Source organism: Comamonas koreensis (assembly GCF_021026195.1).
Lineage (GTDB): Bacteria > Pseudomonadota > Gammaproteobacteria > Burkholderiales > Burkholderiaceae_C > Comamonas > Comamonas koreensis.
On the sequence record NZ_JAJNCT010000014.1, the window covers coordinates 1 to 56,487 of the forward strand.

A 56,487-nucleotide genomic window follows, 5' to 3' on the forward strand; every position below is an offset into this window, starting at 1 on the left:
TTAGCCCGGTTCAATTCGAGGAGCGGCAACGTTTAAAGGGCTAGGCAAAGTGTCCGGGAAACTGGGGGAAGCCCAAACTGGCTACGGTCATCACGTCGGCGGCTGAGGTTGAGCTCACGGAGGACGAAGAAGATGACCTCCAGCGATACATTGATGTGACCCGGGGAGAGCTTTTTTTCGCGCGCGGAATCATCTTCGTTGAAGGCGACGCAGAGCGATTTCTCATACCAGCGTATGCAGATAAATTGGGCGTTGACCTCGATGCACTAGGCGTGACAATTTGCTCTGTTGCCAGCGCCAACTTCCTTCCATACGTGAAACTTGTCGGACCTAATGCTCTAAGTATCCCTTTTGTGGTCATCACCGACCTAGACCCACAAGAGGGCGGCACGCCACTAGCTGACCTCCGTGTGCGAAACATACTGAAAGTGTGGATGAACGAGAAGGATGTCGAGGACGATGTCAATGACCTTCTCAAACAGGCCGAGGGTGAAGGCATCTTCGTCAACGACAGGACCCTGGAAGTCGAGCTATTCAAAGCTGGAATGGGACCAGCCATGGTCTCGGTGCTGTCCAAACACGCGAACTCCTGGGGAGAGGAGCGCCAGAAGTTGATGAATGCTTGGATAGCGGCTCCCACCACTCTCGATGAGAAAAAGCTTCTTGGTTGGATAAAAGAGGTGAGTAAAGGACGCTTCGCTCAAGCCCTGGCCGGGCATGTCGAGGCTGCGCTTTGCCCTGACTACATCAAGAGGACGCTGGAGTATGTCAAGAATGGCTTCACATCGCTCTAGCTCCAAGTACCTGCAGGCAGCGCAGCAGCTTAGGGACAATCCCGGCCAATGGGAAGCTTACGAGTCCACCAATAGCTGTTGCGTCCTGGCGGGGCCAGGAAGCGGTAAGACCAAGACGCTGGTCACAAAGCTCGCACGAGTCTTGGCAGAAGACGTGCGCACGCCGCGCGGGGTAGCCTGCATCACGTTCAGTAACGAAGCTGCGCGCGAACTCTCTCGCCGCCTGCGACAGCTTGGAATGGAGCAGTCACCGCAGCTTTTCGTTGGAACTGTTCACTCGTTTTGCCTACTGCACTTGCTGCTGCCCTTCGGAGAGCTCGCCGGCCTGCCACTACCATTTCCGCTCAAAATCGCCACGGAGAATCAAGCAGCACGCATTTACAAGACGGCGGCGGAAGAACTTCGAGGAGTTGGTCAACCGACTCGCAAAGACGAGGTCGACCGGTATCGCCGAGTGAACCTGGACCGCGACAGCAAGGCCTGGACACAAGACCCTGAAATGGCGGCGCTGGCCGACGCCTACGAAGAGGCGTTGCACAAACAGGGACTCATCGACTTTGATGACATCGTCCACTACGGTCAGCGACTAGTTAACGAGCATGACTGGGTGCTGAAAGCCGTACGTGCGAAGTTTCCGGTTCTGGCTGTCGATGAGTACCAATATTTGGGCGGTGCGTTAGACCGCATCGTTAGGCGGCTGACCGTCCAAGGAGGTGTGAGGCTGATTGCAGTGGGTGATGTCGACCAATCGGTATACGGATTCACTGGAGCAAATAGCGAACTACTTGCAGACCTGTCTCAACTGGACGGCATCCAGGCTATCCATCTCACGGTGAATTACCGAAGCGGCACTGGGATCATTGAGGTAGCGCAGAGAGCTCTGGGTAAGGATAGAGGGTACAAGTCGTCGGAACCAGACAGGCAGGCCTCAGTCCAGATACACAAATGTGACGAGGGCCTGCAGCATCAGGCCGAGTACGCAATGCAGACGTTGATTCCTGCAGCGCTAGCATCGAAGGCGGGGCGGCAGCTTGGGGATATTGCAGTGCTGTACCGAAACCGGAATGTTGGTGACGTGGCCGCTATCCAAGCAGTAACCGCCGGGTATCCATTCGTGCGCATAGACAATGCCGCACCATATCGCAAAGTCCCTCTCACGAGTTGGGTGGAAGATTGCGCCATTTGGTGTGCCGGGGGCTGGAAGATCTCTGGGCCACCATTACGAGACCTACAAGGCCGTTGGCGGTCATTTCATGGCGGTCTCGCTGATAGGGCCGCGCGAGATGCAGCGGCGAGGCTTACAGGATTTCTTTGGTCGCACCGGGGCAACGGCCCCGCGCTCGGTTTCGTTGAAGCCCTTAAAGATGAACTGCTCGGCACACTAATTGACGCACGTGGAGAACTGGCAGACCAGGCAGCACACGTCAACAACATGCACAAAGCGCTTCAACCAGAAGGAGTACTAGCGGGGACAACGAAAGCACAGCTCGGCCGACGTGACGGAGCACCAAAGCAGCTAAATCTATTGACGCTTCACTCAGCTAAAGGCACTGAGTATGACGTCGTCATCATCCTGGGCCTTGATCAAGGCGATTTCCCTTCCCCAAATTGGTTTGACAACACTCTGGAGAAAATGGAAGAGGCGCGGAGATTGTTCTACGTCGGTGTCACGCGTGCCCGCGACGAGGCTCACCTTATGTACAGTGGCTTTCGGAAAAACCAGTACGGCAAAATTTATCGCGATGGACCATCCGAATTCTTGAATGGTCTGCTGCCCTAGACCTACCGCTGTTCATCGGTGAGCGACGACCTTAAATCTACGCTTCTAAAGTGAACCGACCAGCTTTTTTCAAGATGATTCAGACCCTCGGACAATTACTTCATCAGTTCACTAAATGACTGTTCCTAGACATAGAGCAGTCATTCATGTCAAAACCTGATGGGCTGCAATCGCTGCATAGCAGCCCTTTGACGTCCTGAATAGGTCAACTATTGGCGCTGATAGACGCTACCCAGTCACTCCCGAAACTTAGAACCTAGCGACTAGAACTGCACGAAGTGCAAAACTGAGCAAAAGGAGATTTCGAGCCTTAACGACCCAACTTCGTGCAAGATCCCGTCCTAACTCACTGCCAATTTCAGAATCCATTGCAGACCGCGACCAACTAAACCCCTGTCGCCCCACCAACAACAACCCCCTAAACCGCCAACGTCCCCCCATCCACCGCCAACGTCACCCCATTCACATAACTAGCCAGCCCCGACACCAAAAACACCGCCGGCCCCGCCAGCTCCTGCGGCACGCCAATGCGCCCAGCCGGAGTCCGCTGGATAAAGCCTTGCAGGCGCTGCGGGTTGTTGCGGGTGGCTTCGGTCATGGGGGTGTGGATGACGCCGGGGGCCAGGGCATTGACGCGGATGCCGTCGCGGCCCAGGTCGAGGGCTAAGGTTTGTGTGGCCATTTTTACGGCGCCTTTGGAGGCGGAGTAGCCCATGGCATTGCCCTGCGCGATAAAGGCCGCGCCCGAGGCGATGTTGAGGATGCAGCCGCGCGTGGCGCGCAGCGCAGGCAGCCAGGACTGCACCATGTTGTAGAGGCCAAAGACATTGACATCGATGACCTGGCGCAGGTGGCGCGATGCCTGGGGGTGGTCGATGCCTTCGCGGATCAGCAGGCCAGCGTTGTTGACGAGGGTGTCCACCGGGCCGATGTCGCTGCCGATGCGGGCGGCCAGTGCCTGGCAGGCCTCCAGATCGGTGACATCGAGCGCAAAGGCCCAGCCGTCTGTGCCTGCGGCTTTTACCTGGGCCAGGGTGTCGGCGCAGCGCGCAGTGTCCAGATCGGTCACTATCACGCGGGCGCCGGCCTTGGCATAGCTGATGGCGATGGCCTGGCCGATGCCGCTGGCCGCGCCGGTGATGAGGGCCAGGCGGCCTTGCAGCAAGCCGGGCGTCTCGGGGAAATGGCTGGGGGCCTGGGGCTGGACAGGGGCTTGCGCGGGTACGGATGTTGGGTCGCTCATGCTTAGGCTCCTTGTCCAGTTTGACTGCGGCTCTGACGTTCGGCTTGGTTGTGGGCCTCCAGCTGCGGTGCGGCCTGGCGAGCCTGGCGGGTTTCCAGCCAAGCGTAGAGCTGGCCGATGATGCCCTTGCGGAACAGCATCACGACGACGACAAAGACGAGGCCCTGGATGATCAGCACCCACTCGGCCATGGCGACCAGGTAGTTCTGCATGCTGACGATGATGGCTGCGCCAATGACGGGGCCCAGCAAGGTCTGCAGGCCGCCTACGATGCAGATGAGCAGCGCCTCGCCCGAGGTGGTCCAGTTCACATCATTGAGCGTAGCCAGCTGGAAGGTGATGACCTTGAGCGCACCGGCCAGGCCGGCGAGCGCGGCCGACAGCACAAAGATCACCAGCTTGTAGCGCAGCACCTGGTAGCCCAGCGACTGGGCGCGTGCCTCGCTGTCGCGGATGGCGCGCAGCACCTGGCCGAAGGGCGAGTAGACGATGCGGTAGATGAGCCAGAAGGCGGCGGCGACCAGGGTGGCGGCAAAGTAGTACAAGGTGATGTTGTCGGCCAGCGAGATAAAGCCAAACACCTCCGGCCGGGGCACGTTCTGGATGCCGTCCTCACCGCCGGTAAAGGGCAGGCGCAGCGCAAAGAAGTAGATGACCTGGGAGAAGGCCAAGGTGATCATCGAGAAGTAGATGCCATGGCGGCGGATGGCCAGCAGTCCGGTGACCACGGCCACGGCCATCGCGCAGAGCATGGCCAGCAGGATGGCGGCCGAGCCGTCCCAACCCCAGACCTTGATGGCATGCGCCGCGGCGTAGCCTGCCGTGCCAAAAAACATCGCATGGCCAAAGGACAGCAGGCCGGCGTAACCCATCAGCAGGTTGACCGATGCGGCCAGCAGCGCGTAGCACATCAGCTTGATCAGAAAGACCGGGTAGGCCACCAGCGGCGCCAGCAGCAGGGCCACCAGCGCCAGCACCAGCAAGATGGTGTTGGTGCGTTGTGAGAAGAAATGCATGTTCAATCCTTGGGAAAGACAAGAGCTTGGGTGGAGACCCAGGGGGCAGGGCGGTGCGGGCGCATCAGTGCGCTCTGCCAAACAGGCCGTTGGGGCGCACGGCCAGCACGATGATCATCACGATGAAGATGACCACGCCGGCGCCCTCGGGGTAGATGACGCGGGTCAGGCCCTCGATGGCGCCCAGTGCAAAGCCGGTGATGATCGATCCCATGATCGAGCCCATGCCGCCGATGACGACCACGGCAAAGACGATGATCATCAGGTTCGAACCCATCAGCGGGCTGACCTGGTAGATGGGCGCGGCCATCACGCCGCTGAAGCCGGCCAGGCCCACGCCCAGCGCATAGGTCAGGGTCAGCATGCGCGGCACATTGATGCCGAAGGTGCGCACCAGGGGCGTGTTCTCGTTGGCGGCGCGCAGGTAGGCGCCCAGCTTGGTTTTTTCGATGAAGTACCAGGTCACCAGGCAGACGGCCAGGCCCGCCAGGATCACCCAGACGCGGTACATCGGCAAAAAGCTCAGGCCCACATCGATGCCGCCTTGCAGCGGGTTGGGGTAGGGCTGGCCGCTGACGCCAAACCACAGCCGGAACGCGCCCTCCATCAGGATGGAGATGCCGAAGGTGAGCAGCAGCGCGTAGACATGGTCCACCGCATAGAGGTGGCGCAGCATGGTGCGCTCCAGCAGGATGCCGAAGGCCGCCACCACCAGCGGCGCCAGGATCAGCGCCCACCAGTAGCTCAGCCCCAGGTAGTGCAGCAGGCCCCAGGCCACAAAGGCGCCCAGCATGTACTGCGCGCCGTGGGCAAAGTTCACCACATGCAGCAGGCCGAAGATGATCGACAGGCCCAGGCTCATCAGCGCGTAGAACGAGCCATTGATCAGGCCCACGACGAGCTGGCCAATCAGCGCGGCTGTCGGGATTCCGAAAAGAGTATCCATTGTGTTGTCTCCGCCTGTCACAGTCCCAGCAGCGCTTCGATCTCGTCGCGCCGCGTTTCCAGCTCGGCGCGGTGGAAGTGGCTGGCCACGCGCCCTTCCTCGATCACGTAGAAGCGGTCGGCCACCGATGCGGCAAAGCGGAAGTTCTGCTCCACCATCAGCACCGTGTAGCCGCGCGCGCGGATCATCTCCAGCGTCTGGCCGATCTTCTGCACGATGACCGGCGCCAGCCCTTCGGTGGCCTCATCGAGCAGCAGCAGGCGTGCGCCGGTGCGCAAAATGCGGGCAATGGCCAGCATCTGCTGCTCACCGCCCGACAGGCGGGTGCCCGGGCTCTTGCGGCGCGCTTGCAGGTTGGGGAAGACCTGGTAGATCTCCTCCACCGTCAGCCCGCCGGGGTGCAGTACGGGCGGCAGCATCAGGTTCTCTTCGGTGCTGAGGCTGGCAAAAATGCCGCGCTCCTCCGGGCAATAGGCGACACCCAGGTGGGCAATGGCCTCGGGCGGCAGGCCTTCGGTCGGCTTGCCCTGGATGCTGATCCGGCCTTCGCGCTTTTTGAGCAGGCCCATGATGGCGCGCAAGGTGGTTGTCTTGCCGGCTCCATTGCGGCCCAGCAGGCAGACGACCTCGCCTTCGCCGACATGCAGGTCGATGCCGTCGAGCGCCAGGGTTTCGCCATACCAGGCGCGCAGGTTCTGCACTTGCAGCATCTGGCGCGGTGCGGCGTTGCTGCCGTTGTTGGCGTGGGCGTTTTGGTTGTTCTCAGGCATGGGCGGCCCCTCCGACATAGGCTTCAATGACCCTGGGGTCGCGCGATACCTCGTCATAGCTGCCTTCGGCCAGCACCTGGCCGGCCTGCAGCACAGTGACGGTCTCGCACAAGTGCGATATCACCTTCATGTTGTGCTCCACCATCAGCACGGTGCGCCCCTGCGCCACCTTGCCGATCAGCTCCACCACCGGCCAGATGTCCTCATGGCCCAGGCCCGCCATGGGCTCGTCCAGCAGGATCATCTCGGGCTCCATCGCAATGGTGGTGACCAGCTCCAGCACGCGTTTGCGGCCATAGGGCAGGTCGCAGGCCTTGACGTTTTTCCAGCGCGTCAGGCCCACGCTGCCCAGCAGGTCCATCGCGCGCTCGTCCAGCGCGCTCAGCACCTTGACCGAGCGCCAGAAGGTGAACGTGCCGCCGGTCTTGCGCTGCAGCGCAATGCGCACGTTCTCCAGCACCGTCATGTGGCTGAAGACGGCCGCAATCTGGAACGAGCGCACCAGACCCAGCGCCGACACGCTGGCCGGGTCGCTGCGCGAGATATCACGCCCGTTGAACAGCACCTGGCCCGAGCTGGGGCGCAAGAAGGTGGTCAGCAGGTTGAAGCAGGTCGTCTTGCCGGCCCCATTGGGGCCGATCAGCGCATGCACCGAATGGCGCTTGACCTTGAGGTTCACGTCCTTGACGGCATAGAAGCCGCTGAACTGGCGGCAGAGCTGGCGCGCTTCCAGGATGGGGGCATCGGCCTCGGGGGGAGCAGTCATCGCGGCGCCTCCGATCAGATGAAGGACTGGGTGGCGCCGCCGTCGACCAGCATCGATTCGCCGGTGACAAAGCGGCTGTCGTCAGACGCGAAGAAGCAGGCGGCGCGGGCAATGTCCTGCACTGTGCCCAGGCGCCCCATCGGCGTCTTGGCGATGCGCAGCCGCACTTTTTCTGCATCCACGTTGATGCCTACGCCTTCGGTCGGGATGGAGCCGGGGCAGACCGAGTTGACGCGGATGCCGCGTGGCCCCAGCTCTGCCGCTGCTGCGCGCGACAGGCCCAGCGCACCGGCCTTGACGCCGCAGTACACCATGCCCTGGGGCATGCCGATAAAGGCGGCCGCCGAGGCGATGTTGACGATGCTGCCGCCGTCGTCCATGGCTTCGGCTGCCGTCTGGATGCCCCAGACGATGGAGTTGAAGCCGGTGCCCACCATGCGCTGCAGCGCTTCGGGCGTGATGTCGGCAATCGGGCCGTAGCGCACCCAGATGGCGTTGTTGACCATGATGTCGAAGCGGCCGTAGCGCTGCTTCAGATCGGCAATCGCGCTGCTGAAGCTGTCGCGGTCGGCCACATTGCCGCCATAGGCATGGGCGCGGCCGCCCTGGGCCACGATGGCTGCGGCCACCTCGGCGGCCTTGTCCTCGGCGCGGTCCAGAATGCCGACGCTGCCGCCCTCGTCAGCGATGGCTTGGACGATGGCGCGGCCGATGCCCTGTGCGCCGCCGGTCACGAGTGCAACCTTGCCTGCAAAGCGTTGTGTCATGGTGTTTGTCTCCTGGTCTCAATAAAAATGGGGTTCGCCGCGCCGGTCTCAGCGGGGGCTCTGGCTGTCGTCAAAACGGGCTTCTTCCAGCCCCGTCAGGGCCAGGCCGTCGATGACGAAGACGGCCCCCGCATCCGGGTGGCTGGAGCGCAGCAGGTTGCCGCTGTTGCTGATCGAGGTGAGGTAGATGGTTTGCAGCGCCGGGCCGCCAAAGGCCGGGCAGGTGATGAAGGCATCGGCGGGAAAATCCACCGTGGCCGCCAGCTCGCCATTGGGTGTAAAGCGGGCCAGCTGGCCGTTCAGCACCATGGCCACCCAGAGGTAGCCCTGGGCATCAACGGTGGCGCCATCGGGCGCCAGGCCGAGCGCGGCGGTGTCAATAAAGGCCTCGCGCGCACCGCAGGCGCCGGTGGCCGGGTCATAGGCATAGCGCCAGATCTGGCGCGCCGGGCTGTCGGCAAAGTACAGCCAGCGGCCGTTGGGGCTGAAGCAGGTGGCGTTCGCGACCTGAAAGCCCTGGTCCAGCTCGCGCAGGCGGCCATCGCCGCTCAGTTGGTAGAGCTTGCCGGTGGGCGACTGCGGCGTCATGCTCATCGAGCCGACCACAAAACGGCCGCCCCGGTCGCAGCGCCCGTCGTTTAAACGCATGCGCTCGCCGCTGTGCTGCACCTGCACGCCCATTGGCGTGATCTGGCCGCTGTCCGGGTCCAGAAAATGGAAGTCGTCCTCCAGCGCCAGCAGCAGGCGCCCGCTGCGGCACAGCGCGATCGAGCCGATATGGGCATGCAGCGCCCACTGCTGCTGCCGGCCATCTGCCGGCCAGTAGCGGTGTACCAACTGGTCGCGGCCATCAATCCAGTACAGCGATTGCGTGGCCACATCCCACAGCGGGCATTCACCGAGCAAATCGCGCTGGGGCAGCAGAGGATGGATGCGCGCGGCCAGCGCCTGCGCGGTGAGGGCGTTCATGTCTTGTCTCCTGGTGCGGGCAGCCAAGGGGGCCTGGCTGCTGCGGCTGCGCCGGCCTTTTCTGGTGGGGCCGTGCGCGTACCGGGCGGGTGTTGGTGTTAGCTGGCGACGGGTGCCGTCGGCAGTTGGTAGCCCTTGAACTGCTCGCGCAGCCGGGTCTTGAGCAGCTTGCCGGTGGCCGTGTGGGGCAGCTCATCGACAAACTCCACCGCATCGGGCAGCCACCAGCGCGCCAGCCGGTCCTTCATAAAGTCCAGCACTTCCTGGCCGCTCACATCGGTGCCGGGCTTGCGCACGATGACCAGCAGCGGGCGCTCCTGCCAGCGCTCGTGGTGTACGCCGATGACGGCGGCTTCCTTGACGGCGGGGTGGGCCAGCGCCAGGTTCTCGATGTCGATCGACGAGATCCATTCGCCGCCGGACTTGATGACATCCTTGGCGCGGTCGGTGATCTGTACAAAGCCCTCTTCATCAATCCGGGCCACATCGCCGGTGTTTAACCAGCCTTGCGCATCCAGCGCCGAGCCGGGCTCTTGCCCGTAATAGGCGGAGATGACCCAGGGGCCGCGCACCCGCAGCTCGCCAGGGGCTGGGTCGCCGGGCGGCAGTTGCTGGCCCTCGTCATTGAAGATGGCCACATCCACGCCATACATGGGCCGGCCCTGGCGGGCGCGCACATCGATGCGCTCATCGCGGGCCAGAGCCTCATGCTGGGGCAACAGGGTGCTGACGGTGGCCACCGGGCTGGTCTCGGTCATCCCCCAGGCCTGGTTGGCGGTGACGCCCAGCAGGCTGTCGAACTGGTCGATCATCGCGCGGGGCGCGGCAGAGCCGCCCATCATGATGCGTTCGAGCTTCAAGGCATCCTTGTCGCAGGCAGGCAGGCTTTCCACATACTGCAAAAAGCCCATCCAGACGGTGGGAACGCCCAGCGAGAAGGTGCAGCCCTCATCGCGCATCAGCTGGTACAGCGCCTTGCCGCTCAAATCCGGCCCGGGCAGCACCAGCTTGGCGCCGCACATGGCGCTGGCATAGGGCAGGCCCCAGGCGTTGACATGGAACATCGGCACGGTGAGCAGCACGCAATCGCGGGCGCGCAGGGCCAGGCCATCGGCAGCGCAGACCACCCAGGAATGCAGAACCGTAGAGCGGTGGCTGTAGAGCACGCCCTTGGGGTTGCCGGTGGTGCCCGAGGTGTAGCACAGCGATGAGGCGCTGTCTTCGGCCAGCTCGGGCCAGTCAAAATCGCCGGCGTCCTCGGCCACCAGGTCCTCGTAGCACAGCAGCGGGGCGGGCAGGTCCATGGCCGGCATCTGGCCAGGCTGGCACAGCGCCACATAGGCCTTCACCGTTTTGAGGCTGGGCGCCAGTTCGGCCACCAGGCCGGCAAAGCTCAGGTCAAAGAACACATAATCATCGGCCGCGTGGTTGATGATGTAGCGGATCTGGTCGGCAAACAGGCGCGGGTTGACGGTGTGCAGCACCGCACCGACGCCCGATACGGCGTAGTACAGCTCCAGATGGCGGTGCGTGTTCCAGGCCAGGGTAGCCACGCGTGCACCGCTGGCCATGCCCTGGCGCAGCAAGGCGGCGGCCAGGCGCCGAGAGCGCTGGGACACGGTCAGCCAGTTCGAGCGCGTGAGCTCGCCATCCGGCGTGCGGGAGACGACTTCCACCTGGGGATGAAAGCGTGCTGCATGTTCCAGCAAGCCTGAAATCCGCAGCGCGCGCTGCTGCATTAGCCCTTGCATGTTGCTCCTTGTTTTGTTTTATATACCTGTCGGCAGGTAAAAAGTTTAGCAGCCGCAGCAGCGCTGCAAGCTCGGGATTACCCTGGACTTGTCCCCTCCAAAACGCTTGCGGGGAAACCCTGTTGTTTACCGGTCGGCAAGTAGGCATGATGCAGCGAGAACAAGGCGGAGGCGGCCTGCCATCCCCTATCGAGCCGGTGCCCCGCTGCGGTGTGGCGGGGCGGCCGGCACCAGCCAGCAGGAGACGAAGAGCAATGGACAATCACACAATCCACCAAGTGGATGCGGTCATCGTGGGCGCCGGTTTTGGCGGTCTGTGCGCAGTGCACAAGTTCCGGGAGATGGGGCTGAAAATCCAGGCCTTTGAGGCCGGCGGCGATGTGGGCGGCGTCTGGTACTGGAACCGCTACCCCGGCGCGCGGGTGGACCTGCCCAGCATCGACTACAGCTTCTCCTTCTCGCCTGAGATCGAGCAGGAATGGACCTGGTCCGAGCAGTTTGCCGCCCAGCCCGAGCTGATGCACTACTTCAACTTTGTCGCCGAGCGGCTGGACTTGCGCAAGCACTACCAGTTCAATACCCGCGTCGACAGCGCCCGCTGGGACGAGGCACGCCAGCTGTGGGTGGTGCGCACCAACCGGGGCGAATGCTATGAGGCGCGTTACTGCATCATGGCGACCGGCCCGCTGTCGGTACCCAAGGAGCCCGAGATTGAAGGTATTGAGCGCTTTGGCGGGCAGATCCTGCGTGCGGCGCGCTGGCCGCATGAGCCCGTGGATTTCAGTGGCAAGCGCGTGGGCGTGATCGGCACCGGATCGACGGGTATCCAGATCGTGCAGGAAGTGGGCAAGCAGGCCTGCGAGCTGTTTGTCTTTCAGCGCACGCCGAGCTTTACGATGCCGATGCGCAATGTGCCGCTGGAGCCCGCGTACGTGGCCGAAGTCAAGCGCCACTATGCCGGCATCCGCGAGCTGGCACGCAACAGCAATGTGGGCGGCGTGCGGCCGCAGTCAAGCCGCCCGTTTTTCAGCGTGACGCCAGCGCAGCGCCGGGCGCTGCTGGAAGATGCCTGGCTGCAAGGCGGCCTGGCGATGCTGGGCACCTTTGCCGACCTGATGCAGAACGAGCAGGCCAACGAGGAAGTGGCCGAGTTTGTGCGCGGCAAGATTGGCGAGGCGGTAGATGACCCTGCCACCGCCGAGGCGCTGAAGCCGCGCGGCTACCCCATCTTTGCCCGCCGCCCCTGCCTGGACACCGGCTACTACGAAACCTACAACCAGCCCCATGTGCATCTGCGCGACTGCATCAGCGACCCCATCGTGTCTATCACTGAGAAGGGCGTGCGCACGCAATCGGGCGAGGTGGAGCTGGATGTGCTGATCTTTGCAACCGGCTACGACGGCCTGACCGGCGCGCTGCTGGCCTTTGAGGTGGAAGGGCGCGACGGCCTGACGGTGCAGCAGAAGTGGAAGGAGGGCGCGACCTCATGCCTGGGCATCATGATGCATGGCTTCCCCAATTTGTTCATGACCACCGGGCCCAATGGCCCATCGGCCCTGGCCAATGTGGTGCGCACCAGCGAGAACGATGTGGACTGGACGGCCGCTGCCATCCGCCACATGCAGGCCCAGGGTTTCAGCAGCATCGAGCCCAGCGCGCAAGAGGAGCAGGCCTGGATGGACCTGGTCCATTCGCTGGCGCCGCGCACCTTGCTGTCCAAGGCCAAGACCTGGTATGTGGGCGCAAATGTGCAGGGCAAGGCCCCGGGGCTGACCATGTTTACCGGGGGCTTCCAGAAGTACCGTGAGCACTGCAACGCCGCCATCCAGAAGGGCTTTAGCGGCTACCACTTTGCGCAGAAGCGCGGACGCGCGGCAGACGCCAGCGCAACAGTGGAAAACGCCGCGCACTGATACCCTGGGTTTGCAAGTCCCTGACAGGCCAAGCGGTCTTCGGGGGCTGTGCCTGCCTGCGCCCTGCAGTTGGGCATTTTTATCTTCCACCAAGAGCTGCCAGCCATGAGCAACGTCACCTTTCACAGCGCAGACGGGATAGGCCGTATCTGCATCTCCCACCCGCCATTGAACCTGTTCTCGCACAGCCTGCTGACGGGGCTGAGCGCCGCGCTGGCGCAGTTTGAGGCCGATGCCTCGCTGCCGCTGCTGCTGATCTATTGCGAGGGCCAGTCTTTTGTGGCGGGCGCGGACATTGCCGAGTTCAACAACCCGGCCTTTTCTGCCGAGGCCATCAATGCGCTGCTCAACCGCATCGAGGCCCAGACGCGCCCTGTGGTGGTGGCCTTGCATGGCACGGTGCTGGGCGCCGGCATGGAGCTGGCCCTGGCCTGCCACTACCGCGTGGCACAACAGGGCACCAGGCTGGGCCTGCCCGAGGTGAAGCTGGGCATTCTGCCCGGCGCAGGCGGCACCCAGCGCCTGCCGCGCCTGGTGGGCGCAACGCTGGCGCTGGACCTGATGCTGAGCGGCCGCCCGGTGCCCGCGCAAGAGGCGCTGGCCAGCGGCATCGTCGATGCGGTGGAAGAGGGCGAGCCGCTGGCGTTGGGCCTGGCCTTTGGCCGCCAGCTGCTGGCCAAAGGCGGCCAGCTGCGCCGCCTGAGCGCGCAAACTGCCCCGCCCGGGGAGCACAGCCAGGCCATTGCATCAGCGCTGGAGGCTGCGCGCAAGAGCCCGCAGTACCCCGCCAAGGAGGCCATTGTGCAGTGCGTGCAGCAGGCGCTGACGGCTGACTTTGCCAGCGGCGCCCGCGCTGAGGCGGATGCCTTCAAACGCTTGCTGCCATCGGCGCAGTCGCGCGCACTGCGCCATCTGTTTTTTGCACAACGCCGCAGCCGGCAGATTCCGGGTCTGGAGCGGCAGGTGCCGGCCGGCAAGATCGAGCAGGTGGGCATTCTGGGGGCCGGCACCATGGGCAGCGGCATTGCGATGTGCTTTTTGAATGCCGGCATCCGCACCGTGCTGGTGGATGCCGCAGCTGCCGGGCTGGAGCGCGGGCTGCAGCTGATTCGCTCGACCTACGAAGCCCAGGTGGCCAAGGGCCGCATGGCTGCCGAACAGGCCAGTGCGCGCCTGGCCTTGCTGACTACCTCACTGGACGACCAGGCGCTGGCGCCCTGCGACCTGGTGATCGAGGCGGTGTTTGAAGACATGGCCCTGAAACTGCAGGTCTGCCGCCGTTTGGGCGAGGTCTGCAAACCCGGCGCCATCATCGCCAGCAATACCTCGACCCTGGATGTGGATGCGCTGGCTCAAGCTACAGGACGGCCTACCGATGTGGTGGGCATGCACTTCTTCAGCCCGGCCAACATCATGCGTTTGCTGGAGGTGGTGCGCGGCGCGCAAACCGCCCCGCAGGTACTCAAGACCGTCATCGACCTGGCCGGCAAGATCGGCAAGACGCCGGTGGTATCAGGCGTCTGCTTTGGCTTTATTGGCAACCGCATGGCCGAGGTCTACCTGCGCGAGGCCGAGTTCTTGCTGATGGAAGGCGCAAGCCCCGCACAGATTGACGAGGCGGTGCAGGCGCTGGGCCTGGCGATGGGCCCTTGCCGCATGCTGGACATGGCCGGGCTCGATGTGGGCGCCAAGACGGTCATCGAATGCGACAAGGCCGGCGGCCTGCCGCCCGATGCCAGCTACCGCGCAGTGGTGCGCAAGATGTTTGAACTGGGCCGCTTTGGCCAAAAAAGCGGCCTGGGCTACTACCGCTACGAGGGCCGCCAAGCGCTGCCCGACCCTGAGGCCGGCCGCATTGCGGCCGAGCTGGCGCAGGCGCATGGCATTGCCCAGCGCAGTGATATTGCGGCGCAGGAGATCGTGGAGCGCCTTCTGTACAGCATGGTCAACGAGGGCTGCAAGATTCTGGACGAGGGCATTGCCTACCGCGCCAGCGATATCGATGTGGTCTGGGCGGCCGGCTATGGCTTTCCGGATTTTCGGGGTGGGCCCATGTTCATGGCCGAGGAGATTGGCCTGGCGCAGATCGTGGAGCGGCTGGAGCACCAGGCCACAACGCGCGGCAACCGCTATGGCTACTGGACGGTATCGCCGCTGCTGCAGCGGCTGGCCGCACAGCGCCAGGGCTTTGACAGCCTGCAAGCCGCCTGAAGGCACGAAGACCGAAACCCATCAACATCTGAGAGCACCGCCATGAAAGACGCCGTCATTGTTTCCACCGCCCGCACGGGCATCGGCCGGGCCTACAAGGGCTCGCTCAACCACACCCGCTCGCCCCACATGATGGGCCACACTATCCAGCACGCGGTGGCGCGCGCCGGGGTGGACCCGGCGGAGGTGGACGATGTCGTGGTCGGCTGCGTGCTGACGGCGGGCACGGCCGGCATGAACCTGGCACGCAATGCCTTGCTGGCCGCAGGCCTGCCGATGAGCGTGGCCGGGCAGACGATAGACCGGCAATGCGCGTCGGGCCTGATGGCGATTGCCACCGCAGCCAAGCAGGTGCTGGTCGATGGCATGCAGGTGGTGGTGGCGGGCGGCTGCGACAACATCACGGCCGTGCAAACCCCCTATATGGAATGGGCCAGCCGCGAGCGCGACCCAGCCGTTATCGCCCATGCAGCCCATGCCTATATGCCGATGCTGCAAACGGCCGAGCATGTGGCGCGTAAGTACCGCATCAGCCGCGAGGCCCAGGATGCCTATGCGCTGGAGTCGCAGCTGCGCACCGCGCGCGCCCAGGCCGCCGGCCTGTTCGACCGCGAGATCGTGCCCTTCAGCACCCAGATGGCGGTGACCGACAAGCTCACCAAGGAAGTCAGCCTGCAGGACGTGACCCTGGCCCGCGACGAAGGCAACCGCCCCGACACCAGCCTGGAAGGGCTGGCCGCCCTCAAGCCGGTGATCGAGGGCGGCGTCATCACCGCCGGCAATGCCAGCCAGCTGTCGGATGGCGCCTCGGCCTGCGTGGTCATGGATTCGGCGCTGGCCGAGCGCCGGGGCCTGGAGGTGCTGGGCATTTACCGGGGCATGGCGGTAGCAGGATGCGCACCGGAAGAGATGGGCATCGGCCCCATCTATGCGATCCCCAAGCTGCTGGCCCAGCACGGGCTGGGCGTGCAGGACATTGGCCTGTGGGAGCTGAACGAGGCCTTTGCCTGCCAGGCACTGTACTGCCGCGACCAGCTGGGCATCGATCCTGAGCGCTTCAATGTCAACGGCGGCGGCATCTCCATCGGCCACCCCTATGGCATGACGGGCGCCCGCATCGCCAGCCACGCCTTGCTGGAAGGCCAGCGCCGGGGTGTGCGCTATGTGGTGGCCACCATGTGCGTGGGCGGTGGGATGGGGGCTGCTGCGTTGTTTGAGGTTGCGTGAGATGCAACTCGACTACGCCAGCATCCGCCAGACCCTGGATTTCTTGCTCTACGACTGGCTAGAGGTAGAAGCGCTCAGCCGCCATGCACGCTATGCCGGCCACGACCGCCAGACCTATGGCGCTGTGCTGGACATGTGCGAGCGCCTGGCCGCCGACAAGTTTGAGCCCTTCAACCGCCTGGTCGACCAGCAGGAGCCGCATTTTGACGGCCAGCACCTGCACCTGCCCGACTGCACTCCGGCGGCATGCGCCGCCTATGCCGAATCGGGCATGCTGGCGGCATCGCACGACTACGAGGTAGGCGGCATGCAGCTGCCCTGCGTGGTCGATATGGCGGCCAACAGCATGGTCTCGGCCGCCAGCATTGCCCTCAAGGCCTATTCGATGCTGACAGCAGCCAATGCCGGCCTGCTGATGGCCCATGGCACGCCGGCACAGCAAAAGGCCTTTGCGCTGCCCCAGCTGCAAGGCCGCTTTTTTGGCACGATGAACCTCAGCGAGCCGCAGGCCGGCTCCAGCCTGTCGGACATCACGACGCGTGCCGTGCCCGATGGTGGTGATTATGCCGACGACTCACTGGGCCCGCGCTACCGGCTGACAGGCCGCAAGATGTGGATCTCTGGCGGCGAGCATGCGATGGGCGAGAACATCGTCCACCTGGTGCTGGCCAAGGTGCCAGACGACAGCGGCCAACTGCCCGCAGGCGTGGGCGGCATCTCGCTGTTCATCGTGCCCAAGGTTTTGGTCGATACCGAAGGCCGGGTGACCGGCGAGCGCAACGACATTGCACTGGCCGGGCTGAACCACAAGCTCGGCTACCGGGGCACCGTCAACACCTTGCTGCACTATGGCGAGCAGGGCGGGGCCATAGGCTACCGCGTGGGCGCGCTGGGCGCGGGCCTGCAGTGCATGTTCCACATGATGAACGAGGCCCGCATCCAGGTGGGCCTGGGCGCCACGATGCTGGGCTACGCCGGCTACCTGCAATCACGCGACTATGCCCGCCAGCGCCCCCAGGGCCGCCCGGTGGCTGCCGGCCAGAAGGTGCTGAAGAACGCGCAGCAGCCCCAGGTGCCGATTGCCGAGCATGCCGATGTCAAACGCATGCTGCTGGCGCAAAAAAGCTATGCCGAAGGGGCGCTGGCGCTGCAGCTGTACTGCGCCAGGCTGGTCGACACCCAGCGCGCCGGCGCGCCGCAGCAGGCCGATGCCGCCCAGTTGCTGCTGCAGGTGCTCACCCCCATCGCCAAGAGCTGGCCCAGCCAGTGGTGCCAGGAGGGCAACAGCCTCGCCATCCAGGTGCTGGGCGGCTATGGCTACACGCGCGACTACGCGGTAGAGCAGCACTGGCGCGACAACCGGCTCAACATGATCCATGAAGGCACCCACGGCATCCAGGCCCTCGACCTGCTAGGCCGCAAACTGCGCATGGACGGCGGCGCCGCCTGGGCCTTGCTGCACGCCGAGATTGCACAAACCGCCGCCGCTGCCAGAACGGTCCCCGCATGCGCCCCCTGGGCCGACCGCCTGGCCACCGCCACCGAAACTCTGCAAGCCGCCACCGATGCCGCCTGGTCCAGCGGCAACGCCCAACTGGCCCTCGCCAACGCCACCGCCTATATGACGGCCTTCGGCCATGTCACCTTGGCCTGGCTGTGGCTGGATGTCGCTGTCAAAGCGCATGCAAGCATGCCAGCTGCCGATGCCGGGCAGCTGGCCTTTTTGCAGGGCAAGCTCGATTGCGCGCGCTATTTTACGCGTACGAGCTGCCGCTGGTGCAGGCCTGGCTGGCGCCGGTGATGGCGGGGGAGGGGCTGTTTTTGGAGGTGGATGGGAGGGGGTTTTGAGGGGGCGGGAGATGCCAAAGGGCGCGTTGATGAGGAATGGCTCGGGTTGCTTCTGCAAACCGCTCTAGGACCCTATGCAAAAATCCCTGCCGTGGTCTGAACCCGGGCTTGGGGGATCCGCGTCCATCCCATTGGGCGAGGGTTTTGCAGAGGATCTTCACAGAATAGGTCAGTCACAGCACTCCCGCGTGGAGACCGCTCAATCGCATCCCGTAGGCACCGCTGCGATGAAGACCGTTTGACGGTGCTTCATTTGCTCCCAGGCTTTGCCGGCAGGCAACCCATACCTTCCAAGGCAGCCTCCACAGCGTCATCCAGCGGCGTATGCGGTTCATGCCCGAGCGTTGCGACCAGCTTGGCGTTGTTCATCTCTACCCGGGTGGTCCACAAATAGCGCATCTCACGCAGCTCATGCAGTGTTGGTACAAAGGTAGCGGCAAGCGCGGTAAGCCACCAAGGGAAAGCTCTTACCTTAGGCCGGACTCCGCCGCGCTTGACGACGACGCGGCAAATTGCTTCGGCCAGCTGGGTGCCGTCGGCATCCCAATGGCCGGCCATGTGGAAGCTGGCAAAGGGTGCCAGCGTGTCGCGCCGTTCCGCCAGCTCCACCATCGTGCGGGCAACGTCAGGCAGGTAAGACCATTGATGTCCCACGCCAGGTGCGTTGGGAACGCTGATGGCCTTGACGGGGCGGCCCGGCTTTAGCATGCCCTGTGAGAACCAGCTATTGCCTGGCTTGGGTCCGAAGAAATCCCCCGCGCGCACCACAACCACCTTGCAACTTCCGCTGCTGGCCTGCTGCAGGCGCCGCTCCATCTCGACACGGATGGCTCCCTTGCGGGTGACGGGCTGTTGCGGTGAATCCTCACCTAAGGTGGGAAAGGCGCTGGGGCCATAGTTGTAGACGGTGCCCGGCAGCACGATGGTGGCGCAGTTTGCCTGTGCGGCGGCGATGGTGTTGTCCAGCATGGGCAGTACCAACTCACCCCAGCGAAGGTAGCCGGGAGGGTTGACGGCGTGGACGATGACGGAGCAGCCTTTGGCAGCGGCCAGCACGTTGTCCAAGCGCATCGCATCGCCGCGTACCCACACCATGCCGTCGCGCTGCTCAATGTGCTGCTCAGCGCTGCGGCGCAATGCGCGCACTGTCCAGCCTGCATCGCGTAGTTGCCGGGCTACTTCACCACCGATACCGCCAGTGGCGCCTAGAACCAAGGCCATGTTGCTTGCCATTTCAATACTCCTGAACCTGTTGCGATGCTGGGAGTTTCGGGCGAGCCCTGCTATTAAGCAATTGACTAACATGTGATAGACGCTATACATTTTTGTATGACTATCGACAACACCACTGAGATCGGCTGGGAGCTGTACCGTTCTTTCTTGGGCGTGATGGACGCGGGTTCACTGTCCGCTGCGGCGCGCGCCATGGGAATGGCACAGCCGACCGTGGGACGGCATGTGGTCTCGCTGGAAAAGGCGCTGGGCGTGACGCTATTTACCCGTTCGCAAACGGGGCTGCTGCCCACCGAGGCGGCGCTGGCCCTGCAGCCCTTGGCCCAGGCCATGCAACGGGCGGCCGCTGCGTTACAACGTGCGGCCAAAAGTCAAAGCTCGGGCATCCAGGGTACGGTGCGGGTGACGGCCAGTGAAGTGATAGGTCAAGAGGTGTTGCCACCGCTCCTGGCACAACTGCAGGACACCTATCCCGACCTGACGGTGGAACTGGTGCTGACCAGCCGCGTGCAGGACTTACTGCAGCGTGAGGCCGACATCGCTGTACGCATGACACAACCCCGCCAGGAGCAATTGATTGCGCGGCGCGTGGGGGTGATACCACTTGGCCTGCATGCGCATAAGCGTTATCTGAAAAAGCACGGCACTCCTGCCTCGCTGGCCGATCTGGCGCAGCATGCGCTGATTGGCTTTGATGAAGAGACGCCGTTTGTTCGTGCCGCGCGCAAAGCATTCCCAATCTGGAGCCGGGAGAACTTTGCGCTGCGCACCGATAACGATATGGCGCAGATGGCGCTGATCCGAGCAGGCTACGGTATAGGCGTGTGCCAAGTGAATCTGGCAGCTCGCGACCCCAATCTGGTGAACATATTGCCGGGAAACATACCGCTTAGCCTGGAGACTTGGATCACCATGCACGAAGATCTGCGCAACAACCCGAGTTGCAAGGTGACGTTTGATGCGCTGTTGACGGGGCTAAAGAGCTACATGGCTTCTTAGTAGGCCGATATAGCGCATGGCAAGGTGCGGTCGTTTGCCAATGGCGCAAGCAGCAGATTGAGATGAGCGGTGAATCAACACAGTCGTTGCCATTCGAAGGACGGCTTGAATTACGACCTCAAGGATCTGGTACCACTGACTCTTCAACTGAACCCACGGCCGCAGACTATCGCTAAGCAAAATCAATCCGCGCTCATCAGACGAGGCCGCACTGCCGAGGGCCCCTGAACTTTCATGTACTCAATCCTGATCTTGAAGCGCTGCTTCAGTGCTTGAAGTGAAGCTTCCAATTCGTGGGTGTCATCGGTCAAGGTTTTTACGATGAAGCGATCTGTTCCCGGATCGTTATGGGTAACTCTTATATATTCTGCTTATTGAACCAGTCCACATTCAATGTAGCAGAGTAGATTTTATTTTGGTGAGCTGAGCCAGCTTTTCCGTAAATAATGTAGGCATCGCATGATGTTACCGCAGAGTGCAAGCCTGCTTCAATGAGCATTGCATTGAAAGGGATGAAATCTCTCTTGGATAGATGACCTATACGAATTCCATCTATGATCACGGCGACTTCACCTCCTTGTATGCCTGGCGCATTTTCGGGGACAAGATAGGCGATGCAGTCTCTGTCGACTGAGTTGCAGAGGATGTCTCTCCTCAAATACGATGCATGGGATAAATATTTTGCGGGAGGTGGCCTTAACTCAACCTGTACTTTCCCCCCTTGACCCCAATGCATTTTTGCAGTTAGCTCCTCGAATTCGGTGTCATTTTTTCTACGCAATGGTAGTTTGGAGTTGTGAAAATGCTTGCGCCATATCGATCGAAAAATAAGGTAGCATGCTGCGCACAATGATAATATCGCAAGTAGCTTTTTAAAAGTCATTATGTCGGCTTGGTCACTACCAACTCTTGGGGAGGGTTGAATGCGGTGTAGTTTTAAAACCTCTGCAACAGGTTTACGAGCCAGCGCTCCTTAAAACTGTAGCCTGTCCTTTAATTCCCACTTGGTCGCACAATCGAGATGGGGTATTATCGCCATAATCCACTTTCCATTGGTCTTGAACGTCTGGATTGTTGGCAATGTAGATGACTCGGCCAATTTCCCCGGAGGGATGGCATAGTAGGTCTCCCTCAGTGATAACCTTGCCATTGTAATCAGGCCATGGCGCTATTTGCATTTGCAGTGATCCTTGAAGCCGAATAGGTATGCTAAATTATCAGTGGACCATTCTTGCCCTGGACGAAAGGCCTTGATTTGGCTATTTCGAATGTGCTAGATTAATTCCTTGCAGGCGCGCGTGATCGACGGCCTCTTTGGCCGTCTCGAATACGCTGGAGAAAATATAAATGGTGTCCTGGGCTATCGAACCCTGTCCAGACTTCAACGAGACGGCAGACTGGAATTTGCCATCGGGTTGTTCGCAGACGCCTGGGGAGATGAAATAACGGGAAATCTTTTTGGTATCTTTGACAAAATGGAACATGAGCGCGCGCTCCACGCGCTTAAACGGTGGAGCGTTGTGTGCCAGAAATAAATGCAGAAAGGGGAGATGCCAACCCTAGGGATTTATTGTGGCTTGGGAAGCTTGCCTAGGATGGTGTGTCGCAGGGCTTTATGGCCTGGAGCATTGACGGATCAAGGGGCAAGCATGCCCTGATCGGAAATTCAGGATAGCACAAAGATGGCTGATACGCGCATGAATCGCTAAAACGTGCCATGCGGCAAATCTTCAGCCTTTTTTGGCGGGCACGGTTTAAGGTTATTAAAAGGAGTAGTGTGGGGCTGCGTGAGCCGTTCTATTTCGTCATCTGAAACCAGGAGCCTATCTGTCAGCGAATCCTATCCCCATCTCTAGCCCCACCTTCTGGAAAACGGTCAAAGCGATGTTTTTCATCGGTGAAAAGACTTTGGCTCGACAAAAAACCGATAAAAATCCGCATGTGAATTTGAACGTATCCAGCTGTGCAGGGGTTCGCGTCACCTCGGACACCAATGAAGGCTGATGTGGACTGGTCTACCGCAATCCCCGATGCGCCGCATGCACTGGAGGAAGTGCTTCTTGCTACGGCGCATATACGTACTTACACCGGCGTTCAGCACCTCACCAATGCGTCCGGTTTTTTCTTCCGCCGTGACGCTCAATTGTTCTTGGTGACGAACCTGCATGTCCTGCATGATGAGCCAAGCGGCCATTTTCCTGATCGCATCGAAATCGCGCTGCATACGTCTGCTGAAGACCTCAGCAAGATTGCCATTTTTTCGATTCCCTTGTTTGCCGGTGGGGTCGCACTTTGGCGAAAGGCGATGGACACGGCAGGATTGGTGGATATAACTGTCATAGAGATCTCGCTTGATCGGCTGCCGGAGCAGACCCTGTTGCGAGCTTTTGACGTATCGCATCTAGAAGCAGCCGATGACGATGTGGCCATAGGAGATGGCCTGTCCATCGTTGGCTTTCCCCTGGGGTTCCACGACACTGTCCATTATCTGGCCGTGGCGCGTGGCGCTTCCATAGCGTCTGCCTACGGCGTACGTTTCCAGCGGCAAGGCTACTTTTTGACGGATGCCAGAACGCACCGAGGTAGCAGCGGCTCACCGGTGCTGCGGCGTCGGCGCATGGTCTCCAGCGGTCGCCCATTGCGTGCCTGGCAGTTGCTGGGCGTGCATTCCACCCGAATGGACATGCGAACGCGCGATGTGATCGAAGACGAGTCGCTCGGCTTGAATTGCGCTTGGTACGCGGACATTTTGCTCGTGCTTACCGCTTCGTAGTGGCCACCGGCCTGCAGCAAGCGTTACGCAATCCCTTGCCCTTGTCGGGCTCTGTGGCGGCACCGGCCGAGCCGGTTGCCTGCCTGATGGAAAAAGATTTCTTATGACCAAAGCCAAACAAAGCACCGTGCATCGCACCGTGCCGCAACAACAATGGGAACTCAAACGTGCGCAGGAGCGTATAACCTACCCGCTGGACCACGCGGGACCCATTCAGATGGATTGGCGCGATCGTGAGATCTACTCCGCCAAGGATCTGGACTACCGTGGCCGCACAGGGGCATTGGCGGCCAAGAGACCGTGACGATCGTGCCTGCGCTGAGGCAGCACGGCACCAATGGCCTGCTCGGCGTGGCTGCGGGTGTCGTTGAGTTTCATGGGGGCAGGCCCTTGTTATCCGTTGCCAGGCTGCGGCATCAATCCAGGTGGATGCCGCGTTCTTTGATCAGCTTGCCCCAGCGCGCCAGCTCCTGCTGCAGGTGCGTGGCCAGTGCCTGGGGCGTGCTGCCAATGGGTTCGGCGCCTACGCTTTCGAGCTTTTTGAGGGTCTCAGGCTGCTGCATCGCGCCGTTGAGCACCTGGTTGAGCCGGGCCACCACCTGGGGCGGTGTGCCGGCGGGTGTAAACACCGCGAACCAGGGCGATACCTCGTAGCCGGGCAGGCCAGCTTCGGCAATCGTGGGCACGTCGGGCAGTGCGGAGGAGCGCTTGGCCGTGGTTACGCCCAGCGCGCGCAGCTTGCCCGACTGGATATGGGGCCGCGCCGAGGTGATGCTGTCAAACATCAGATCGACCTGGCCGCCCAGCATGTCGGTAATGGCCGGGCCGCTGCCTTTGTAGGGCACATGCATCAGCTCCACCCCGGCGGTGGAGGCAAACACCTCACCGGCCAGATGGATGGAGGTGCCGTTGCCAGCGGAGGCATAGCTCAGTTTGCCGGGGCTGCGGCGCGCATGGGCCAACACATCCTGCACCGATCTGTCGGGGTTGCGCGCAGCATTCACCACCAGCACATTGGGCACCACCGCCAGCAGGCTGATGGGCGCAAAGTCCTTGATCGGGTCGTAGGCCAGCTTGGCGTACAGCGCCGGGTTGGTGGCCATGCCGATTGAGGTGATCATGATCGTGTAGCCATCAGCAGGCTGCTTGGCGACATAGTCGGCGCCAATATTGCCACCGGCGCCGGGCCGGTTCTCGACCACAAAAGGCTGGCCCAGCTCGCGCGCGGCGCGATCGCCCAACGTCCGGGCAATCACATCCATCGCGCCACCCGGCGGAAAGGGCACCACCCATTTGATGGGCTTGGCCGGCCAGGCGGCAGCGGGTTGCGCCATCGCGGCGCCTGGCAGCGCCAGGGCTGCCAGCAGCAGGGCCAGGGTTCTGCGTTGCATCGTCATCTGCATGTGCCTGTCTGCTTATCGGATGGAGGAGGGGTGCTTGGCCAAAGGCGTCACTGTTATCTGCATGTAGGGGAACAGCGGCAGCTGGCTCAGCGTGCTGTGCAGCTCGTCATTGCTGGCCACATCAAAGACGCTGTAGTTGGCGTACTCGCCCACCACGCGCCACAGGTGCGGCCATTGTCCGGATTCCTGCAGTTGCTGCGAATAGGCTTTTTCCGCAGCCTTGATGCGCGTGGCCTCTTCGGCGGGCACGCTGGCGGGGATGTTGACAACCATATGAACGAGATAGAGCATGGGTTTTTTCCTAGGGAGCGATCAAACGGCGGGGCGCACGGCAGCAACGACGACCTGGGGCGCCTCTTGCTTGTCACGGTAGTAAAGGATGAAGAAGCCGATCGCGAGCGCCGCCACCAGGCCCGGTACGGCAAACACGAGGAAGTTCATCTGCAGCGGCAGCGCTGCGGCCATCAGCCAGCCGCCCAGCAGCGGGCCCACAATGGCGCCGGTGCGCCCGACACCCGAGGCCCAGCCCAGCCCGGTGGAGCGGATGGTCTGCGGGTAGAACTGGGCGGTGTTGGCATACAGCAGGATCTGGGTGCCGATGGTGGTGGCGCCGGCAATGGCGATCAGTAGGTAGAGCACCGGCATGGGGCTGTTGAAGCCCAGCAGCGCGATGGCCACGGTGCCCAGCGCAAAGAAGGCCAGCACCACCCTGGGCAGGCTGAAGCGGTCACCCAGCCAGCCGCCGGCAATGGCGCCGACGACGCCGCCAAAGTTCAGCATCAGCAGGAACGACAGGCTCGATCCCAGGCTGTAGCCGGCCGTGGCCATCAGCTTGGGCAGCCAGGAGCCCAGCGCATACACCATCAGCAGGCAGCAGAAGAAGGACAGCCAGATCATGAAGGTGCCCATTGCGCGGCCCTTGAGGAACAGATCGAGCATGGGCACGCCTGCGCCCTTGGCATCGGTCTGCAGCAGCTGCACCTCGCTGCCCATGGCCACATCGGGCGCTACCTGCGACAGCATCTGCCGCGCCTTGGCCTGCTGGCCCTGGCGCAGCAAAAAGCCTACCGACTCGGGCAGCTTCCACAAGATCAGCGGCAGCAGCACCAGCGGCAGGGCTGCGGCCAAGAACATGGACTGCCAGCCAAAGCGCGGCAGCATGTAGATGCCCAGGCCCGCGCAGAGCACGCCGCCCAGCGAATAGCCGCTGAACATCAGCGCCACCAGGGTGCTGCGGGCGCGCTTGGGCGCGTATTCGTTGATCAAGGCCACGGCATTGGGCATCAGGCCGCCGCAGCCCAGGCCGGCGATAAAGCGGAAGATGCCAAACTCGGTGGGCGAGGTGGCGAAGCCGCTCATGAAGGTGGCGATGCTGAACAGCACAAAGCTGATGGCCACGCCCTTTTTGCGGCCGATGCGGTCGGCCAGCGGGCCAAAGATGAAGGCGCCGAACATCATGCCGAACAGCGCATAGCTGCCCAGGGCGCCGGCCTGCACCGGCGAGAGGCTCCACTCCTTCATCAGCACCGGCAGCACGGCGCCGTAGATGAACAGGTCATAGCCATCAAACACCAGCAGCAAGCCGCATAGCAGGGTGACCATCCAGTGGAAGCGCGTAAAGCGGGCGTTGTCTATGACCTGGTTGACGTCCAAGGTTTTCATCTCTGTCTCCTTTTATAGGGGCTGGGTTGTTCAGCCCGGTTTGGCTTCATGGGCCGGTATCACTGCAATGGCCTTGATCTCCACGATGTAGCCGGGCGCGCCGCCCAGCATGTGTGCGCCCACCGCCGTCCAGGCGGGAAGCGGGTGGATGTGCAAAAAGCGGTTGCGCACCTGCATGAACAAGGGCAGGTCGCGCATGTCGGTGTGAAAGCTGGTCAGATCGACCACATCGGCCAGGCTGGCGCCTGCGGCCTCCAGCACCAGCTGCAGGTTGGCAAAGGCCTGCGTGATCTGGGCTTCGCGGTCTTCGACCAGCTGCAGGTCGGGTGTGCGGCCGATCTGGCCGGATACATAGACGGTGTTACCGACCCGGATGGCCGGGGCGTAGCCGATCTGCTCGTACACCGCCTCCATGCCGGACGGAACAATGGCTTGGCGATCAGTCATGGTGTCTCCTGGGTCCGCGCATCGCTGCAGCCTTGCAGTGCAGTGCGGGCGCGGTTTTTCTTTTTCAGAGTGGGTTGGGCGGAGGGCGGCGGGCTGCGCTCAGCCGTTGTCGCCACCGGCTACCGGCAGCACCGCACCGGTGATGTAGGCTGCCTCGTCGGAGGCCAGAAACAGGATCGGGCCGACCTGGTCATCGAGGCTGCCGTAACGCTTGAAGTAGTTGGACTCGGTCACCTGCTGCACGGCCTCGCGCATCCAGGTCTGCTCCTGTGGGCTGTCGCCCGCAGCATTGCGCGGCACCCGCCGGGGCGGCGCATGGGTGCCGCCGGGGGCGGAGGCGACGACGCGGATGTTCTGCGGTGCGTATTCCATCGCCAGCGATTGCGTCAAGGCATTGACGCCACCTTTGGCGGCCGAGTAAGGCACCCGGCGAATACCGCGCGTGGCGTTGGACGACACATTGACGATGGTGCCGCCGCCGCGTGCCAGCAGATGCGGCAGCACGGCATGGCAGGCATAGAGGGTGGGCATCAGCGAGCGGCGGATCTCCGCATCGATCTGTGCGGGCTCGAACTCGGCAAAAGGGCGCATGCGGATCGCGCCGCCCACGCCGTTGATGAGGATGTCGATGCCGCCAAACAGCTGCGCGGCCTGGGTCATGGCGGCCTGCGCGCCTTCGTAGGTTTCCAGGTCGGCCACCAGGCCAGCGGCATTGGGGCTGCCCGCCTCGGCCGCCACTTCGGCAATAAAGTCGGCCCGGTCGACCAACAGCACCTTGGCGCCTTCGGCCACGGCGCGCAGCGCCACGCCCCGGCCAATGCCCTGGGCCGCACCGGTTACCACCATCACCTTGCCAGCAAAGCGCTGGTAGCTTGCGGCTTGCAGGGGCGCGTTCATGCCAGGGCCTCCGCCACGGCGGCCACCGGCTGGGTGGGCGTGAACTTCTCGTAATGGATGTTGGCGGGCACTATGCCTTCGGCCTTGAAATGCTTTTGCACCGCATCCACCATGGGCGGTGGGCCGCAGAGGTAGACATCGACATTGCCGCCATGCAGCGCCTGGGCGGGCAGGTGGTGGGTGACATAGCCCTGGCGCTCATGCCCGGTTTGTGGATCGGCCACGCAAGTGCTGAAGGTGAAGCCCGGGATCTGCAGCGCATAGGCCTGCAGGCGTTCGACCAGCACCAGGTCCGCATCGCGGGTGACGCCATAGACCATGTGGATGGGCTGGGTTGCTCCGTTGCGGGCCAGCACCTCCAGCATCGACAGGAAGGGCGCCAGGCCCGTGCCGCCCGCCAAGAACAGCAGCGGCCGTGTGACTGCGCGCAGGTAAAAGCTGCCCAGCGGCCCGGTCATCTGCAGCGGCTCGCCCTGGCTGGCGCCCTGGAGCCAGCTGCTCATCAGGCCGCCGGGCACCTGCTTGATCAGAAAGCTCATGCGGCCATCGCCAGGCGCGGAGCTGAACGAGTAGGAGCGGTGCTGGCTGCTGCCCGGCACGCCGATATTGACGTACTGCCCGGGCAAAAACGCGGGTGCGGCCTCTGCCACATCCAGCACCAGCTCATAGGCGGCATCGCCAAAGGGCTGCACTGCGCTGACTGTGGCGCTGAACTTGCCGGTGCCGGTCTTGCAGGCGGTCGAGGGTACCGGCACGGCGACCACGCAGTCGGACTGCGGCACCATCTGGCAGGTCAGCACCAGGCCTTGGCTGGCCTCGTCTTCGGTCAGCGCGTCGTCGATGTAGTCGTCGCCCAGGTCGTAGGTGCCGCTTTCGGCCTTGCACTTGCAGGTGCCGCAGACGCCGTCCGAGCAGTCCATCGGCAGGTTGATGCGGTTGCGGAAGGCGGCGTCCAGCACTTTTTCGTGGGCGCCGCAGTCCACAAAGCGGGTGACCCCGTCCTCAAAGTTCAGGGCAATGCGATAGCTGTTCATGGTGGTCTCCTGGCGTGTCAGATGTGGTAGACATCAATGACCTGGCGGATGTAGTCGTTCTTGAGGACGATCTTCTTGCGGGCGATGAGGAAGCTGTCAGCCACTTTGCGCAGGGTCAGAAAGACCGTGCCGAAGAAGTGATCGGTCTGCTTGTAGCGGTGGCTGAGCGTGTGAAAGTTGTAGCGCAGCTCCACCGTATCGGCCTGCTCGGCCAGCACTTCCACATTGCTGATCATGTGGTTGGTGCGCGGCTCGGGCATCGACGCGCTGGAGCGCTCGGTCTTGATGCGGAAGACCCGGTCCTCCAGCCCATTGCGGTTGGGGTAGTAGATCAGCGAGATCTGGCTGTGCGGGTCGTCGGTGAGCTGGTCATCGTCGTCCCAGGCGGGCATCCAGTACTCGGCGTCGGGCGCGTAGAGCGCCAGCCAGGGCTCCCATTCGCGGTCATCCAGGTAGCGGGCCTCGCGGTACAGAAAGGCGCAGATGGCGCGGTGGTCGACCGTGTTGCTGTGGCTGTCGGTGCTCATGGCTGGGCTCCTGCGCGCTCTTGCTGCACGGCCTTGCGCATGGTCTTGGCCCAGTAGTCGTGCTGGCAGACAAACAGGCCTTCGTCCTCGCTGCGCTCACCGCTGAGCAAGGGGCTCATGCCCATCTTCTTCGCGTTCTCGTCGGGGCCCTCGATCCACAGCGGCGCGCCACGGCTCATGTCGTTCCAGCGCACTGCGCTGCCGGCATAGCCTGCCTGGCAGGCGCGGAACTCTTCCAGGTCATCGGCCGTGCCCATGCCAGAGACGTTGAAGAAATCCTCGTACTGGCGGATGCGGGTGGCGCGGTCTTGTGCGCTTTCGCCCTTGGGGCCAAAGCAGAAGATGCTGATCTCCGTCTGGTTCACGTTCAAGGGGCGGGCCACGCGGATCTGGGTGCCGAACTGGTCCATCAGGAACACATTGGGGTAGAGGCAGAGGTTGCGGGTCTGGCGCACGATGAAGTCCGCGCGCTCCTGGCCCACGCGCTGGGCGAGTTCCTCGCGCTGGTTCCAGATCGGGCGCACCTCGGGGTTCAAGGTGTTGGTCCACAGCAGGATGTGGCCGTTCTCGAAGCCATAGACGCCGGCGACCGACTTGCTCCAGTTGTTGGCATCGGTGGCCTTGGTGCCTTCGGCATTGCGGCGGCTCATCGTCGCGGCATAGTTCCAGTGCACGGAGCTGACGTGGTAGCCATCGCAGCCGTTTTCCATCTGCATCTTCCAGTTGCCGTCATAGATGTAGCTGGAGTTGCCGCGCAGCACTTCCAGGCCTTCGGGCGCCTGGTCCACGATCTGGTCGATGATGACCCGGGTCTCGCCCAGGTAGTCTTCCAGCGGCTGCACATCGGCGTTGAGGCTGCCAAACAGAAAGCCCCGGTAGTTCTGGAAGCGCGCCACCCGGGTCAGGTCGTGCGAGCCGTTCTTGTTGAAAGTGATGGGGTACTCGGTGGTCTTCTCATCCTTGACCTTGAGCAGCTTGCCGGCGTTGCTGAAGGTCCAGCCATGGAAGGGGCAGGTGAAGCTGCCCTTGTTGCCATGCTTTTTGCGGCACAGCATGGCGCCCTTGTGCGCGCAGGCATTGATCACCGCATGCAGCTCGCCTTGCTTGTCGCGGGTGATGATGATGGGCTGGCGGCCGATCGACGTGGTGTAGTAGTCGTTGTTGTCGGGGATCTGGCTCTCGTGTGCCAGGTAGACCCAGTTCGATTCGAACAGGTACTTCATCTCCAGCTCGAACAGCTCGGGGTTGGTGAAGATGTCGCGGCGGCAGCGGAAAACGCCGGCGTCCTTGTCGTCTTGCAGTGCCGTATCCAGCAGCTGTTCGACGGCGCCGAAGCGGTCGGTAGAGGCAATCGTGGTCATGGTGAGGTCTCCTGGGGTACTGCTCCGCCTCGCAACGCGGATCGCGGCGCGAATGGCTGGGGGAGGGAGGATGGGGTAGGGGCGGGGGCACTGCCTGCTCGGCACCCCTGCCGTGGGGCGTCAGGCGATCAGGCCGCCAGGCGTGGGCGTTCCACGATCTGGTTGTCGACACCGCCGACCAGCGCGCTGAGCCGGATGTCGAAGACGATCTCGGCAAAGGGCCCGCTCAGGCCCTGGGCGCGGATGCTGGCCTCATCGCTGCGCTCGGTCAGCGGGGGCACCAGGCCTTCGCGGGTAGCGTAGGCAAAGTCGTCAAACACCAGCGGGTCGCCATCGATGTTGATCTGCGTGGTGAGCTTGCGGTGGCCATCGGCCGTGACGAAGAAGTGGATGTGCGCGGGGCGGTTGCCATGGCGGCCCAGCTGGTTGAGCAAGGCCTGGGTGGGGCCATCAGGCGGGCAGCCGTAGCCCATGGGTACGATGCTCTGGAATTTGTAGCGGCCCTGTGCATCGGCAATGATGGTGCGGCGCATGTTGAACGGCTTTTGCTCGCCGGTGGGGTCAAAGTGCGAGTAGAAGCCCTTGGTGTTGGCATGCCAGACCTCGACCTGCGCACCGGGCAGCGGCTGGCCATCGGCGCCGTAGACGGTACCGTGCATGATGAGGGTGTGGCCAGCGGTGTCGCTGCCGTCATCGAGGCGGCCATAGCCTTGCACCACGGGGGCGCCTGCCACGTAGAGCGGGCCTTCAATCGTGCGTGGCGTGCCGTTGGCCACGCCCAGCGCGGCGTCTTCGGCATCCATGCGCATGTCAAAGTAGCGGTCCAGCCCCAGGCCGGGCGACAGCAGGCCTGCCTCGCCGCGCGCGCCGAGCTGGTTCAGGTAGGCAACGCCGGCCCAGTATTCGTCGGAGGTGATGTCCAGGTCTTCAATGGCCTTGAACAGGTCGGACAGGATGCGGTGGATGATCTGCTTGGTGCGCGGGTTGCCACCGTCCTGGTTGAGGCCGCTGGCCAGACGCAGAAAATCCTGCACGTCGGGGGTGTTGAAGATAGGGGCGCTCATCGTAGTCTCCTTGTCGTAAATTCTTGGGGTCAATCTATCTGTCTATCCGGCTATCCGTCTATCGCATCAGGCGGCCACCGGCACGCTCACACAACTGCGGTCCCTGCGGAAGTGCCGCACGCGGTCTTCATCCAGTGTGATGCCCAGGCCCGGTGCCGTGGGCACCGTCAGGTGGAAATCCTTGTACTCCAGCGGCGTGGCCAGAATCTCTTCGGTCAGCAGCAGCGAGCCAAACAGCTCGGTGCCCCATTGCAGCTCGCGGAAGGTGGAGAACGCATGGGCCGAGGCGATGGTGCCCACGCCGCCTTCGAGCATGGTGCCGCCATACAGTTCGATGCCAGCCGCATCGGCAATGGCAGCCACTTGCTGCGCAGCCTGCAGCCCGCCCGATTGCTCGGTCTTGATCGCAAACACATCGGCGCCGGCAACCCGCGCCAGTGCCAGTGCCGAGGCCGGGCCGGTCAGCGATTCATCGGCCATGATCGCAATCGGATAGCGGCCTTTGAGGCGGGCCAGCACATCGGCGCTGGCCACCGGCTGCTCGGCCAGCTCGCAGCCCGCATCCACCAGGCCGGCCAGACCGTGGTGCGCTTCCAGCTCGCTCCAGGCCATGTTCACATCAACCCGCACCGAGGCCAGATCGCCCAGCGCCTTCTTGATGGCCGCCACGTGGGCCACATCATCGCGCACCGCCTTGCGGCCGATCTTGAGCTTGAAGATCTGGTGGCGGCGCGTCTCCAGCATGCGCTGGGCTTCTTCAATGTCGCGGCCGGTGTCGCCCGAGGCCAGGGTCCAGGCCACAGGCAGGCGGTCACGCAGGCGGCCGCCCAGCAGCTCGGACACCGGCAGGCCGGTGCGCTGGCCGAGCGCATCGAACAGCGCCGTCTCGACCGCGCACTTGGCAAAGCGGTTGTCGCGGATGGCCTGGTTCAGCCGCGCCATCAAGGCGGGCACGCGGTTGGCGTTGGCGCCCACCATCTGCGGCACAAAATAGGTATCGATGGCCAACTTCATGCCCTCGGGCGATTCGGCACCATAGGCCAGGCCGCCAATGGTGGTGCCCTCGCCAATGCCCACCGTGCCATCGGAGCAGCGCACGCGCACCAGCATCAGGGTCTGGCCATTCATCGTGGCCATCGACAGCTTGTGGGGGCGGATGGTGGGCAGATCGACCAGCAAGGTCTCCACCTGTTCGACGACAACGCAGCCTGCTGCCGTATATGCCGCAGGTCGGGCGCTGTCTTGGAGTGGGTGTGTGTTTTGCATGGATGCTATTGAACGACGCAGTGCGCCACTTGATCCAACACCGAATTTGTCTTGTTTCATACCTTGCAGGTATGGTGTGAGGTTTGAATATTAAAAAACAATGACTTAAAATCGCTACATTCCCATATCTATGGTTTTCCCTGATGGATCTGCGCCATATCCGGTATTTTGTGGCCGTAGCCACTACCCGCAACTTCACCCGCGCGGCTGAGCAAATGCATATTGCGCAGCCGCCGTTCAGCCGCCAGATCCAGCAGCTGGAGGACGAGCTGGGCGTGCAACTGATCCAGCGCAACAGCCGCCCGGTGCGTCTGACCGAGGCCGGCCGCCTCTTCTATGAGCAATCGCTGCAGGTGCTGCAGCGGGTGGACCAGATGAAAAGCGCGGCCCGGCAGGTGGGGCTGAACCAGCGGCAATCGATCTCGATCGCCTATGTGGCCTCTACCTTGTATGGCGGCCTGCCGATGCTGGTGCGCATGTTCCGCAAGCGCTACCCCGATACCGACGTGCACCTGGTGGACATGGGCTCGATCCAGCAGATCCAGGAGCTGCGCTCTGGCCGCATCGACCTGGGATTTGGCCGCATCCGCACCAATGACACCTCGGTCGCGCGCACCGTGCTGCGCGAAGAAAAGCTGGTGCTGGCCATTGCGCCAGGCACCCCGCTGGCCGCCGACACCGGCCGCATCCGCCTGCCCGCGCTGGCAGGCCAGCGCCTCATCGTCTACCCCAAGGACCCGCGCCCCAGCTTTGCCGACCATGTGCTGGGCCTCCTGCATGACCAGGGCATACAGCCCGCCGAAGTGCATGAGGTGCGCGAGCTGCAGGCCGGCCTGGGCCTGGTCGCCGCCGAGATGGGCGTCTGCATCGTGCCCGCAGCGGCACGGCTGCGCTCGGACCTGGTCTACCGCCTGATCGACGACGAGCGCGCCACCTCACCGATCATCCTGAGCCACCGGGTCAATGACGACTCCTGGTACATCGCGGCGATCAAGGAGCTGACGGCCGAGATGTACGCGCAGAACCCGCCCTGGCTGGATTTTGAGACGAATGCGTTTCCGGCGCGGGAGATGTATGGGCGTGTTGGAAAGCGGTGAGGGGATTGCTGCGCTGTTGGATCTCGGTTGTTGCGGCCGTTGATTTACGGATTCTTCGCGGCCCACCAGGCGCTCAAGCGGACCCGTAGATGGGCGGCTTAGCTTTATCATGCGGCGATGAACATAGAAACTACGGCACACCTGCAACAGCTCATCGCTGAAGAAATTCAGTCTGCGGACGGAGACGAAGTTGTAGCTAACATTTATGAAGTCGTACACAAAATACGCCTGCTAGAGCAACCTCGCCAAGTGATACCGATCATCTTTCGTTGGGCTGAGGAAAATCATTCAAACCTTATCGATGTTGAGCCATTTCGGCTTTTTATCGAGGAGCAGGATGACTATGTTCCGGCCCTTGAGGAATCCATCAGTCGCAAGCCCACGGGACTCACCACTTGGATGGCTTACCGGCGCGCAAACGGCGAGACAGATCGCTCCAAAGTAAATTATTGGATAGCAGTACTTCAGAAGGTTTTGCTGCACCCACTGGCCGATGAAGAGTGCAAACAACAGACAGAGAATTTTATTTCTATTCAAATCAAGCGGCATGTCTAAGTATGGCGGCTCTGGGCCGGTGCTGCGGCCGGCAGCTACTGGCCACTTACTTCATTTGAAGATCGCGGGTTGTTGACAGCGCAGCGTCTTCAATCTGAACCTCGGACGGGTAGTTCTCTATCACCTGAACGCATTCAACTGGGCACTCCGGATAAATCCAATGCGCCCAGTTGGCGATGATCCAATCGGTGGAAAGGGCCTGTACATTCGGCGCCTTGGCATCTACGGGCAGCTTCACAAGAATGTGGCCGGCCTTGTAGCCTGTGGTGACGATGAATGCAAAGCCGCATGGTGATTCGTGGTCGACCACCACCATAAAGTCAACGACATTCTCATAAGGCCAAACGGCCTTGAGGCAGCGAAACACTGTACCTCGATAAATAAGCTGGGACGGCCAACTCGAAAGTGGGCTCCAACTTGCCTTCGCTCCACCGATCGCTGGTCCTTTTGTGCTCATATGGCTTTACTCTACACCGTCTGTTGCTGCCCGATGCTGAACGGCCAATCACCAGCAGGAAAATCCGGTGGAACTGCAAGCCGGCTGTGCCACTGCAGCCATTGGTAGCGACCACCCCCATCAATGCATCGCCCGTTCAGCCAGCAGCAGCAACGCGATGCCAACCATCAGCGCCCCTGACACACGAGATACGACCAGTGCCGCGCCTGGGCGTGTGCCCAGCACGCGCTGCGCTGTGAAGCCCACGGCCAGATACACGCCGCAGCAGCTCAGCGCATGCACGACGCCCAGCACCATGATCTGCAGTGCGACGGGCCATGCACTCTCGGCGTGTACAAACTGCGGCAACAACGCCAGGAGCAAGAGAATCAGCTTGGGATTGAAGCCGCTGATACCTGCGCCCTTGCATGCCCATTTCCATCCTCCCCCCACCAGCGCGGACTGGGCACTGACGCTGGCCGCAGGGCTGCGCAGCATGGCCACGCCCATCCAGAGTAGATAGGCCGAGCCGGCCACCGTGAGCACCGTCAACACCTCGGGGTGGCTGGCGACCAGCGCGCCAACGCCTGCGGCCACGGCCGCAGTGGCCAGCAAGGCACCACAGGCCAGACCGACGACCGCTGCGCAAGCCAGGCGGCGCCCCCGCAGGCCTGCAGAAATGACATAGGCCCAATCGGCCCCCGGGGTGATCACCAACGCAAACGATACCGCCCAGAAGGCAGCTACAGCGGTCAAAGGCACAGTACTTCTCTCGTCAAACAAAGGAGAGAAGGATAGGCAAGATGTAGCAGAATGTGCTCTCAATAAATTCCGATAAACATGAGAAAACTGGAAGCTATTAAAGAATGAATGCACTGGATCGGAAAATTCTTGCAGCGCTGGCGCTGGACGGGCGCTTGAGCCTCACCGACTTGGCTGCGCAGGTGGGGCTGAGCTTGTCCTCTTGCCATCGCCGTGTGCGCACCTTGGAGGACGCGGGTGCTATCCGCGGCTACCGTGCCGATCTGGCACCTGCGGCACTGGGTTTGGAATTTGCCGCCATCGTGTTCGTCACGCTCAACAGCAGCAAGGTCGTGCGCGATTTTGAAAAAGCGGTCGCCGAACTGGACAACGTGATCCAGGCCCAGCGGCTCTTTGGCGATCCAGACTATCTGCTGCAGATCGTCGTCAAGGACTTGCCTGCTTTTCAGAAGCTCTACGACGAGAAGCTGACGGCCTTGCCGGGGATGCAGCGCATGACCTCGACCTTGGTCATGAAGGATGTGGTGATCAACCGCCCGCTGACCTCGGCGTTGAGCTGATCGGCATCGTCAGGCACCGACAACCAAAAACCACGCAATGCGATGCTGACCTTGAACGGCAAGTTCTAAGCCATCGACGACGAAAAAAGAGCCTGCGGCGCAGGCTGTTGATTCAAGGTCTTTTGTTGACGTTGCAGAGCTGCCGCTCACAGGGCACGCCGTCGTTGTCGCCGTCCATCTTGGTGTCGGGGCAGTTCTTCAGAAAGAACTTGGCCTCTTGGCACGAGGTCATTTGCGAGCAGTGGGTGCGGCCATCGCATTTGAAAAGTGGGTGCGGCGCACTGGGCGCTGGTGCCTCTGGCGCCTCGGGCTCGGAGAGCACGGGCTCGGAATCCCGCAACGATGCGGCCTGCTGCTGCGTATAGCGGCTGTAGACCGCCCAAACGGCTAACACGATCAGCAAAGAGATGATAGGCCTTGACACGGTCTCTCCGACATTATGTGAATGAGTGTAACGGCAACACGCGATGCTGCGCCTGTATAAGGCTGGGGGTAAGCACTGAGGTGGGGTGGATCAGTGCCGATGGAGTGGTCCGCCCGGCCTGGCCCGACCTTGTGCGCGCCCATTGCCACGGCGCGGACTACGCAGTGCCATGTACCGCCTTTTGATCACGCGGCACCGTCGAGCATGGTCGGCCGCGCCCGTTCCCAGACCGGCGGTGGAACCGGCAACACCAAGCACCCAGACATGGCAGCCGAAACCACGCACAGCTGGGTGCCTGGCGACGCTGGCCCGCGTTGCACGTAGGTTGTGAACCTGGGCGCAGCCGTGCAGGGCGGCGGCCGCGTTGGCTTTGGCGCGGTATTGGCTTGCACCGCGCTGGCGCTCGCTGGGTGGAGGCGGCGCCAACGGCATTCCCACCCTGGTTACCGAGGTTAGGTGCCGCTCTCACCCATGCCGGGGGGTAGAGATGAGGGTTCTCCCCAGCACCAATTTCAGGCATTGACAATTTGTTACATGCGCTCGATAGTGGCTGCGTTTTTCAGCCCGCGCAGCGATCTGGTGATCCTGCGCGTGAATTTGATCTGCACTGGCAGCCTTGCGAGATCCCTGTGACAAGCCTCCAACAGACGGGCTGGATGGCTGGGACCGCCAGGTGTCTCCCTATGTGGCGGTAAGCAACATCTCTCATACCAAGTTATCAGTCATTTGGATGTGATCACAGATTGTTCACAGTGTCGATGAAGTGTTCCAAATAAAATAGATTTCATTGATTAATCTATATGTTCATTAGAATTTGTTAATTGTTTGCAATTGCAGGTGAGTTGGCGCTTGACTTTTGGATTTTTGCCTGCGGAAAGCTTTGCGCGACGCTCCCCTTTGAAGGGATGTGGTCAACCAGGACTGCGTTCAGCCAAAGGCAGCAGTTTTGCAGACGGTCGCTATAGCGAGGGTCGTCAGGGATGGAGCCTCAGAAAGCGGCCCCATTCCGATTATTGAGAGATTTTGGGTAACCGCTGTTGGGCTTCTGATGAAGTCCATCGCGGTTTGAGGTCGTTTGGTAAATTCTTTTAAAGATTTATATGACATTCAATTTTATAGAGAAGAAAATATTGAAGCTTTGCTTCTTGGCATTCTCTTTTTTGTTTTTGCCGGCGTTTGCGCAAGCGCAAACAGCAGATCTGCAGATTACAAAAACCGGACCGGTGTCTGCCAATGGTGGTGACGCATTTCAATATGTGCTGACCGTCGATAACAATGGTCCCAACGCAGCGGCTGGGGCCAATGTGGTGGATACGTTACCGCCCAATTTGAGCAATGTTGCGGCTGTCTGCGTGTCTGCCATCAATGGAGCGGCCTGCCCTGGCTCCATAGGTATCACCGCTTCAACGGTCACTGCCACTATTCCTGCGTTTCCAGCTTTGGGCCGCGTGGTTTTCCACATTACTGGTAATTTTCCCGCCAGCGGTCCTTCCAGCATCACGAACACGGCCCGTGTCGATACTCCGGCAGGCGTGACCGATCCTGATATGGCCACCAATACCAGTGTGGTGAGCACGGTTATGTCCTATAAAACGGATTTGGCAGTCAGCAAGACGCAGAGCAGCAATGTATTTGCATCCGGCGTGCCAATAACTTACACGATGACGGTGCAGAATAACGGCCCTGCCAGCGCCGATGGTGCCAGTATTCAAGACAGTCTGACAAATTTCGCCAATTACAACTCGGGGCCGCCCTATGACTATCTGACAATAACCAATAGCTTTGTCAGCTGTACAGCCTCAGGCGGTGCTGTGTGCCCGGCCAATTCCAGCTTCAATAGTCAGTCGGCAACGGGCATTGACTATATGTTGTTCAGTACATCCGTCCCCACCTTGCCCGCTGGTGGTTCGCTCAGGATCATCTACACGATGACACCGACTATTACCGGTGCCCAGCGTTGTGGCACAGGGGCAGGGTTTTTGCAGAATGAGTTTCGGGCTTCCGTTCCTGCCGGTATGACCGATTCCGATTACAACAATAATGCTGCCCAGGTGAGTATCGCCACGCCACAGGCACCCAACTGTCCACAGTCGGATCTGGCCGTTACCAAGACGCAGAGTTCCAACACGTTCAGCCCAGGTGTACCGGTCACCTACACGATGACTTTGGTGAACAACGGCCCTAATTCTGCGGATGGCACCAATATCCGCGATGCCATTACCAGCTTTGCCAACTACAACGCTGGCTCCCCTTACGACTACATGAACATCAATGCCAGCTTTGTCGACTGCTCGGCTGCTGGTGGCGCAGTCTGTCCGGATGATGCCAATTTCAACAATATCTCGGCAACGGGTATCGATTACAACCTGTTCGATACGTCGGTCCCCCGTCTGCCTGTCGGCGGCGCTATCACCATCGTATATACGATGACACCCACCATTGTGGGCACACAACGCTGCAGCTCAGGTGCGGGCTTTATCCAAAATGAGTTCCGGGCGACCTTGCCCAGCGGCATGACCGACAGCAACTACAACAATAACGCGTCGCAGGTGAGCATTTCGACGCCACGCGCTCCCGATTGCCCGCAAACCGACCTGGAAGTCACCAAGACGCAAAGCAGCAATGTGTTCGTGGCCGGGCAGCCCATTACCTATACGATGACTTTGCGCAACCACGGCCCCAACCCTGTGGATCAAGTGCAGATCAATGACTCGATCACTAATTTTGCGAATTACACCTATGGTTCGCCTTACCAGTACATCAATACCAGCACGGCATTTGTGAGTTGCAGCGCAGCGGGGGGCGCCGTGTGCCCCGACGCGTCGACTTTTGGCAGCCCGTCGCAGGCAGGAATCGATGTGATGCTTTTCAATACTTCGGTCCCTAAGCTGCCCGTGGGCGGAACAGTGACTGTGGTTTACACGATGACGCCAACAGCGCTGCCGGTCCCCTCGTGTGGCAATAGCGCTTCCAGCTTCATTCAAAACACCTTTTCTGCGACCTTGCCTGCCGGCTACGTAGATGTAGGCCCGGGCAGCAACTCGGCCAGCGTGTCGCTGCCAGTCAGCTGTGCGGATATATCCGTGAACAAGAAGGTGGAGCCGGTGACCACCAGTGTGAGCGGCTCCGCTGTCGTCTACACCATCGATGTTGCCAACGCGACGGGCTCGGCAGCGGCCAGCAATGTGGCGTTTTCCGATCCTCTGCCCAGCGGATTTGTATACGGCAATGCGGTCTGCACCGCCCAGACACCGAATGCGGTCTGTGGCCCGGTGAGCTATGACGCGACCAGCCGCACAGTGACCAGTACTATCCAGGCGCTGCCCGAAGGCGGCATTGTGCGCTTTGTCATCACCGGCTCGGCGGGCAATACTGCCGGCACTTATGCCAATACCGCCTCAGCTGCGGTGGCGCCCGGATGGCTGGACCCAGTGCCTGCGTCAAACAGCAGCACGGTGAATCTTCAGATCTTCAACACCAGCTCGCCCATCACGGTGACGAAGAAGGTCGCTGGTTTGCCAGCGGCGGGCATGCCCGTTGCCATGACCTTCACCGGGACGGTCGTCTGTGGTGCGCAAGCGCCGCAGAAATGGTCGGCAACGGTGGCTGCAGGCGCAGCCAGCGGCGACAGTGCGCCTCTGAGCTTCTACGACAAGGATGCCTGCACCGTGACGGAAGATGCGCCACCCGCAGCACCCAACGGCTATGTGTGGGTGGGAATGGCAAGCATTGCTCCGAACCCGACGAATCCGCTGGGCCCGACGACGCCCTTGACAGTGGTGGTAACCAATACCCTGTCTGCGCTGCCGCCTGGCAAGGTGACGATCACCAAGGTCGCGCAAACCACTTCGGGCGCCCCAGCCACCAGTACTGCGAGCTTCAGTTTTGCGGGCACCGGCGCGGGTGTACCAGCGACCTTGACGGTACTCACCCAGGGCGGCACAGGTAGCCAGACGATCGCAGACTTGGCAGCAGGCCAGACCTATACCTGGACGGAAGGCGCTCTCAATGGTTGGGCACTTGCCAGCCTCCAGTGCACCGACCAGAACGGCGCCTCTCCAAAAAGCACCATCACGACCGACCTCGCACTGCGCCAGCTGAGCGTGGTACTGGCAAGCGGCGAGGAGCTGGTTTGTACCTTCACCAACCGCGAGACGGAAACGACGACCCCGCCAGACCCATTCAATGGCAAATTGAAGGCAGTGCCAGTGATGGACGCGTCGAAGCTGCTGATGATGATGCTGGCTGTGGCTGCATTGGGCGTTGCTGGACTGCGCCGCACGCAACGCCGCTGATTACCGCGTCTTGTTGCAAACGCCGATACCTTGCAAGGGGTATCGGCGTTTTTTTGTGGCACCGGTCTGGCTGACGCGGCACTGCGCTGGCGTGTTTTCCAGTTCGCAATCCCTTGCAGGCGTGGCTTCAATCTTTGGTTTTGCGTTTGCGTTTGGCTGGGCCGCCGCTCAAGAATGCCATCAATGTGCGCTCGGCCGCATGCAAGCCGGTGCTGCCCCGCAGTTTGCCCGCATAGGCATCGCAACGCGCACCGCCTTCGGGGCCTTCACAGACCTCCATCACCAACGGGTGGATATAGAACTTGCGGCAGACAGCGACGGTATTGCCCAGGTGTTGGGCCACCTGTTTGACGATGTCTGGGCCGGTCAGCGGCGTATCGCTGCTGCGCGACTGCAGCGCCAGTGACAGTGCCAGTACGCTGGCGTGCCAGGTGCGAAAGTCCTTGGCGCTGAAGTCCTCGCCGGCAATCTCATGCAGATAGGCGTTGACATGCTCGGAGCGCAGTTGCTTGCGCTCACCCTCATCATCAAGGTACTGGAACAACCGTTGGCCTGGTAAATCCTGGCAACGCCGCACGACTCGCGCCACGCGCGGATCCTCCAGCTCAACCTGCTGCTCCACACCGCTCTTGCCTTTGAACGCCAGCCGGATGCGCGAGGCGCGCATCTTCACATGCCGATTGCGCAGCGTTGTCAGCCCGAACGAGCCATTCTCGCGCGCATAGCTGTCGTTGCCAATACGCAGCGCCGTGGTGTCGAGCAAGCGCACCACCGCAGCTGCCACCGAGGTCTGGGTGGTGTCTCCCGCCTTTAGATCGCGCTGGATGCGTCGGCGAATCAGCCCCAATTTGGCCGCAAAGGCCGTCATGCGGTCGAACTTGGTCTGCTCCCGCTGCTGCTGCCACAGTGCGTGGTAGCGGTACTGCTTGCGTCCCCGGGCATCGCGGCCCGTCGCCTGCAGGTGGCCGTGCGGGTCGGGGCAGATCCACACATCGGTGTAGGCGGGCGGAATAACGAGCTTGCGGATGCGATCCAGATGGCCCGCATGGCGTATCTGCTGGCCGCGCTGGTTCTGGTAGACAAACGTGTCACCCTTTTTGACGCGCCGCCATCCCGGGGTGGCGTCAATGACATAGGCCAGCGGTTTTGGGAGTTTTTGCATGTTTCTGGCTGGCCGAATGTGGGTTCATCGCTGCTTACTGTGGTCACCCACAGGGTAGTGGCGTTGTAGGCGCAAACGTGTCAGCCGGCATCCTATGCAACTCGCGTTTCCTTCCCATTCGCCCATAGGTAGGCGCCCGCATCGCAGGTCTTTTCTTCGTCAACCCCCAGCCTGGAGCCAATTGCCAATCCAGCCTCAACCCTTGAGAGGACGTCGCTCTCATACCCATGGTTGAAATGAAAATTTCACCTTCAAATGTTTTTTAATGTAAGCGTTCACTGTGAAACGCACTAGAATGTCTAATTGTGAAAATATGAAACAATGTGTTTGATTTGGTGTTGGTGTCATTTACTTTGAGGTTTCCATGCGCCTTTCTCTTTATCTATCAAGGCTTGTCATTGCGCTAGTCGTAACGTTCGTAGCCGCAGTGTCCCTGCTGGTCCCGACGGCAGCATCGGCAGCCCCGCCTGCCGCCTGTACGGCCGGAGCCAGTCCCGTCACGAATTCGCCTTGGACCGTCTGCCGTGCAGACATCAACTCCGCATGGGTGTCTGCCAACAACTCAGGACAGTTCCATGCGTTGGCGATTTGCAAGTCATTGGGCTACAAAGCCGTGACAGCAAACGGAGGAACTTGTGGCAGCGTGTGCGGGTACTGCCAAACTTCCGGTACCACCTCCTGTTCCAGTCCGGGCAATGAGCAATATGGTGGTGGGGGCGTTGTCGGTGAGGACATAGCAGGTGGCCCGTTGTTGGCATCCACCGTGCAATGGAAGTGCTCGGAATATGTGGGAGTTACCACCACGGTCGAGGCAAAGGCCAGCGCTGGTGGTTCTGTCTCGCCAGCAGGCAGCCAGTCCGTTGCGGATGGCGAGTCCGTCTCGTATACCCTGGCGCCACAGCCGGGCTACTTCCTGTCTGCCGTCACCGATACCTGTGGTGCCAGTGGTGCGCCGGTGGGCGTGCTGAGCGGATCTACTTACGACGTTCAACCGAAGGGTCCACCCAACGCGTCATGCGAAGTCTCTGCCACGTTCTCCGTCTTTGCACTGAACGTTCAACCCTCGTATGCCGAGACCTATGGCACCACGCTTGATATCCCTCTGGTCAGCAACGGAGGCAAGGCGCCTGTGACCTATGCGGTAACCGGTGGCGCGCTGCCCTCAGGCGTCTCGTTGATGGGAGATGACGTTGCAGGTTATCGCCTGGCCGGCGCGCTTTCCAAGCCGGGTTCCTATGAATTCAGCATCACTGCAACGGATGCGGACGGCGCCCTCAGCGCACCCGCGCTGATCGCCGTGACCGTCAGCCCAGCACCACTCAAGATCACGGCCAACAATGTGACGCTGACGGAAGGGGAGCAGATCCCCGTGCTGTCTGGCAGCTACAGCGGCTTTGTGCTCGGTGACACCTCCGCATCTTTGGCGACGCAAGCAAGTTTCAGCACGACGGCGACCGCTGCTTCGCCACCGGGTACCTATCCCATCACGGTTCAAGGTGGGCAGAGCGACAACTATGCGCTGAGCTACGTGGCCGGCACATTGAATATCCTCCCCGCAGAGCTGGCGATCACGACCACAGATCTGGGCAGCATGCAAGCGGGCAAGGCCTTCAGCCTCGCACTGTCGGTATCCGGTGGCGTGCCCCCTTACACATGGTCTGCAACTGATGCGGACAAGCCACTGCCTGACGGGCTGCGCTTGTCGGGAGAGGGTGTGCTGAGCGGAACACCTACCCATGCAGGTGACTATGTCAGCCGGATCACTGTCACCGATAGCAGCTTAGCCCCGGTGGAGTTCGCTCTGCTCACGACACCTGCGCAGACCAAGGCCGCCAGTGTTGAAGTTTCGCAGGTCTTCAGTGGCACCGTAGCTGCTGCTCAAGCGATGGTGCCGACGCCAGTGCCGACGGTGGGCGGCTGGGCGCTGGCCCTGATTGTCGCCACGATAGGCGGCTTCGCCGTCGTGGGCGTGCGCCGCAGGCAAATGACCCAGATGGCGAAGGACTGATAAGTTTCGCGAATCGGTAGGCTTGGCCACGGCCACCGGTACAGTGGCGGTCCCGTGGCTCTGGTGGCGGGGGCGATACCGCCACCGCCAACTGCACTGCCACGGCATCGTCTCAAGGTGCACGCTCCATCTCCGTCAGCGACAGCGCCGATGCCAACAATGCAGGACAGCCACGTTGACGCCAGGACAGGTCGTCGTCAACGCCCCCCTGGTCGCTGGCGGCGTTAACCCCTTTGCGGTCCCCTCGCTGTCTGGCTGGGCGCTGGCCCTGCGGGCGGCACTGATGGGTGGTGTGGCCCTAGTCGGGCGGCGTGCTGGGCCTCGCAAGCGGTATTGAATGCGGTTGTGGTTCGGGCCAGCCACCTGCCCCAATCAAACCCGCCGTGCCATCCGGTTTCTGCTCCACGATGTCCCCCGACTATTCGGCACCGCATCGCGGAACTGGTCTGCACGGGGGCAGTGCGAGCGGGGTACCCTTGCTAAGCCTCCATTCGTCCGTCTCAGGTTCTTTATTACAAACCCAGTTCCGACAGCCCTGGATGGTCATCGGGCCGACGGCCGAGTGGCCAATGGAACTTGCGCTCGGACTCTTTGATCGGCATGTCGTTGATGCATGCGTAGCGACGGCGCATCATGCCGTCGGATTCGAACTCCCAGTTTTCGTTGCCGTACGAGCGGAACCAATGGCCTGCGTCGTCATGCCACTCATACGCATACCGGACGGCGATCCGGTTTCCTTCATGCAACCACAGCTCTTTGATGAGCCGGTAGTCCAGCTCCTTGTTCCACTTTCTCTCCAGGAAGGCCTGGGCCTCCGCTCGGCTGTGCGCGAATTCCGCGCGGTTGCGCCACTGGGTGTCCAGCGTATAAGCCATTGCCACCTTGGCGGCATCTCGGGTGTTCCAGCCGTCTTCGGCCAAGCGCACTTTTTGGATGGCGGTTTCGCGGGTGAAGGGGGGCAGGGGTGGGCGCGTTTCCATGGAATTACCTCTTTCAAGATGATGTAGAACGATCTGTCTACAAGCGCCATGCTAGCGCATGTGGAACGATCTGTCTACAATGCAGTTATGCCCTCTGCCAAATCCTCTTCAGACGCCCTGCCTCCACGGGAGCGCATCCTTGTCGCCGCGCATGCGCTTTTCTACCAGGAAGGTATACGAGCCACTGGCGTAGACAGGATCATTGAGCAGGCCTGCGTCAGCAAAGTCACCTTCTACCGCCAGTACCCCAGCAAAGATGAGCTCATTCGGGCCTATCTCGAATACCGCCACGGCATGTGGATGTCTTGGTTCGAAACGAGCTTGAGGCACGCCCTTGGTCAAGGGGAATCCGCAGCGCAAGCGCTCAGCACCACGTTGCGGGGCTGGTTCAGCCGGGCTGACTTTCGCGGCTGCGCCTTTCTCAACGCAGCGGCGGAGCTGGGCTCGTCTGACCCGGAGATTCTGAAGGTGGTGCGCCAACACAAGCAGGAAATGGCATCGGTGTTGGACAGCCTGTTGACAGGCGATGCGACACCTGTTGGGCCTGCGTTATCACTGGTAATCGATGGCGCCATCGTGCATGCGCAGATGGGGCAGCCTTTGGATGACGTGATGGACGCGTTCAACGCTACGGCTGCGGCGGTTCTTCAGCAGTGAGCGGCGAGGATACAGGCTGTGCAAGCTTGTAATAGGAATGGGGATGGTTGCTTCAGCTGAAGCGCACTCTTAACGAAGAAGCTCGGCGAACATCAGGCCTCTGGTGTTTCCGCATCCTCTGCCTCCTTGGGCAGCGGCACCCGCAGCACCACCGTCGTCAGCCCCCCTTGTGACCCCACCGACAACTGCGCGCCCAGCCGCTGCGCCCGGGCCTGCATGCTGCGCAGGCCGGTGCCGTGCGTGGAGGTGTTGGCCGCTTCGGAAGCAGGCAGGCCCACGCCGTTGTCTTGCACCTGCAGCAGCAGCTGGCCGGCCTCGCGGGCCAGCACCACGTCCACGCGTGTGGCCTGGCTGTGCTTGAAGGCATTGGTCAGCGCCTCCTGCAGAATCCGCAGCACATCCAGGCTGGCGCTGGTGGGCAGGTGGAGCTGGTCGATATGGCTCAGCTGCCAGTGCATCGCGATGTCATGCACCTCGAAGAGCTGCCCCATGCGGTGGCGCATGGGGGCGAGCAGCTCGCCCAGCGACAGCTCGCCATAGTGCTGGGCGGAGGCCAGGTCGATGATCAGCCGCAGGTCATCGCGCATGCCTCGGAGCATGCCCAGCACCTGGTCGGGCGGCAGCGGGCCGCGCGTGCGCTCCAAGGTGGTGATACTGCCGATCAGCATGCCGCCCAGGCCGTCGTGCAGGTCGTGGGCGATGCTGACCCGCTCGCCCAGGCGGGCCTGCAGCAGCTCCAGCTCATGGCGGCCGGCCAGCGATTCGCTCAGCTCGGCGCGGGCTTCGGCCACATGGTGCTGCATCTCGTCGTTGAAGCTCTCGACGCGCCGGGTGTTCTGCACAAAGGTCCAGGCCAGGGTCAGCGCAATGCCCACGGTGGCCAGCGGCTCGGTGTAGGTGGCCAGGTAAAAGTTGTCGTCCACGATGCGGGTGAAGACCAGCAGGTCATGGGCCATGGCCAGGGCGCTGGCCAGTGCCGTGAGCGACAGCAGGCGCTGGGCCTGGTTGCCGTTGCGCCAGGCCAGACCGACAAACACCCCAGCGGTGGTGAACAGCAGGGCCGATGAGGCCCAGGCCATCACGTTGCGCATGTCTCGCAGCTGGGCATCGGGCACCAGCAGGGTAGCGGCCGACAGCACGGCAATGGCCAGCCACATGGCCGCTTCGCGCCTGGGCCAGCGGCGGCCCATGAAGCGCAGCACAAACATGGCATTGCAACCGTGGTAGAGCACATAGGCGATCGACACCACCGCCGCATAGGTGTTGATATGGTTGAACGGCCAGGGCGTGGTGCTGACAAAGTTGACGGTAAAGCCCACCCAGGCGGCTTGGCGCGCGGCATACCAGCCGTAGGCGGCTTCTTGCCGGCGCATCAGCCACAGCACCAGGAAGAAGCAGCCCAGGGTCGCCCCCACGCCCAGGTGCAGCCAGTTGAGGTTGTGCCGCACCAGGTAGCTGTGCTGCTGTGCCATGCGCAGCAGCTCGGGTGCGCCGATCTCGACGGGGCCCAGCGCAGGCTGGTAGGCGTAGTAGCCGCTCACGCGGATCAGCAGCTCATTGCTGCCGCTGTGCAGCAGCGGCGCGGGCAGCACCAGGTAGCGCGGCGTGTTCCAGGCGCGTGTCATCGGCTCGGTCAGATACGGGTCGCGCTGCAGTTCCACCCCGTTGACCGAGATGACACCGGCTTGCATCAGGTAGTGGATGTAAAGGCCCTGGGTCTGCGGCTCGCCGGCAATGTCCCAGCGCAGCCGGTACCAGACGACACCGCTATAGCCGGGCCATTGCTGGTTCCAGTCGTTGGGCACCTTCACCGGCACCCAGCCGGTGTCGGGCGGCTGCTGGGCATTCCAATCCGAACGTACGGCCTCGGCCGTGCCCGGCCAGGGCTGGCCTTGGGCCTGCGCGGGCAGCACCAGGCACAGCGCTGCCAGGCAGATCAGCGCAGCAAGCCATGCTCGCGCGCACGCCGCAAGGCCTGCGTGCGCGAGCTCACGGCCAGTTTGTCGTAGATATGCCGGATATGGGTGTCGATGGTCCATCGGGATAGGTGCAGGCATTCGGCAATTTCCCGGTTGCTCATGCCCTCGGCCACGTGGTCGAGGATCTGCCGCTCGCGCTCGGTCAGGGCTTCGCGCAGTGCCGGGTCAGGCGGCTGCAAGGGGGAGGCAGGGCGCCCGGCCGGGCGGCCGACCAGGTCGAGAATGCGCCGGGCTATGAAGGGGTCGATGGGCGCGCCGCCCTTGAGCACATTGCGCACCGACAGCGCAATCTCCAGGTCGTCGCGCTCCTTGAGCACATAGCCATTGGCGCCGGCGCGCAGCGCGCCCAGGATCATCTCCTCGGTGCTCCAGGCCGATACCACCAGAATCGGCAGCTCCGGGATGCGTGCGCGCAGCCAGCCAATCAGGTCAATGCCATTGCCATCGGGCAGGCCCAGGTCGATCAGCGCCATCACCATGGGCTGCAGACCGCCGTCGGGCGCGGTCACCCATTGGTGGCACTCGGCCAGCGAGCCGGCCTTGCACAGCTGCTCACGCGCCACGCCCACCGAGCCCAGCACTTCGCCCAGCCGGGCCAGCATGTCGGGGTCGTCATCAACCAGCAGGACGGGGAGGGGTGCAACAGCCATCGCTACATTTTGACGCAAAGATGGAGATCTGCCATCACGCATTTACGGTAGATGTGGCTGCCAGGCGGCTCCGCATGCTGTGCCTCCATGCCCCGAAGAATGAATGCAGCAATACAGGTGTCGCAGCCCATGCGGGATGCCTCAGCCGCCGTGGCAGCAGCTTGCTCCGGCGGCTGGGCCTGCACCCAGCGCGTGGTGGCTGCGCCGAGCACGCTCGGGCCGACAGTCGTAAAGATCGCGCACAGCAGCCAGCCGCTGACCAGGCCACACCAGGTGTGCAGCCAGGCCATGCGCTTGCGAGACTCACCTTTGGTATCGGCGCTCAGAACGTGGCGCGCAGGGTCAGCATCGCGTTGCGCGGTTCGCCGTAGTGGCTGCTGTTGACCAGGTTGCCAATAGACGAGTAGTAGCGCTTGTTGAACAGGTTGTTGAGGTTCAGGCTCAGCTGCCAATGCGGGTCGATCTGGTAGCGCACATAGCTGCTCCAGACGGCACGGCCCGGTGCATGGAGGCTGATCGCACCGATCTTGCGGTAGGAGGCGCTTTGGGTGTTCACACCGCCGCCAATGGTGAGCGCGTTCCAGGCGCCGGGCAGGCGGTAGGTGGTCCACAGGCGCAGCAGGTGCTTGGGCGTGTAGCTGTTGAAATCCAGCCCTTCGTTGTTGATGTCGCGTTTGTAGGTGTTGCGGTTGAAGGTGTAGCCGGCAAACAGGTTCCAGCCCCGGGTCAGCTCCCCGCTGATCTCGGCGTCAAAGCCCTGGCTGCGCACCTGTCCGTCGTCGGTGTAGCAGTAGTAGCCGTCGCGGCAGTCGGGGCCGGAGGCGATGTCTTCGGTGGCGCGGTTCTTCTGGTCAACACGGTACAGCGCCAACGAGGTGTTGGCGCGGCCACCCAGGATCTCGCCCTTCAGGCCCAGCTCATAGGTTGCGCCCTGGATGGGTTTCAGGTTCTGGCCCGCTGCGTTCAGCGACCACTGGGGATTGAAGATATCGGCATAGCTGGCGTAGGCGGACCACTGCGGGTTGAGCGCGTAGATCAGCCCGGCAAAGGGCATGAAGCGGGTGTTGTCCTGGTGCGTGGACGAGGCGACCACATTGCCAGTGGTGGTGGTGATCGTGTCGAAATCGGTCTTGTAGCTGCCCAGGCGGCCGCCCAGCACCAGCTTGAGCGGATCGGTCAGCTGCAGACGCAGCGCACCGTAGGCACCGGCCTGGCGCGTCTTGCCCAGCGTGCGTTCGGTATTGGCATAGCGAATGGCCTCGTCGCTGGGTTCGGTGCGGAAGGGGTCCGGGTCAAACACATTGATCGGGACGGCCGGCGTGATCGAGCTGTAGTCGCTGGTGACCTTGCCCTGGCTGTAGCTGGTGCCCAGCACCAGCTGGTGCTCGCGCCCAAAGGCGCTGACATCACCGACCAGGCTCGCGTCCAGGCCGGAGGCGCTCTGGTCGGCCTGGGTCAGGTTGGTGACGGTGGCGCCCATGTCGGTGGCGGCGGCCACAGCGCGCTGGGACGAGGCGTACTTCATGTCCAACGCTTCCTTGACATGCAGGGCCGAGACCTTGGCGCGCCAGCGGCTGTTGAACGCATGGGAGAGATCGGCGTACAGGGTTTGGGTGTTGTTGTTCTGGCGGTTCCAGCTGGCGCCCAGGTAGGTGGAGCGGGGCAGGCCGATGTCGCGGCCATCGCTGTAGTGCGGCAGGCCCGAGATAAAGGGCCTGCCCTTGAAGGACTCGTAGCTGGCGCCCACGCTGACCAGGGTCTGGGGCGAGATGTCGTATTCCAGGGTGCCGTACAAGGTGCCATTGCGCTGATTGGCGTAGTCGATGAAAGAGTGCTGGTCATCCACATCGATCACTGCGCGGCCACGCAAGCTGCCTTCGGCGTTCAACGCGCCACTGCCGTCGATCTGCGCGCCATAGCGGTCCCAGGAACCGGCCTTGGCGGTGACGGTGACGCCGCCTTCCTTGAGCGGGCGCTTGCGCACCAGGTTGACGGCGCCGCTCGGGTCGCCGCCGCCTTGCAGCAGGCCGGCAGAGCCACGCAGTACCTCGGCGCGGTCATAGATGGCCGTGCCGCCCTGGTAGTTGCTGGCGCGGCCGTAGAGGCGCTGCACGTTCACACCGTCGTACTGGATGGTGGCCATGCTGAAGCCGCGCGAGTAGATGTACTTGCCGCCCTGCGGGCTTTGCAGCAGGGTGATGCCGGTGGTGCTGCCCAGCGCATCGTAGACCGAGGTGGCGTTTTGCTCATCCATCAGCTGGCGGGTGACCACGCTGATGGACTGCGGGATGTCCTTGAGCGCCTGCTCGCCCTTGCCGATGGTGACGGCACGCGGCGTGTAGGCACCCGTCTGTTCGGTGGTGGCGCTGCGGATGGCCGGCGCGGTCACGCGGATCTCGTTGAGGGTCAGGCCAGCGGCGGCGGCATCGCTGCTGGCCGTCGTGGCGCCGGCCTTGGGGGCAACGCGCAGCGCCCAGGTGCTGCCGTCGATCTTGACCAGCTCCAGCCCGCTGCCGGCCAGCGCGGCGCGCGCGGCCTCTTCAGGGACATAGCTGCCGCGCAGCGCTGGCGCCGTGCGGCCTTGCACCAGGCTGGCATCCATGCTGATCTGCTGCCCGCTTTGCGAGGCAATGCGGGCCAGCGTGCTGCCCAGCGGCTGGGCGGGCAGGTCATAGCTTTGGACGGCGGCCGGGTGGCTGGTTTGGGCCTGGGCAGGCAAGCTGCAGGCGATGGCGGCGGCCAGTGCGAGTGCGCCCATATGCGCAGTGGGCAGGGCGGGCGAGCGGCGGAGTGGCATAGGTTCCTTGGAATGGCAGATGGAAAAAATCGAGGCTTCCAAGGGATGTAGAACGAGCGCAAAAAAGTGTTCATTTATTTTTGCGAGGTGGGGGCGATGCGCTATCGCCCTGGGTCGCAAGGCCTGCCAGCACAGCGTTCAGCGCCTCAAGCGGCCTCAATCACCACCAGCCAACCGCGCTGGTAAACGCGCACCGTGATGGGCAAGGTCGCCGCCAGTGCATCAAAGGCGCGGTCACTGTCGTCCAGCGCATAGTTGCCATACACGCGCAGCGCGGCCGCCTGGGGGCTGATGCGGATAAAACCCCGGCGGTAGGCACGCAGCGCCTGCACCACCTCGCCCAGCGGCTGGTTGTGCACCTCCAGCATGCCGCGCTGCCAAGCCGCCTCTGCCTGGGGTTGGATGTCTTCGGCTTCGATGGACAAGGTATCAAAGCGCGCGCTATGGCCTTCTTCCAGTACCTGGCTGGCACCGGCCACGGTGGTCAGGCGCGTGGCGTGCTCGAGCATGCCGACGCGGGTGTAGCGGCTGCTGGCGTCTTCCAGCCGCACAGAAAAGCGGGTGCCCAGCGCCTGGATGCTGCCATGCGGGCTCAGCACCTCCAACGGCGGCAGGCCGTTGCTGGCAGGCTTGGCCTGCACCAGCAGCGCGCCCTGGCGCAGCTTGACCCGGCGGCGGTCCGGGCCAAAGTCCAGGTCCACGGCGGATCGGGCATCCAAAAGCAGTTCACTGCCATCGGGCAGGGTAAAGGCCTGGCGCTCTCCGGTGCCGGTGCGCAGGTCGGCCGTCATCTGGCGCCAGGGCATCTGGTGGTCGGCCAGCAGCAGGGCGCCGGTGGCAACACCACCGACGGCCAATGCGCCGCCCAGCAAGCGCCGCCGGTCATAGCCACGGCGCTGGGCATGCGCCAGCGCCTGGCCCATCACATCGCCCATCGGGGCGGCAGCCTGGGGGCTGACCACGGCGCGGGCAGCGCCAAACTGCGCATGCAGGCTGCCGCTCAGCTGCTGCCAGACCCGCTGGTGCTGGGGGTGGGCGGCGAGCCAGGCCCGGTGGCGGGCTTGGTCGGCCTCGGTCATCTCGCCGGAGTGCAACTGCACCAGCCAGTCCACGGCCGCTTCGCTGATGGGGTCCAGCGCGGGTTCGGTGCGGTCGCTCATCCTGCGCCCAGGCTTTCCGCCAAGGCCGGTGTTGCACTGCGAACCGGGGCGGCAATGCCGGCATCCTGCCGGGCCAAGGCCAGCGCAATGCGCCGAAAGCCTTCGGCCATATGGCGGCGCACGGTGCTGTGCGAGATGCCCAGGCGTTCTGCAATCGCTTCATAACCCAGGCCATCGAGCTGGCTCAGCAAAAAGGCCTGCTGGGCGGGGAGGGACAGGCCATCAAGCGCGTTGGCCACATGGGCCAGGGTTTCCTGCAGTACCGCCAGCTCTTCGGGAGAGGGCATCAGCGGCTCGGGCTGCGCGCCCAGTGCTTCGAGGTAGCTGCGCTCCAGGTCACGGCGGCGCCAGTGGTTGATCAGCAGCCGCTTGGCAATCGTCGTCAAAAACGCCCGGGGCTCACGGATCGCCTCGGGCGGCGTCGCACTGGTCAGCACACAGACAAAGGTATCGGCCGCCATGTCCTGCGCATCGGCTGCATTGCCCAGCCGGTGCTGCAAGCGCTGCTGCAGCCATTGGTGGTGGCCGGTGTAGAGGAGCTGGACGTCGGGGAGGGCAGACATGGGAGGCAGTCGAAAACAGGCGGCGAACCGATGCATTTGAGAATTATTCGCATTCTATGACTGTTTCTAGATGTTCCCAAGGCCGCCCCTAAGACTGTGGCGTTATTGCGCCAGGGCCAGCTGGTGGCTGTGACCGTGGCCGAGGACGCTGTGCGTTGGCGCAGTAAGGCTTGCCAGCCATGGCGAACTGGACCTCTTGGCCATGCCCTGAAGAAGCCGCTGCAGACATGCGCGACTGCAGGCTAGCCAAAGCAGCCTTGGGTAGCGCCATGAAGGCAGTTTTATCCACGGTTCGGCATTACTCGTTGAATGTCCGCGAGCTGCCGTCTTGGTAGAGGATGCTGTTGACGCGGTACTTGAGCTTCATGTTGTCCTTGTTCGTGTTTCTCGCCCATTGGTGGGATTCGATAAATTGGTTGAATCGGAATCCGTATCCCTTCTCGACGTGCTCGGTCCCTGGCATGACGGGTTTCTCAATCGTCCAGTTGACCGCGAATTTCTGCTCGCCAAATAGATCCGTCAAGATGAGAACACCTTTGATGGCTCTGGCAGGCTTATCAAGACCGCTGGGGTTGAACGCGACATCGAAAAACACGTAATCCTGGTAGTCCTGCTTGGCGTATTTCTTCTGCAGCAGCTTGGCTTCCAGGATTTGCTCAGACAGGTCCTTATCGGCGAGGATGGGCGCTGATTCAGGCGAACCCCCTCTGGGCGCTGTTTCCGAGCCTGGAAGGGTGGCGTGGGTGCTGGACGCTGCCAGCTGTGGCGATGCCAGCCCATATTTAGCCACCAGGTATTGCTGGCGCAGCAGCGCAAGGCTGTTGCGCTCTGTAGCGGCTCCGATGACGGCCATGGTTCCTGCAAGGCCACCCGAGTACAGACTTGCTTTTGCGTCCGCCTCTGACACCTTGAGCTCTTGCTTGGTCATCTCCTCTTGCAGCATTTTTGCGCGATCGGGATCCGCCTTGGTAGCGACGGTCTCAACAGTCACCTTGGCCCCGGATTCAATCGCATGGATACGTTGCTGGAGCAAGGCTTCATTGGTTTTGAGCGTTTCTAGGCGCCATGCCATCTGTGCCTTTACAAGCCCACCGCTGAACCTGGCGTTTTGCAGTTCCGTCGCCGAGACTTCCTTCTGCGTGGCATCAAGCTCAGTACGCAGCGCCTTTACCTGCGCCTGCTCTTCCGCGCTGAGACTTTTCTTGCAGCCCACCAATGCCAAACAGATACAAAGCACGCATACGGATAGCCGAGATTTCATATCACCCCTCACTTTTAACTCCATTCACTAATAAACTGACGGTTGGAATTGCGCATTCACCTGGCGTCAGATGGCGAACAACCAGCGGTTGTCGCTGCTGTAAAAATGAATCTATCTGTAAAAATGTCAGTAAACAATCGCAAGGCTATTTTTGGATATTCAAAGATTTCAATATCTCGGTGTGTTCAGACCTCATAACCGGGATGGAATGGCCGCTGCTGGCCGACTCACCGATGTTGGATGCTCGTCGCCAGTTAGACCCATTGAGGTTGTAGACCTGGGTGCGTGTAGCCCCAGACCCGCACAACGCCGTCTTCTACCGAGAATGGGATGCTATTGCGCCGCAATACCTCATGGAGCCAGGCAGCAGATGCGCTTTTCAGCTCCAGCCATTCCCGTTCTTCCACCGGATGGATGTGGTAATAAAACTCGCTGTCCCAGTCGCTGCAAAAGCCAGGCGGTGAAAACACGGTACGCACCCGAAAGCGGGGGTGCGCTTCCATCGGAGCAGCAAGCATCTCGCTGCGCAGCTCTGCCCATTTGGTGTGGTTGAGCACTGGGTGCAGATCTCCGCGTTGGACCATGGTCACCAGGCGCTTTTTGTCTGCCGCATTGAGGCGGGGCATATTTTTGGGCCCCCATCCCTATATATGTTCAACGGTCACGGCAGCTCATTGTCTGCAACGTCCATCGCGGGCTATGGGCAGATTTGGCGGTGAGCCCCGAAGCGCTTGCCACCATCAAGCATCCAACACCGATGTGGCGCAGAGCTGGCCTAGAAACGGCGCCAGGATGACGCCGGGGTGCGCCACCAAGGCGAACAAGCCGTCGATCTCTCCCACGTAAGCGCAGAGTGGCGTTCCGTCCGTCGTCATCGGGCGCTGCGCGGCGGCGATGGAGACAAGAGCAGGCGCCGCAGTGAGCCCCAACAGATGCGCAATCGCCTCAGCGCTGCGCGCAGCGAGCGCGGGGAAACCGCTCTCGGCGTTGTCCGGATAATCGGCCGCAGACACCAGCCCACCGCCCAGCGATGGCCGAAGCTCCAGGTCTTCTGCGCAGAGAAGGTGGCGAAGGCCATGGGTCTCCAAGCCAAACCTCAGCAGCACAGCAGGCGATGGGTAGATGGGAAGATGCACACCGGCTGTCGATGCAAGCGCTTGGGCACCCAAGCCATTGGCAAGCACGACGGTGTCGGCTGTGAGCCTTTGGCCGCCCACGCTGATACCCGACACGCGGCTGCCAGTGACCTCGACGGCATCGACCGTTCCCTGAAGCATGCTGGCTCCAAGGTCTTGCGCGCCTGCCAACAGCTGACGTGCAAAGGCGGCGGGCTCCAGCGCGAAATCGTCGGGCGCCCAGGCGGCAAGTGGCGGTGCCTGGGCCAGCATGGGCTCCTTGTCGCTGATCTGGGCGCGAAGCAGCCGCTCCATGCGCGTGCCGGACGACTGGTGCTCCGCAATCATCGCGGCCGTTTCCTCTTCATTGGATAGCCAAAGCAGTGTGCCGCGCGTTGCGATCGGCAAGGGGCCGAGCTGGCCTTCTAGGGCGGCGAACGCCTCCAAGGCCTTCAGCCTCAGCGCGAATGCGGCTGGGTTGTCAGAAGGGCTGCTTGCGCTGGCTCCCACCCAGCCGAGGGAGGAGGCGGTCGCCGTGCTGCGGCTATCAGGATTGCTTTCGACCAAGGTCACTGCAGCGCCGGCTTTGGCCAGGTGCCAAGCTGCCGACGCACCCATGACGCCACCGCCCACCACAATGACTTTGGCGCGACCTGGGATGGATGGGGGATGTGGGTTCAATAAAGGCATGGGGTGGAAGTCATGGACGGTGGGATGATGCCAAGCAAGATCTCGCTCTGCGCAGCGCTGGCGCAAGATGCAGGTAGCAGGCATCATCGCTTGCATATTTGTAAAGTCTTCAACCGCACATGCTAGCTGCCCCTGACATCCTGTTTCGCCCCGCTGTAGTAGCCGATCTGCCCCAACTCTATGCATCTGACCCTTACGCACAGGCCCATGAGAGCCGAAGGGGGGAGCTGCAGCGCATGGTCCAGCAAGCTGTGTGTGTGGTGGCGGTGGTGGATGGCCATGTGCTTGGATTTGCCGTGTTGGAGTACCACTTCTTTGGCCACGGCTTTGTATCCCTGGTGTGCGTTGCGGCAGCGTACCGTGGCAAAGGTATTGCCCTGTCCTTGCTCATGGAACTTGCGCAGCGGTGTACGACGCAGAAGCTCTTCAGCAGTACCAATGCCTCCAATACCCCAGCGCAGCGCCTCTTTGCACGCGCTGGCTTTGTGCCAAGCGGCATCGTGGAAAACCTCGACCCGGGCGACCCGGAACTTATCTTCTTCAAAGCCTTGCACAAAGACGAGCCGCAGCATCCAGCGGCCCTATAGCTGGAATAGCCGGGTTTGAAGGGCTGCAGCAGCCATCCAAAGTGACTGCATCTGCCTGCTGCGGCGGTGGCTTGGCTTACAC

51 protein-coding genes and 1 pseudogene are annotated in these 56,487 nt (G+C 62.3%); 18 read left to right on the forward strand and 34 right to left on the reverse strand.

What is annotated here, in order from left to right:
- Positions 1 to 155: 155 nt before the first annotated feature.
- From LPW39_RS23605 to LPW39_RS13280, 3 genes and pseudogenes are all read left to right on the forward strand, one after another.
- Positions 156 to 362: pseudogene (locus tag LPW39_RS23605) on the forward strand (ATP-dependent endonuclease); the annotation flags it as partial.
- 72 nt (positions 363 to 434) lie between these two features.
- Positions 435 to 794, forward strand: coding sequence for a site-specific integrase (locus tag LPW39_RS13275; RefSeq protein ID WP_230775578.1), 360 nt, complete (start codon positions 435 to 437; stop codon positions 792 to 794).
- Positions 775 to 2,574 carry an ATP-dependent helicase gene (locus LPW39_RS13280; protein WP_230775580.1) on the forward strand — a complete coding sequence of 600 codons (1,800 nt, stop codon included), beginning with the start codon at positions 775 to 777 and terminating at the stop codon, positions 2,572 to 2,574. Before LPW39_RS13275 ends, LPW39_RS13280 begins: the two co-directional genes overlap by 20 nt.
- A gap of 418 nt (positions 2,575 to 2,992) precedes the next feature.
- Here LPW39_RS13280 and LPW39_RS13285 read toward each other — a convergent pair whose 3' ends face one another.
- The 8 genes from LPW39_RS13285 to LPW39_RS13320 form a co-directional block, all read right to left on the reverse strand.
- Positions 2,993 to 3,817: an SDR family NAD(P)-dependent oxidoreductase gene (locus LPW39_RS13285; protein ID WP_230775582.1), complete on the reverse strand. Its 825-nt coding sequence runs from the start codon at positions 3,815 to 3,817 to the stop codon at positions 2,993 to 2,995.
- Between the two features lie 2 nt (positions 3,818 to 3,819).
- Complete coding sequence (locus LPW39_RS13290; protein WP_230775584.1) at positions 3,820 to 4,833, reverse strand: branched-chain amino acid ABC transporter permease; 1,014 nt, start codon at positions 4,831 to 4,833, stop codon at positions 3,820 to 3,822.
- Positions 4,834 to 4,897: 64 nt separating this feature from the next.
- Complete coding sequence (locus tag LPW39_RS13295; RefSeq protein ID WP_021028133.1) at positions 4,898 to 5,779, reverse strand: branched-chain amino acid ABC transporter permease; 882 nt, start codon at positions 5,777 to 5,779, stop codon at positions 4,898 to 4,900.
- A gap of 17 nt (positions 5,780 to 5,796) precedes the next feature.
- Entirely contained in the window at positions 5,797 to 6,489 is a 693-nt protein-coding gene (locus LPW39_RS13300; RefSeq protein WP_230776007.1) for an ABC transporter ATP-binding protein, read from the reverse strand.
- Between the two features lie 52 nt (positions 6,490 to 6,541).
- Positions 6,542 to 7,315, reverse strand: coding sequence for an ABC transporter ATP-binding protein (locus LPW39_RS13305; RefSeq protein WP_230775585.1), 774 nt, complete (start codon positions 7,313 to 7,315; stop codon positions 6,542 to 6,544).
- Positions 7,316 to 7,329: 14 nt separating this feature from the next.
- On the reverse strand, positions 7,330 to 8,082 hold the full coding sequence (locus LPW39_RS13310) for an SDR family NAD(P)-dependent oxidoreductase (protein WP_182327830.1): 753 nt from the start codon (positions 8,080 to 8,082) through the stop codon (positions 7,330 to 7,332).
- Positions 8,083 to 8,130: 48 nt separating this feature from the next.
- The gene (locus LPW39_RS13315) at positions 8,131 to 9,051 is read right to left on the reverse strand and encodes an SMP-30/gluconolactonase/LRE family protein (RefSeq protein WP_230775587.1); all 921 of its coding nucleotides are present in this window, start codon (positions 9,049 to 9,051) and stop codon (positions 8,131 to 8,133) included.
- Between the two features lie 98 nt (positions 9,052 to 9,149).
- Complete coding sequence (locus LPW39_RS13320; protein WP_230775589.1) at positions 9,150 to 10,802, reverse strand: long-chain fatty acid--CoA ligase; 1,653 nt, start codon at positions 10,800 to 10,802, stop codon at positions 9,150 to 9,152.
- A 254-nt stretch (positions 10,803 to 11,056) separates the two neighbouring features.
- Here LPW39_RS13320 and LPW39_RS13325 point away from each other — a divergent pair, with 254 nt between their 5' ends.
- The 4 genes from LPW39_RS13325 (at position 11,057) to LPW39_RS13340 (ending at position 17,954) form a co-directional block, all read left to right on the forward strand.
- Positions 11,057 to 12,715, forward strand: coding sequence for a flavin-containing monooxygenase (locus LPW39_RS13325; RefSeq protein WP_230775592.1), 1,659 nt, complete (start codon positions 11,057 to 11,059; stop codon positions 12,713 to 12,715).
- A 105-nt stretch (positions 12,716 to 12,820) separates the two neighbouring features.
- Positions 12,821 to 14,926, forward strand: coding sequence for a 3-hydroxyacyl-CoA dehydrogenase NAD-binding domain-containing protein (locus tag LPW39_RS13330; protein ID WP_230775602.1), 2,106 nt, complete (start codon positions 12,821 to 12,823; stop codon positions 14,924 to 14,926).
- 42 nt (positions 14,927 to 14,968) lie between these two features.
- Positions 14,969 to 16,153, forward strand: coding sequence for an acetyl-CoA C-acyltransferase (locus LPW39_RS13335; protein ID WP_230775604.1), 1,185 nt, complete (start codon positions 14,969 to 14,971; stop codon positions 16,151 to 16,153).
- A 1-nt stretch (position 16,154) separates the two neighbouring features.
- Positions 16,155 to 17,954 carry an acyl-CoA dehydrogenase gene (locus tag LPW39_RS13340; protein ID WP_330166615.1) on the forward strand — a complete coding sequence of 600 codons (1,800 nt, stop codon included), beginning with the start codon at positions 16,155 to 16,157 and terminating at the stop codon, positions 17,952 to 17,954.
- Between the two features lie 296 nt (positions 17,955 to 18,250).
- Here the strand turns inward: LPW39_RS13340 and LPW39_RS13345 are convergent, their stop codons facing one another.
- A complete protein-coding gene (locus tag LPW39_RS13345) occupies positions 18,251 to 19,234 on the reverse strand; it encodes an NAD(P)H-binding protein (RefSeq protein WP_230776009.1) in 984 nt (327 codons plus the stop codon).
- Positions 19,235 to 19,330: 96 nt separating this feature from the next.
- On the opposite strand from LPW39_RS13345, the gene LPW39_RS13350 reads away from it, so the two are divergent.
- Entirely contained in the window at positions 19,331 to 20,233 is a 903-nt protein-coding gene (locus LPW39_RS13350) for a LysR family transcriptional regulator (protein ID WP_230775606.1), read from the forward strand.
- A 1,259-nt stretch (positions 20,234 to 21,492) separates the two neighbouring features.
- Here the strand turns inward: LPW39_RS13350 and LPW39_RS13355 are convergent.
- Complete coding sequence (locus LPW39_RS13355; protein WP_230775608.1) at positions 21,493 to 21,717, reverse strand: hypothetical protein; 225 nt, start codon at positions 21,715 to 21,717, stop codon at positions 21,493 to 21,495.
- Between the two features lie 521 nt (positions 21,718 to 22,238).
- Here LPW39_RS13355 and LPW39_RS13360 point away from each other — a divergent pair.
- The gene (locus LPW39_RS13360; RefSeq protein WP_230775610.1) at positions 22,239 to 23,006 is read left to right on the forward strand and encodes a trypsin-like peptidase domain-containing protein; all 768 of its coding nucleotides are present in this window, start codon (positions 22,239 to 22,241) and stop codon (positions 23,004 to 23,006) included.
- Positions 23,007 to 23,109: 103 nt separating this feature from the next.
- Positions 23,110 to 23,310 carry a hypothetical protein gene (locus LPW39_RS13365; protein WP_230775618.1) on the forward strand — a complete coding sequence of 67 codons (201 nt, stop codon included), beginning with the start codon at positions 23,110 to 23,112 and terminating at the stop codon, positions 23,308 to 23,310.
- A gap of 112 nt (positions 23,311 to 23,422) precedes the next feature.
- Here LPW39_RS13365 and LPW39_RS13370 read toward each other — a convergent pair whose 3' ends face one another.
- The 10 genes from LPW39_RS13370 to LPW39_RS13415 form a co-directional block, all read right to left on the reverse strand.
- Positions 23,423 to 24,403: a tripartite tricarboxylate transporter substrate binding protein gene (locus LPW39_RS13370; RefSeq protein WP_230775620.1), complete on the reverse strand. Its 981-nt coding sequence runs from the start codon at positions 24,401 to 24,403 to the stop codon at positions 23,423 to 23,425.
- A gap of 18 nt (positions 24,404 to 24,421) precedes the next feature.
- Positions 24,422 to 24,700, reverse strand: a complete 279-nt coding sequence (catC, locus tag LPW39_RS13375) for a muconolactone Delta-isomerase (protein ID WP_230775622.1) — start codon at positions 24,698 to 24,700, stop codon at positions 24,422 to 24,424.
- Positions 24,701 to 24,721: 21 nt separating this feature from the next.
- Positions 24,722 to 26,071: an MFS transporter gene (locus tag LPW39_RS13380; RefSeq protein WP_230775624.1), complete on the reverse strand. Its 1,350-nt coding sequence runs from the start codon at positions 26,069 to 26,071 to the stop codon at positions 24,722 to 24,724.
- Positions 26,072 to 26,101: 30 nt separating this feature from the next.
- Entirely contained in the window at positions 26,102 to 26,518 is a 417-nt protein-coding gene (locus LPW39_RS13385; RefSeq protein ID WP_230775626.1) for a RidA family protein, read from the reverse strand.
- A 99-nt stretch (positions 26,519 to 26,617) separates the two neighbouring features.
- Positions 26,618 to 27,415 (reverse strand): benzoate diol dehydrogenase BenD, encoded by a 798-nt coding sequence (benD, locus tag LPW39_RS13390; RefSeq protein ID WP_230775628.1) that lies wholly within the window; start codon positions 27,413 to 27,415, stop codon positions 26,618 to 26,620.
- Positions 27,412 to 28,449 (reverse strand): benzoate 1,2-dioxygenase electron transfer component BenC, encoded by a 1,038-nt coding sequence (gene benC, locus LPW39_RS13395; protein WP_230775630.1) that lies wholly within the window; start codon positions 28,447 to 28,449, stop codon positions 27,412 to 27,414. Before benC ends, benD begins: the two co-directional genes overlap by 4 nt.
- Before the next feature lie 17 nt (positions 28,450 to 28,466).
- Positions 28,467 to 28,976, reverse strand: coding sequence for a benzoate 1,2-dioxygenase small subunit (benB, locus tag LPW39_RS13400; RefSeq protein WP_230775632.1), 510 nt, complete (start codon positions 28,974 to 28,976; stop codon positions 28,467 to 28,469).
- Positions 28,973 to 30,337 (reverse strand): Rieske 2Fe-2S domain-containing protein, encoded by a 1,365-nt coding sequence (locus LPW39_RS13405; RefSeq protein WP_230775641.1) that lies wholly within the window; start codon positions 30,335 to 30,337, stop codon positions 28,973 to 28,975. The genes benB and LPW39_RS13405 overlap by 4 nt, the downstream gene beginning before the upstream one ends.
- Before the next feature lie 128 nt (positions 30,338 to 30,465).
- Positions 30,466 to 31,401, reverse strand: a complete 936-nt coding sequence (gene catA, locus LPW39_RS13410) for a catechol 1,2-dioxygenase (protein ID WP_230775649.1) — start codon at positions 31,399 to 31,401, stop codon at positions 30,466 to 30,468.
- Between the two features lie 66 nt (positions 31,402 to 31,467).
- Positions 31,468 to 32,667 carry a muconate/chloromuconate family cycloisomerase gene (locus LPW39_RS13415; RefSeq protein WP_230775657.1) on the reverse strand — a complete coding sequence of 400 codons (1,200 nt, stop codon included), beginning with the start codon at positions 32,665 to 32,667 and terminating at the stop codon, positions 31,468 to 31,470.
- A 143-nt stretch (positions 32,668 to 32,810) separates the two neighbouring features.
- On the opposite strand from LPW39_RS13415, the gene LPW39_RS13420 reads away from it, so the two are divergent.
- Positions 32,811 to 33,764, forward strand: a complete 954-nt coding sequence (locus tag LPW39_RS13420) for a LysR family transcriptional regulator (protein WP_230775659.1) — start codon at positions 32,811 to 32,813, stop codon at positions 33,762 to 33,764.
- A gap of 117 nt (positions 33,765 to 33,881) precedes the next feature.
- Positions 33,882 to 34,319, forward strand: coding sequence for a hypothetical protein (locus LPW39_RS13425; protein WP_230775661.1), 438 nt, complete (start codon positions 33,882 to 33,884; stop codon positions 34,317 to 34,319).
- A 46-nt stretch (positions 34,320 to 34,365) separates the two neighbouring features.
- On the opposite strand, the gene imm45 is transcribed toward LPW39_RS13425, so the two are convergent.
- Positions 34,366 to 34,776: an Imm45 family immunity protein gene (gene imm45 / locus LPW39_RS13430; protein ID WP_230775668.1), complete on the reverse strand. Its 411-nt coding sequence runs from the start codon at positions 34,774 to 34,776 to the stop codon at positions 34,366 to 34,368.
- Positions 34,777 to 34,896: 120 nt separating this feature from the next.
- On the reverse strand, positions 34,897 to 35,517 hold the full coding sequence (locus tag LPW39_RS13435) for a LysE family translocator (RefSeq protein ID WP_230775670.1): 621 nt from the start codon (positions 35,515 to 35,517) through the stop codon (positions 34,897 to 34,899).
- Positions 35,518 to 35,621: 104 nt separating this feature from the next.
- Between LPW39_RS13435 and LPW39_RS13440 the strand changes: the two genes are divergently transcribed.
- Positions 35,622 to 36,077, forward strand: coding sequence for an Lrp/AsnC family transcriptional regulator (locus LPW39_RS13440; RefSeq protein WP_230775672.1), 456 nt, complete (start codon positions 35,622 to 35,624; stop codon positions 36,075 to 36,077).
- Between the two features lie 112 nt (positions 36,078 to 36,189).
- Here the strand turns inward: LPW39_RS13440 and LPW39_RS13445 are convergent, their stop codons facing one another.
- A complete protein-coding gene (locus LPW39_RS13445; protein WP_230776011.1) occupies positions 36,190 to 36,471 on the reverse strand; it encodes an excalibur calcium-binding domain-containing protein in 282 nt (93 codons plus the stop codon).
- A 1,130-nt stretch (positions 36,472 to 37,601) separates the two neighbouring features.
- On the opposite strand from LPW39_RS13445, the gene LPW39_RS13450 reads away from it, so the two are divergent.
- Positions 37,602 to 40,796: a prealbumin-like fold domain-containing protein gene (locus tag LPW39_RS13450; RefSeq protein ID WP_230775674.1), complete on the forward strand. Its 3,195-nt coding sequence runs from the start codon at positions 37,602 to 37,604 to the stop codon at positions 40,794 to 40,796.
- Positions 40,797 to 40,923: 127 nt separating this feature from the next.
- On the opposite strand, the gene LPW39_RS13455 is transcribed toward LPW39_RS13450, so the two are convergent.
- On the reverse strand, positions 40,924 to 41,958 hold the full coding sequence (locus tag LPW39_RS13455) for a DNA topoisomerase IB (protein WP_230775676.1): 1,035 nt from the start codon (positions 41,956 to 41,958) through the stop codon (positions 40,924 to 40,926).
- A 751-nt stretch (positions 41,959 to 42,709) separates the two neighbouring features.
- Between LPW39_RS13455 and LPW39_RS13460 the strand changes: the two genes are divergently transcribed.
- Entirely contained in the window at positions 42,710 to 43,966 is a 1,257-nt protein-coding gene (locus LPW39_RS13460; protein ID WP_230775685.1) for an MBG domain-containing protein, read from the forward strand.
- A gap of 43 nt (positions 43,967 to 44,009) precedes the next feature.
- Entirely contained in the window at positions 44,010 to 44,303 is a 294-nt protein-coding gene (locus LPW39_RS23610; RefSeq protein ID WP_407928843.1) for a hypothetical protein, read from the forward strand.
- 175 nt (positions 44,304 to 44,478) lie between these two features.
- Here the strand turns inward: LPW39_RS23610 and LPW39_RS13465 are convergent, their stop codons facing one another.
- Positions 44,479 to 44,946, reverse strand: coding sequence for a nuclear transport factor 2 family protein (locus tag LPW39_RS13465; RefSeq protein ID WP_230775687.1), 468 nt, complete (start codon positions 44,944 to 44,946; stop codon positions 44,479 to 44,481).
- Positions 44,947 to 45,033: 87 nt separating this feature from the next.
- On the opposite strand from LPW39_RS13465, the gene LPW39_RS13470 reads away from it, so the two are divergent.
- Entirely contained in the window at positions 45,034 to 45,603 is a 570-nt protein-coding gene (locus LPW39_RS13470; protein WP_230775689.1) for a TetR/AcrR family transcriptional regulator, read from the forward strand.
- Between the two features lie 92 nt (positions 45,604 to 45,695).
- Here the strand turns inward: LPW39_RS13470 and LPW39_RS13475 are convergent, their stop codons facing one another.
- From LPW39_RS13475 to LPW39_RS13515, 9 genes are all read right to left on the reverse strand, one after another.
- Positions 45,696 to 47,516: a sensor histidine kinase gene (locus LPW39_RS13475; protein WP_230775698.1), complete on the reverse strand. Its 1,821-nt coding sequence runs from the start codon at positions 47,514 to 47,516 to the stop codon at positions 45,696 to 45,698.
- Positions 47,517 to 47,539: 23 nt separating this feature from the next.
- The gene (locus LPW39_RS13480; RefSeq protein WP_230775700.1) at positions 47,540 to 48,232 is read right to left on the reverse strand and encodes a LuxR C-terminal-related transcriptional regulator; all 693 of its coding nucleotides are present in this window, start codon (positions 48,230 to 48,232) and stop codon (positions 47,540 to 47,542) included.
- Positions 48,233 to 48,234: 2 nt separating this feature from the next.
- Complete coding sequence (locus tag LPW39_RS13485; protein ID WP_230775702.1) at positions 48,235 to 48,522, reverse strand: PepSY domain-containing protein; 288 nt, start codon at positions 48,520 to 48,522, stop codon at positions 48,235 to 48,237.
- A 32-nt stretch (positions 48,523 to 48,554) separates the two neighbouring features.
- Positions 48,555 to 51,029, reverse strand: coding sequence for a TonB-dependent siderophore receptor (locus tag LPW39_RS13490; protein WP_230775711.1), 2,475 nt, complete (start codon positions 51,027 to 51,029; stop codon positions 48,555 to 48,557).
- A 146-nt stretch (positions 51,030 to 51,175) separates the two neighbouring features.
- Positions 51,176 to 52,189: a FecR domain-containing protein gene (locus tag LPW39_RS13495; RefSeq protein WP_230775722.1), complete on the reverse strand. Its 1,014-nt coding sequence runs from the start codon at positions 52,187 to 52,189 to the stop codon at positions 51,176 to 51,178.
- Positions 52,186 to 52,752 carry a sigma-70 family RNA polymerase sigma factor gene (locus tag LPW39_RS13500; protein WP_230775724.1) on the reverse strand — a complete coding sequence of 189 codons (567 nt, stop codon included), beginning with the start codon at positions 52,750 to 52,752 and terminating at the stop codon, positions 52,186 to 52,188. Before LPW39_RS13500 ends, LPW39_RS13495 begins: the two co-directional genes overlap by 4 nt.
- A gap of 298 nt (positions 52,753 to 53,050) precedes the next feature.
- Positions 53,051 to 54,013 (reverse strand): hypothetical protein, encoded by a 963-nt coding sequence (locus LPW39_RS13505; protein ID WP_230775726.1) that lies wholly within the window; start codon positions 54,011 to 54,013, stop codon positions 53,051 to 53,053.
- A 254-nt stretch (positions 54,014 to 54,267) separates the two neighbouring features.
- Positions 54,268 to 54,639 carry a DUF6678 family protein gene (locus LPW39_RS13510; protein ID WP_230775728.1) on the reverse strand — a complete coding sequence of 124 codons (372 nt, stop codon included), beginning with the start codon at positions 54,637 to 54,639 and terminating at the stop codon, positions 54,268 to 54,270.
- 114 nt (positions 54,640 to 54,753) lie between these two features.
- Positions 54,754 to 55,914 (reverse strand): NAD(P)/FAD-dependent oxidoreductase, encoded by a 1,161-nt coding sequence (locus LPW39_RS13515; protein WP_230775730.1) that lies wholly within the window; start codon positions 55,912 to 55,914, stop codon positions 54,754 to 54,756.
- A 23-nt stretch (positions 55,915 to 55,937) separates the two neighbouring features.
- On the opposite strand from LPW39_RS13515, the gene LPW39_RS23615 reads away from it, so the two are divergent.
- Positions 55,938 to 56,405, forward strand: coding sequence for a GNAT family N-acetyltransferase (locus LPW39_RS23615; protein WP_407928838.1), 468 nt, complete (start codon positions 55,938 to 55,940; stop codon positions 56,403 to 56,405).
- The last annotated feature ends 82 nt before the right edge of the window (positions 56,406 to 56,487 follow it).

What these genes read in the sequence shown, in the direction of transcription:
- LPW39_RS13420 (WP_230775659.1), top strand. Translation starts at nt 32,811, where the DNA reads ATGGATCTGCGCCATATCCGGTATTTTGTGGCCGTAGCCACTACCCGC.
- LPW39_RS13440 (WP_230775672.1), top strand. Translation starts at nt 35,622, where the DNA reads ATGAATGCACTGGATCGGAAAATTCTTGCAGCGCTGGCGCTGGACGGG.
- LPW39_RS13505 (WP_230775726.1), bottom strand. Translation starts at nt 54,013, where the DNA reads ATGAAATCTCGGCTATCCGTATGCGTGCTTTGTATCTGTTTGGCATTG.
- LPW39_RS13490 (WP_230775711.1), bottom strand. Translation starts at nt 51,029, where the DNA reads ATGCCACTCCGCCGCTCGCCCGCCCTGCCCACTGCGCATATGGGCGCA.
- catA (WP_230775649.1), bottom strand. Translation starts at nt 31,401, where the DNA reads ATGAGCGCCCCTATCTTCAACACCCCCGACGTGCAGGATTTTCTGCGT.
- LPW39_RS23615 (WP_407928838.1), top strand. Translation starts at nt 55,938, where the DNA reads ATGCTAGCTGCCCCTGACATCCTGTTTCGCCCCGCTGTAGTAGCCGAT.
- LPW39_RS13280 (WP_230775580.1), top strand. Translation starts at nt 775, where the DNA reads ATGGCTTCACATCGCTCTAGCTCCAAGTACCTGCAGGCAGCGCAGCAG.
- LPW39_RS13330 (WP_230775602.1), top strand. Translation starts at nt 12,821, where the DNA reads ATGAGCAACGTCACCTTTCACAGCGCAGACGGGATAGGCCGTATCTGC.
- LPW39_RS13450 (WP_230775674.1), top strand. Translation starts at nt 37,602, where the DNA reads ATGACATTCAATTTTATAGAGAAGAAAATATTGAAGCTTTGCTTCTTG.
- LPW39_RS13370 (WP_230775620.1), bottom strand. Translation starts at nt 24,403, where the DNA reads ATGACGATGCAACGCAGAACCCTGGCCCTGCTGCTGGCAGCCCTGGCG.
- LPW39_RS13275 (WP_230775578.1), top strand. Translation starts at nt 435, where the DNA reads ATGAACGAGAAGGATGTCGAGGACGATGTCAATGACCTTCTCAAACAG.
- LPW39_RS13465 (WP_230775687.1), bottom strand. Translation starts at nt 44,946, where the DNA reads ATGGAAACGCGCCCACCCCTGCCCCCCTTCACCCGCGAAACCGCCATC.
- LPW39_RS13480 (WP_230775700.1), bottom strand. Translation starts at nt 48,232, where the DNA reads ATGGCTGTTGCACCCCTCCCCGTCCTGCTGGTTGATGACGACCCCGAC.
- LPW39_RS13385 (WP_230775626.1), bottom strand. Translation starts at nt 26,518, where the DNA reads ATGACTGATCGCCAAGCCATTGTTCCGTCCGGCATGGAGGCGGTGTAC.
- imm45 (WP_230775668.1), bottom strand. Translation starts at nt 34,776, where the DNA reads ATGAGCACAAAAGGACCAGCGATCGGTGGAGCGAAGGCAAGTTGGAGC.
- LPW39_RS13305 (WP_230775585.1), bottom strand. Translation starts at nt 7,315, where the DNA reads ATGACTGCTCCCCCCGAGGCCGATGCCCCCATCCTGGAAGCGCGCCAG.
- LPW39_RS13425 (WP_230775661.1), top strand. Translation starts at nt 33,882, where the DNA reads ATGAACATAGAAACTACGGCACACCTGCAACAGCTCATCGCTGAAGAA.
- LPW39_RS13320 (WP_230775589.1), bottom strand. Translation starts at nt 10,802, where the DNA reads ATGCAAGGGCTAATGCAGCAGCGCGCGCTGCGGATTTCAGGCTTGCTG.
- catC (WP_230775622.1), bottom strand. Translation starts at nt 24,700, where the DNA reads ATGCTCTATCTCGTTCATATGGTTGTCAACATCCCCGCCAGCGTGCCC.
- LPW39_RS13500 (WP_230775724.1), bottom strand. Translation starts at nt 52,752, where the DNA reads ATGTCTGCCCTCCCCGACGTCCAGCTCCTCTACACCGGCCACCACCAA.
- LPW39_RS13355 (WP_230775608.1), bottom strand. Translation starts at nt 21,717, where the DNA reads ATGTTCCATTTTGTCAAAGATACCAAAAAGATTTCCCGTTATTTCATC.
- LPW39_RS13290 (WP_230775584.1), bottom strand. Translation starts at nt 4,833, where the DNA reads ATGCATTTCTTCTCACAACGCACCAACACCATCTTGCTGGTGCTGGCG.
- LPW39_RS13495 (WP_230775722.1), bottom strand. Translation starts at nt 52,189, where the DNA reads ATGAGCGACCGCACCGAACCCGCGCTGGACCCCATCAGCGAAGCGGCC.
- LPW39_RS13345 (WP_230776009.1), bottom strand. Translation starts at nt 19,234, where the DNA reads ATGGCAAGCAACATGGCCTTGGTTCTAGGCGCCACTGGCGGTATCGGT.
- LPW39_RS13470 (WP_230775689.1), top strand. Translation starts at nt 45,034, where the DNA reads ATGCCCTCTGCCAAATCCTCTTCAGACGCCCTGCCTCCACGGGAGCGC.
- LPW39_RS13300 (WP_230776007.1), bottom strand. Translation starts at nt 6,489, where the DNA reads ATGCTGCAAGTGCAGAACCTGCGCGCCTGGTATGGCGAAACCCTGGCG.
- benD (WP_230775628.1), bottom strand. Translation starts at nt 27,415, where the DNA reads ATGAACGCGCCCCTGCAAGCCGCAAGCTACCAGCGCTTTGCTGGCAAG.
- LPW39_RS13515 (WP_230775730.1), bottom strand. Translation starts at nt 55,914, where the DNA reads ATGCAAGCGATGATGCCTGCTACCTGCATCTTGCGCCAGCGCTGCGCA.
- LPW39_RS13335 (WP_230775604.1), top strand. Translation starts at nt 14,969, where the DNA reads ATGAAAGACGCCGTCATTGTTTCCACCGCCCGCACGGGCATCGGCCGG.
- LPW39_RS13350 (WP_230775606.1), top strand. Translation starts at nt 19,331, where the DNA reads ATGACTATCGACAACACCACTGAGATCGGCTGGGAGCTGTACCGTTCT.
- LPW39_RS13455 (WP_230775676.1), bottom strand. Translation starts at nt 41,958, where the DNA reads ATGCAAAAACTCCCAAAACCGCTGGCCTATGTCATTGACGCCACCCCG.
- LPW39_RS13340 (WP_330166615.1), top strand. Translation starts at nt 16,155, where the DNA reads ATGCAACTCGACTACGCCAGCATCCGCCAGACCCTGGATTTCTTGCTC.
- LPW39_RS13415 (WP_230775657.1), bottom strand. Translation starts at nt 32,667, where the DNA reads ATGCAAAACACACACCCACTCCAAGACAGCGCCCGACCTGCGGCATAT.
- LPW39_RS13365 (WP_230775618.1), top strand. Translation starts at nt 23,110, where the DNA reads ATGACCAAAGCCAAACAAAGCACCGTGCATCGCACCGTGCCGCAACAA.
- LPW39_RS13485 (WP_230775702.1), bottom strand. Translation starts at nt 48,522, where the DNA reads ATGGCCTGGCTGCACACCTGGTGTGGCCTGGTCAGCGGCTGGCTGCTG.
- benB (WP_230775632.1), bottom strand. Translation starts at nt 28,976, where the DNA reads ATGAGCACCGACAGCCACAGCAACACGGTCGACCACCGCGCCATCTGC.
- LPW39_RS13380 (WP_230775624.1), bottom strand. Translation starts at nt 26,071, where the DNA reads ATGAAAACCTTGGACGTCAACCAGGTCATAGACAACGCCCGCTTTACG.
- LPW39_RS13405 (WP_230775641.1), bottom strand. Translation starts at nt 30,337, where the DNA reads ATGACCACGATTGCCTCTACCGACCGCTTCGGCGCCGTCGAACAGCTG.
- benC (WP_230775630.1), bottom strand. Translation starts at nt 28,449, where the DNA reads ATGAACAGCTATCGCATTGCCCTGAACTTTGAGGACGGGGTCACCCGC.
- LPW39_RS13285 (WP_230775582.1), bottom strand. Translation starts at nt 3,817, where the DNA reads ATGAGCGACCCAACATCCGTACCCGCGCAAGCCCCTGTCCAGCCCCAG.
- LPW39_RS13510 (WP_230775728.1), bottom strand. Translation starts at nt 54,639, where the DNA reads ATGCCCCGCCTCAATGCGGCAGACAAAAAGCGCCTGGTGACCATGGTC.
- LPW39_RS13325 (WP_230775592.1), top strand. Translation starts at nt 11,057, where the DNA reads ATGGACAATCACACAATCCACCAAGTGGATGCGGTCATCGTGGGCGCC.
- LPW39_RS13295 (WP_021028133.1), bottom strand. Translation starts at nt 5,779, where the DNA reads ATGGATACTCTTTTCGGAATCCCGACAGCCGCGCTGATTGGCCAGCTC.
- LPW39_RS13310 (WP_182327830.1), bottom strand. Translation starts at nt 8,082, where the DNA reads ATGACACAACGCTTTGCAGGCAAGGTTGCACTCGTGACCGGCGGCGCA.
- LPW39_RS13315 (WP_230775587.1), bottom strand. Translation starts at nt 9,051, where the DNA reads ATGAACGCCCTCACCGCGCAGGCGCTGGCCGCGCGCATCCATCCTCTG.